Source organism: Actinopolymorpha alba DSM 45243, from assembly GCF_000373925.1.
Classification (GTDB): domain Bacteria; phylum Actinomycetota; class Actinomycetes; order Propionibacteriales; family Actinopolymorphaceae; genus Actinopolymorpha; species Actinopolymorpha alba.
In genome coordinates this window covers 1-57,671 of sequence record NZ_KB892764.1, presented here as the reverse complement: position 1 = coordinate 57,671, position 57,671 = coordinate 1, and the positions used below count along the sequence as shown (strand labels likewise).

Below are 57,671 nucleotides of genomic sequence, written 5' to 3'. Positions count from 1 at the left end.
CGCGGGCCGCCGTGGTGAGCACGTGGTCGGCGACGGAGGCGATCGGTGAGCGGGGGAAGTTGGTGAGTGCGACCGTGGTGGCGCCGCGGTTGCGGGCTTCGGTGAGGACCTCGATCGTGTCGCCGGTGGTGCCCGTGTGGGAAATTCCGACCGCGACGTCACCCTTGCCCAGAAGGGCCGCACTCGCCAGCGCCGCATGGGTGTCGGCCCAAGCGAACGACATTCGTCCGATGCGGTGCAGCTTCGCCTGGAAGTCGAGGGCGACGAAGGCGCTGGCACCCACACCGAAGATCTCGATTCGCGGCGCCCGGGCCAGCGTTTCGGACACGACGTCCAGCGTGTCAATGTCGAGTTGACGGGCGGTCTCCTCGACCGCACGGGCGTCATTGAACGCGACCTTCTCGACGATTTGCTCCATCGTGTCGTCGGGGCCGATATCGCTCCCGACAACCCGACCGCGGTCGCCCTCGCGGGCCGACTCACGGGCGGACTCGGCGGCCAGTCGCAGCCGGAGCTCGGGATAGCCGGGAAGCCCGAGCACCTTGCAGAACCTGATCACGGTGGTCTCGGACGTACCCGCCGCGCGGGCGAGTTCGGTGATCGTCCGTGCGGAAGCCCGCGAAGGATCTTCGAGCACCAGCTGGGCTACGCGTTGCTCGGCCGGAGACAGCGACGGCGCGAGGGCGCGGATCCGGATGACGACGTCCTCAGTCACCGGGTCCGCTTCGGAAACCTTCGAGGTCTTGGCCATAGTGGAAAGTAACTTACCCTTGAAGCCTTGGAGCATGTATCCAGCCACGCTCGCGTTCAGCCGAACGAACCAACCCGCTCACATCCGCCCGCCAGGCGTACAGAAGCGGATGCGCCCAGCGATCCGGTCAGCGCGCCGCCTCGCTCCAACCGTCCGCGAGGAACCGGCCGGATTCCCGCTCGCCATTGACCAGCGTGCCCTCGGCGTCACCCAACCGAACCCCATCGACGTAGACGCCTCGGCCCTGGTAGAGCGGGTCCGTGACGTACCGCCAGCGAATCTGGACCTCACCTGGCGGCCCGCCGATCTCAGCGTACGCCTGCTGCCAATGCCGTCCGGCGAATCCGGATATCGTGCCGTCAACGTCACTGATCCGACCCCGACTCGACACGACGTACGGCATGGGAGACCAGGTGGCCCCGCCGTCACGGGAGAGCTCGAGGGTGAGGATGTCGCTCTCCTCCGTGTCCACGAAGAGTTCGAACCCGAGCCTGGTGAGACCAGCGCGGAGGCGGACCGGGAGGGTGAGTGTGGCGGTGGCGTTGTCGCGGGCGCCGGCGTACCACGCGGTGGCGCCCCGCCGCGGCGTTACCGCGAGCGCCTGCGCGATGCGCCCGGCGACCGCCCGCCGGGCCGGGTTGACTCCGCTCCATTCGCGGCGCGGGTGCACGCGGTTGGTCAGGAGGACCGCGAACGTCCGCGACAGCGGGTCGATCACGAGGGACGTTCCGGTGAATCCGGTGTGCCCGGCAGTGCTGGGTGAGGCCAGCGCGCCCATGTAGAAACGCTGGTCGAGTTCGAAGCCGAGGCCGTGGGCGTGGCCCGGAAAGCCGGTGTTGTAGTCCGTCAACATCATCTTGACGGACTCAGTGCGCAAGATCCGCTTGCCGGCGTACGTACCACCGTTCAGCATCGCCTGCGCGAGCCTCGCCAGGTCGGCCGCCGTGGAGAAGACGCCGGCATGGCCGGCCACCCCGCCCAGGGACCAGGCGTTCTCGTCGTGGACGCTGCCGCGCACCATGCCCCGCGGAGGATCGGTTTGGTACTCCGTCGCGGCGATCCGGTCGAGCTTGCTGGCGGGCGGGTTGTAGCCGGTGTCGACCATACCCAGGGGCTCGGTGACGCCCTCCCGGACGAGGACGTCGAGCGACTTGCCACTCACCTCTTCGACGAGGGCGCCGAGGGTGATGAGGTTGAGGTCGGAGTATTCGTACAACGTCCCCGGCGAAGCCTTGGGTACGACCTCGAGCACGGCCTGGATCCGGGCCGCCCGGTCGGGGTACGGGCGCCACAGCCGCATCCACGACGGCAGGCCCGAGGTGTGGGTCAGGAGATCGCGGACCCTGATGGACTCCTTGCCGTTGGCCGCGAACGCCGGGAGGTACGACGCCACCGTCGCGTCGAGGTCGATCCGGCCCCGCTCGACCTGTTGCATCACGACCAGTGACGTGAACAGCTTGGAGATGCTGGCCAGGTCGAAGATCGTGTCAGACGCCATCGGCACCCGCTGGTCGGCGGGAAGCTCGGTCCCGGCGGCGTCGGCGTACCTCAGCGCATGTCCCATCGCCTCGTGCACGACGACCTTGCCGTCCCGCGCGGCCAGCACCACCGCGCCGGGATAGAGCGGACGCGCGGCGCCCTGCGGTTGGAGGTACCCGCGCAGGTCCGACAGCATCGCGTCGATCTCACCGGTGTCCAGACCAGCCTCCTCGGGTGCTGCCGACGTGAGTACGGTCGACGGTGGAGCGAAGCCGGCGTACGGCTCGTCGAAGCCACGCGACGCACTGCCTCCGGCCGCCGCGGGTGCTCCGCTCGCCGGCACGAGGGTGGCCACCGCCAGGGCGGCGACGGCCAACCTTCCCACGGCGCGCCTACCCGGCACCCGCCAGGCGCGAACCCCCATCTCAGCCTCGCCGGCCCGGGTAGAGCAGGTACCGCTGCCGCCGCGCCTCGAAGGCGGCCCGCTCGTCCTGCCAGGCACCGACCACCTCGTCGACCCCGGCGCCCGCATCGATCATCGTCCTGAGCCGGGGCGAGCCGGAGAGCTTGTCGATCCAGTACGGCCGCTGGGGGTCGTAGGAGTCGTAGCGCCAGACGAAGTCGGTGTACTTCTTGGCCTCGACCAGCATCGCCACGGCGGTCCGGATCGGCTGGTAGGTCCGCGGGTTGGTGACGTGGAGCTGCACACCCGCGCAGGTCTGGTTGACGTACTTGTTGAACGTCGGGACGAAGTACGCCTCGCGGAACTCCACGCCGGGCAGGCGGTGCGTGTTGAGCCGGTCGCCCCAGTGGTAGTCGAGGTACGGCGCGCCGACGAACTCGAAGGGGCGGGTGGTGCCGCGTCCCTCCGACAGGTTGGTGCCCTCGAAGAAGCAGGTACCCGCATAGACCAGCGCGGTGTCCGGCGTCGGCATGTTGGGTGATGGCGGCGGCCACGGTAGGCCGTGCTCCTGCGCCCGCGAGTCGGGTCGCCACCCGTGGACCTTCACGACGTCAAGGTCGACTGGACGACCGGCGTCGGTGGGCAGGAACTCGCCGTTGTAGAAGCGGGCCAGCTCCCCCACCGTCATGCCGTGCTGCTGGACGATCTCCTTCTTGCCCACGCCCGAGGTGTAGCCGGGCGTCATCAGCGCACCGTCGGCCCGCCCGCCGATCGGGTTGGGCCGGTCGAGGACGACGTACCGCAGGCCGAGCCGGGCCGCGACCACCATCGAGTCGTACAACGCCCAGATGTAGGTGTAGAAGCGGGCGCCGACGTCCTGGATGTCGAACACGATCGTCTCGGCGCCGGACTTGCCGAACAGCGTGGCGAGCTTCGTCTGGCTCGCGCCGTAGGCGTCATAGACCGGAAGGCTGGTCCGCGGGTCGAGGGTGTCGCCCTCGGATCCCCCTGCCTGCGCGCTGCCGCGGAAGCCGTGCTCAGGACCGAAGACACCGACGATCTCCAGATCGTCATGCGCGGCCAGGTCGTCGACCACGTGCCGGGTATCGGACAGGATTCCAGTGGGGTTGCTGAAGATGCCGAGCTTGGTTCCGCGCAGCATCGACCAGCTTGCCGCCGCCGCGACTTCGGCGCCGGTACGCACCGGAGCGCTCGACCCGTCCGGGCTCGGCGGCGTGGCGCCGCCAGCCTCACCAGCCGCGGCGGCCGGGCTGGCGGCGGCGCCGAGGCCAGCCACCGCACCCGACGCGAGAGCGGTGCCGAGGAGCGCGCGGCGGGAGGGCATGTTCTTCGGTGGCAACGTCATGGAGGTCTCCACTCACCACGAAAGGCCGTGGCCGTAGGGATAGAGGACGACGCCGGTGCCGGGTGCGCCCGGGATCTCGACCGGGAGCTTCCCGCGCGGGGTGACCTCGCCGACCATCACCCGGGCGAGCGCGCGAACCGCCACCGCGTTCGGTGCGTACGTCACAAGACAGGTCCGTGCCTGCGGGAAGAAGGCGAAGTCGTACGGATCCTGGACCGAGACCACCACCACTGGCCGGCCAGTCGCGAGTAGCTCCGTGACCAACCGCTGCTGGCGGGCCTGCGGATCGGTGACCTCGACGTCCCACGCCTTCTGTGTCAGGACGATGGTGAAGTCGCTCGCGTCCGCCTGCGTCAGGGCCATCGCGATCGCCGCGTCGGTCGGGCGGGTGCCGGTCGAGAAGGCGGTGGCCGTGGCGCCCCGGGTGCGGAGCTCACCCGCCAGCGTCTCCGTGGCCGCACCGGCACCGGTGACGAAGATCCGCTGGCCGCTCGGGGCCAGTGGCAGGAGGCCCGCGGCGTTCGCGAGCACGGTCGTCGACGCCTCGGCGATCGCGTCGGCCCGGGCCAGCGACGCGGGCGTGCCCACGACACTCGGGGCCCGCTCGACGTCGACGAACGGCCGGCGGACGATGTTCCTCTCCAACTTGAGCCGCAGGATCCTGGCCACCGACTGGTCGAGACGCCGCTCGCTGATCTCGCCACTCCGAACCGCCGCGAGCAGCGCCTGGTGGGCGAAGTCGAACCTCGGCGGGCGCAGGAGCATGTCGACGCCGGCCTTGATCGCGAGCACCACCACCCGGTCGTCGCCGTACTTGTCGCGCACGCCTTTCATACCGAGGGAGTCGGTCACGACCACGCCGTCGAACCCGAGTTCCTTCCGAAGGATGCCGGTCATGATCGGGTACGACAGCGTCGCCGGATCGCCCGACGGGTCCAGCTCCGGAAAGACCAGGTGACCGGTCATGATCGAGTCGATGCCCGCCTCGATCGCCGCCCGGAACGGCCGCGCGTCTACTCGATCCCATTCCTTCCGGGTGTGCTTGATCTCCGGGATACCGGTGTGGCTGTCCACCTTGGTGTCGCCGTGACCCGGGAAGTGCTTCGCGGTGGCGGCGATCCCGGCGTCGCGCTGGTAACCCCGGACCTGCGCCACCGTCAGGTCAGCCACGAGCCGGGGATCGGCGCCGTACGACCGTACGCCGATCACCGGATTGGCCGGGTTGACGTTGACGTCGGCGACCGGCGCGTAGTTCTGGTTGATGCCGAGCGCCGCCAACTCCCGCCCGGTGATGGCCGCGGCGTCACGGGTCGCCCGCGCGTCCCGGCCCGCACCGAGCGCCATGTTCCCGGGGAACTGCGTCGCCGGCGAGCCGACCCGCACGATCGTGCCCTGCTCCTGGTCGGTCGAGATCAGCAGCGGTACGCCAAGACCGTTGTCAAGGGAGGCCTGCTGGATGCCGTTGGAGAGGGCGGCCACCTGGCGGGGGTTGGCGATGTTTCCCGACCAGGTGAAGTAACAGACGCCGCCGAGGTGGTACTTCGCGATGACCTCGGCCGGCGTGGCGACGCCGTACTCGCTCACGTTGCGGGAGTCGGCGATGTCCGCACTCGCGCCGTACACGTGGGTCACCAGGAGTTGGCCGACCTTCTGCTCGACCGACATGCGACGGATGACCGAGTTGATCCAGCCTTCGCCGGAAGGCCCCTGCTGGTCAGTTGGTGGTTGCATACGACCAGAATCCGCGCTCGCCGCGCGGGATCCGGCCAGGCTGGCGACGACACCCGCCGCACCCAGGAGGAGGGTACGGCGGCGAGGAGCGGAAGGCGGCGACCAATGCACGGTTCCTCCAGGTATGCGGCGAGCCGCCGGGTGGGGGTAGGCCCGAGCGGGGCCGGAACCACACTGCCCGGTACGAAAACTTCCTACATGCGCCACCCCCGTGCCTGGAAGCTACTCACGCTCCGGACGGCGGTCAACCACCCGGGCGCCATCCGCTGATCCGTCCCGTCGACTGATCCACCCCGTCGACTGGTCCGCCGCCATGCGGGCCACCCTCCCCCACGCCCGCGGCCGCTCAACGACGCGGCTCCCATCTCATCCAATTGGATGACGTCCATTTGGCTGTCATCCAAATGACTGTCATCCATTTGAACCACGCTCGGCTCGTCATTTTGATGAGTCAAAGTTCGACCCCAGGTACGTCGCCTCTCCTCACCGGGATTCCTAGGTTCGAAGACGTCCAGATCGCCATTGCCGGGAGGAGAAATTCGAAGGACTCGAGTTGTCGTCGTCGGTGACCATCCGCAGCTGATGGAAGCCCTTGTGGACCTACTTTCAGAGGAACCCCGCGTCCACCTGGTCGGCGTGGCCCCCAGTGGCGACAGGGCAATCGAACTGGCTCACACACACGAGCCACAGATGGTTGTCATCGACATGGAAAGTAGCGGCGCCAGTTCGACGTCCATCACCGACGAATTCCGAAAACATCTGCCCAACACTCAGCTGGTGGCACTGTCCAGCTACGACGACAGAGCCACCGTACGGCGAATATTCGCCCACGGGTTTCACCGCCACATCTGCAAGGTTGGCGGCGGGGAACTCCTGAAGATTCTCTTGGAGGAGCATGTTGACCTGGCTTAGTTCCCGGTATCGTCAGTCCAGTAAGCCTGTCCGAATCGCATTTGTTCTGGTACCCGTCATGGTGGTGGCGTTGCTCGCTTCAGTGATCAGCGTCGTCGCACCGAGCGTCGGAGCCAACGGCGCGCTGAACCTCGACGCAGCCGTCAAGGGATCCAGCGCGTCCGGAGCGCTGCAGGCCCCATTGCGCGCACAGGGCGGCAAGCTGGTCGACGCCAACGGCAAGCAGGTCACTCTCACCGGTGTGAACTGGTTTGGGATGGAGACGGGGACATTCTCCCCGCACGGTCTGTGGGCCCGTAACTGGGAGAGCATGCTCGACCAGATCAAGTCGTCTGGATTCAACACGATCCGGGTGCCCTACTCCAACCAGCTGTTCGACAAGAGCAGCGCTGCCACCGGCATCAACCTCGCGAAGAACCCCGACCTCAAGGGTCTGCAGGGTCTCGCGCTGATGGACAAGATCGTCAAGGGCGCCACCGACCGCGGTCTGATGGTGCTGCTCGACCGGCACCGCCCGACCAGTGAGGCCCAGAGCGAGCTCTGGTACACCGGCCAGATCAGCGAGCAGCGCTGGATCGACGACTGGACGATGCTCGCCAGCCATTACAAGAACAACCCGCTGGTGATCGGCGCCGACCTGCACAACGAGCCGCGCGGGCAGGCCACCTGGGGCACCGGCGACCAGAACACCGACTGGCGGCTGGCCGCCGAGCGGGCTGGTAACGCGGTGTTGAAGGCCAACCCGAACTGGCTGATCGTCGTCGAGGGTATCGAGAACTACAAGAACAACTACTACTGGTGGGGCGGCAACCTGATGGGTGCCAAGGACGCGCCGGTGCGGCTGTCGTCGCCCGACAAGCTCGTCTACTCCCCGCACGACTACGGCCCGGGCGTCTACCGGCAGGCCTGGTTCGACGCGCCGAACTACCCTGACAACCTGCCTGACGTGTGGCAGAAGCACTGGGCGTATCTGATCGGCAAGACGCCGTTGCTGATGGGTGAGTTCGGTGGTCGCTCGGTGAGCCCGAACACCGTCGAGGGCAAGTGGCAGCGCAAGTCGCTCGACTTCATGAAGCAGAACGGCCTCAGCTACACCTACTGGTCGTGGAACCCCAACTCCGGTGACACCGGCGGCGTCCTGAAGGACGACTGGCAGTCCGTCGACCAGGCGAAGCTGGACATGCTGAAGGGCCACCAGGCGCCGTTCGTCCAGGCGCCGGGTGCTCCGGCCGAAGCCGCGAAGTAAGGGAAAACTCCGCGCGACCGTCGAGGTCGCCTGACGCGGGGCCTGTCTCCTCAACGCTGGGAGGCAGGCCCCGCGCCTTTCGCTGCCCCGGGCCGACCACCAGCGGTTCCCCCAGGGGAAAGGAATGATCGGCGGCGGCAGGTGATCATTGCGGATGATCATCCACGCCCTTAGCGTGGTTGGCCATGGTGAGTCGAGCCGTTCACGCGTGGTCCCTGCACCGCACACTCGGACGTTTCGTATCCGACGAGGCCAACCCTCCTGGGGCCAGCGGCATGATGCCTACAGGTCCGGTCGGCGGCATTACGCTGCTGGACCTTCCGGGGCTCCTGATCGAGCGAGGCTACGACACCGTCCAGATCTGCCACTTCCACCTGCCGACCCGCGACGCGGCCTATCTCGCCGAGCTGCGTTCCGCGCTGGCCCATGCGGGGGTGACGCTGGACGCGCTCCTCGTCGATGCCGGCGACCTGGTCGACCCCGACCACGCCGACGACCACGAACGCTGGATCGCCGGCTGGCTTGACGACGCGGCCGAGCTCGGCGCGCACCGTGCTCGCGTCATCGCCGGCCAGGCCCCGCCGACCCCTGAGCGGCTTGCGGCCAGCGGGCATCGGTTGCGCCAGTTGGCCACCGCGTCCCCGGTCCGAGTAGTCACCGAGAACTGGCTGGACCTGCTGCCCTCGGCCACCCAGGTGCGGCAGGTGCTCGAGGCAGCGGATGGAGAGGTCGGGCTCCTGGTCGATCTGGGCAACTGGACGGGCCCAGACAAGTACGCCCAGCTGGCCGCGGTCGCGGCGCTCGCCGAGACCGCGCATGCGAAGTGCCACACCGGCCCAGCCGGCGCGCTCGACGTCGAGGACTTCCGGCGTTCGTTACGTGCCGTCCTCGACGCCGGGTTCGCCGGCCCGCTCGCCCTTGTGTACGACGGCCCGGACGCCGACGAGTGGACCGCGCTCGCGGCGGTCCGGGCGGTGGTCGTCGAGACCCTCGCCGAGACACGTTCTCAGGTCGGCGGCCCGGCCACGTCTGGATGACCGCGCCACGAGTGGCAGCGATCGCGCTTCGAACTACGGTGATCATCCGTACGTGATGATGGTGGGGGGCCGCGTCCCCGCGGCTCGCCACCGTCACCAAGGGGGTGCCATGCGTCGCCGGAAATTCCTGTTCAACACGGCATTGTCCGCCGCAGCGTTGGGTGGTCTGGCGGGGGTGGTCGGCGTTCCCACCACCGCGCGGGCGGCCACCCAGCGGGCCGCCACCCACCCGGGCTCGACCGACATCTTCCCGCCGACGTTCGCCCTGCCAGACGGCTTCCAGCCGGAAGGGATCGCCATCGGCAAGGATCCGATCGCGTACTTCGGTTCACGACTCGACGGATCGATCTACCAAGCTTCACTGGTCACTGGTCGCGGTCGGATCCTGAGCGCGGGTCCGGGCACACCGTCGCTTGGCCTCAAGGTCGATGCCCACCACATCTTCGTCTCTGGCGGATCGGGCGGCGACGCGCGAGTCATCAACTGGCGCACCGGAAACGTGCTGGCGTCGTATCAGTTCTCGACCGGCCCCAGCTTCGTCAACGACGTGGTGCTTACCGACGACGCGGCGTGGTTCACCGACTCGACCAACCTGGTGCTCTACGGACTGCCGCTACGGAATCGCCGCCTACCATCCGCCGCTGAGGTCATTCAGCTGCCGCTGACCGGCGACATCATTGCCGGGGATGGCATCAACGCCAACGGAATCGCGCGTACGCCCGACCGTCGGGCTCTGCTGATCGTGCAGTCGTCGACCGGCAAGCTCTTCCGGGTTGATCCGCGCAACGGCGTCACGCGGGAGGTCGACCTTGGCGGCGAGGTCCTCACGAACGGCGACGGCCTGCTGCGGCACGGGCCCCGCACGTTGTACGCCGTTCAGAACCGCCTCAACCGCGTCGCGGTGCTGCGGCTCAATGACGAAGCCACCAAGGCCACGGTGGTCACACACGTCACCGACGAACGCTTCGATGTGCCCACCACGGTGGCGGACTACCGCGATTGGCTCTATCTCCCGAACGCCCGCTTCACCACACCGCCCGGGCCCACCACGCCCTACTCCGTCGTCGCCATCCCCCGCCCGTAGGCGCTTCCGTGATCATGTTCGTGATCATGAAGGGTTTCGGGACGCATAGCCCTTTCTGGCTTCATGATCATGGCCCCTCGAGGCCCTGAGAGCGGGCCGTGCGGCCGGTCCAGGCGCCGTGATGCTTGCCGTTGTGGGTCGGGGGCACCCTTGTACGGCTCTATTGGCCAAGGGTGCCCCTGACCCAGAACGATGGCCCTACCGGATGCTGGAGGACCTTGTTTTGTTGGGGTTTCGGGGCCGGGTCTTGTCGGTGGTCGCCGCTAGTGTTCGGGTATGGATTCGACCTCGGCGGATGCGGGCCGGCACCCGTTCTCGGTGCTGGTCGGGCGGGTGCGTGTCCGCCTCGCCGAGGAATCGGGTGCGCNGTTGTGGTCGACTCCTGACGAGGAGCTCACCGGCCTGCTCATGAGCCTGGAGGCTCTCTCGGCGCAGCTGGAGGCGGTCAAGCTTCAGGTGATCCGCGAGGCGGACCGGCAGGACCTCGGCCGTACCGCTGGCGCGACCAGCACAGCCGCCTGGCTGTCGTCGCTGCTGCGGATGCGACCCGAACACGCGCGGGCTGCGGTGCGCCTGGCGAACGACCTCGACACTGCCCTGCCGTTGGTGCAGCTTGCGTTGAACGCGGGTGAGATCAGCGCCGATCACGCCCGCGTGATTGCGAAGGCGATTCGCGATCTACCGAAGGAAGCCGGTCAGGAGACACGCGCCGAGGCCGAGCAGGTGCTGGTGGAGCATGCTCGGGTTTTTGACCCGAAAGACCTTGCCGGTCTGGGTCGGGCGGTGTTGAACGCTGTGGACCCGGACTTGGCGGACAAGGTGTTGGCGAAGAAGCTCTCCGAAGAAGAAGCCAAGGCTGCCCGGCGGTGTGAGTTGTCGCTGTACGACGCCCCGGACGGCTCCGGCACCCACATCCGCGGGAAGCTCGACCCGATCGCGGCCGACCGGTTCCGCACCGCCATCGAGCTCCTCTCCAAACCACTCCCGACAACCGCCGACGGGCTGGACCCCCGAAGCGCCGCCCAACGCAGAGGCGAGGCGCTCGACGAGCTCGTCCGCCGCTACCTCAACTCCGGAGAGTCCCCCACCCAGGGTGGAGAGAAGCCCCACATCGTCGTCACCATCACCGACGAAAACCTCGTCAACGGCACCGGACTCGGCCGACTCCTCCGGACCGGCACCTACGTCTCCGCCCGCACCGTCCAAGAATGGGCGTGTGACGCCAAAGTCAGCTGGTTCGGCATCCGCGACGGCGAAGTCGCCCTCTCCGACGGCACCAGATTCTTCACCGGACGCCTCCGCAAGTTGCTGGAGCTACGGGATCGCGGATGCGCGTTCCCCGGCTGCGACCGCCCACCAGCCTGGTGCCACGGCCACCACCTCAAATCCTGGTTGAGCGGCGGACCGACCATCCTGGCCAACGGGGTCTTGCTCTGCGGCTACCACCACCGCCTCATCCACCAAGGAACCTGGCAAATCCAGCTAGCAGCCGACGGCATACCCGAATTCACCCCACCCGAATGGATCGACCCCAACCGCAACCCCATCCGCAACAACCGACTCCGAACCTGACAGGCCAGGAGCAGGAGAGATTCACCGATCCGCGACGAGCGCGTGCGCTTCAGCTCGCATCGGACCGCTGATCACTCGAGGGCGAACCCGGTCTATCGGCTGTTGCCTCGGGCGCGGACCCGGGTGCCCTCGCCCGGTGCGCTGATGATCTCGAGCGCACCGCCGATCTCGTTGATCCGCTCCCGCATCGAACGCAGTCCCAAGTGCCCCGGAAACGACGCGCTCGGGTCGAATCCCGTGCCGTCGTCGCTGATCTCCAGGACAAGCTCGCCGGCACTGCTGTCCAGGCGCATCGTGACGTGGTGGGCGTGGGCGTGCCGCGCGATGTTCTGCAACGCCTCCTGGGCGATGCGATAGAACGCCTGCTTCACCTTGAGTGCGGCGGCGGGTTCTGTGCCGAGATCCGCATGCGTCACGACGCCGTGCCGGGCGTGCAACGCCGCAAGTTGTTTGTGGAGCGCGACGACGAGTCCCTCCTCGGCCAGCGCCTGCGGTCGCAACTCGAAGATCAGCGCCCGCATGTCGGCAAGCCCCGCCTCGGCCAGTTGAAGGATGTAGCCGATCGGCTGATCGACCTGCTCGGGTGCGTAGTCGAGAACCTGACGAGCGGTGCGGGCGCCGAGCGCGATGCCGTACAACGCCTGCGACACCGAGTCGTGGAGCTCGCGGGCGAGACGCTGCCGCTCTTCCAGGGCGGCCTTCTCCTGGGCGGCCGCTACCAACTGCGAGCTGTCCACGGCCGACGCCGCCTTCCCAGCGATGATGGAAAGGTACGCGAGTTCGAGCTTGCTCGGATGTTCACCGGCCGGGCACTGCGAGCAGAGGACGCCCAACACGACGCCACGCGACATCAACGGAACGCAGACAAGCACCGCTTCACGCCCAGCCGAGCCCTGACGCCGCGGCCCGGCCGACTCCGGGCGCCCTCCCACCAGCTCCGCCAGCACCTCCTCCTGGACGATCGGGGACCGCGCCGCGATCGCCGCCTGAGCGAGGTTCGGCACTCCCGACGATCCCACTCCCGCCATGCCCGCCTCGAGCGTCTCGACCGGGCCGTAACAGGCGGAAAGCCGCAGCGACAGGTCACCATCGAGCAGGTACACCGCACACGCCCGCGCACCGGTCGCCGCGACGACGCTGCGGGTCAGGGTGTCGAGCGTCTGCTCAAGCGGTTTGGTGTCGGGCGTTGTGATCGCCAGCCGCTCCAGGTTGCTGCACGCGCGATCGTGTTCGACCTCCATGCCCACGTGCGGAGCGAACAGGCTGACCACCCGCACGTCCTCGGCGGTGAACCGCCGTCCCCCACCGTCGGCGACCTGGATAACTCCGCCGGGACGCTCATAGCCGGGTACGGGAACCAACAACACCGAACGCAGTCCCACCGCCGCGAGCGGTACGCCGTCCCGGTCGTCGACCAGGTCCGTGACGGTCATCGGCTGCTGGCTGCGTACGACGTCGCCCTCCAAGGTGTTTTCGGTCGGCACCCAGGTACCCCTGAGTTGGCGGACGGCCGCACCATCGACCGCACGGACCAGCAGGTCCTCCCCCTCTTCCAGAGTCATCACGGCGCAGGCGGAGGCGCCGACGAGTTCGCGGGCCCGCCGGGCGATCAGTGCCAGGACGGCATCGCGGTCCAGGCCGTCACGCACCGCCTCGTTGACCTCGGCCACAGCGCTCAGCGGATCGATCCGCGCGCGCCCCTCACGGTGGCCGAGAGAGTTTCGGCTCGAAAGTATGGTCATCGCTGTACCAGTTCGTACGCCAATCTTGGGGCCAGTTCGTACGTCATTGCTGGGCTAGCTCGTACGTCGATACCAAGCCGCTCTGTACGGCGTACAACGCGGCCTGTGTCCGGCTCTGGACGTTCAGCTTGCTGAGGATGTTGCTGACGTAGGTTTTGACGGTCTGCTGCCCGACGGACAACTCGCGCGCGATCTCCTTGTTCGATCGGCCGCGGGCGAGAAGGATCAGAACCTCCACCTCGCGCCGGGTGAGGTGCTCGGGGCTGCTCGGTACGCGGAGTTCTCGCACCAGTCGGGCCGCCGCGGCCGGCGACAGGTGGACCTGGCCCGACGCCGCCGCCCGGACCGCTCGCCGCAGCCCGTCGGCATCGGTGTCCTTGAGCAGGTATCCGATCGCACCGGCCCGTAAGGCGTCGACCACCAGGTGGTCCTCGAGAAAGCTCGTCAGGGCGACCACCTCGACGTCGGGCAGTTCGCGCCGGATCGCCGCGGTGGCGCTGATTCCGTCCATGACGGGCATCAGCAGATCCATGAGAACGACGTCCGGCTCCAGCTGGTGGGCGAGTTCGAGCGCGTCTCTGCCGTTTACCGCCTCCCCCAGAACGTCGATGTCGTCATCGAGCGTCAGGAACATCCGCAAACCCTGCCGAACCACAGCGTGGTCCTCAGCGATCAACAGGCGGACAGCCATCGAACCCCCCTCCCGCCGGGTCCGCACGCTGTGAGGTTCCAGCCCCGCTCGGGCTTCGCCTGCCGGGCCCACCCCCACCGCTGGTTCCGGCCCCGCTCTGGCTGCGCCCGCCCGGGCCAACCCCCACCGCTGCGGACCGCACCCCCAGCTTGCGGTGCCTCGTAGGTAGATGGCTCCTGGCTAAGAAGCCTACGTCGGCCCACCTTGGAATCTCCCCGGTTCGGCAGAGCGCCGCGTGCCCTTGGGCGTATCCATGCCGATGGTCGTCGATGCTTCGGATTGCCTGAATCCGCACGTTCGCACTGACTTCCAGTCCGGCCGGCGGAGTCCCGGGTGCCGCGACCAACTGCTGGCCCGAACCCCCCTCGAACAGGCGATGCGTTGACCGATCCGAGGGAGCTCACGCCCCCAGCGAGTAGGGGGCCCCTCCTCCCCCGAAGGGGGGCCCGGATCACTGAGCGAGGAGGGAGGTGTGCGCGGCATTCCCGCGCGCACGATTGAGGCAACGGGGAATCCATAAGGAATTTGGGGGGCGGCGCCGTATGTGCGCCCACATAGAGAAGATTTCCGGGGGGTCGTTCCAGCGGTGGTACCGCTGGTCGGTCCGGCGACTCCATGACCGCCGGGTCAGGCGCTTCGCGCTGGTCGGCCTGGTTGGCGTAGGCGTCAACAGCCTTGGGCTGTTTCTCCTGCACGGCGTTGCCAGGGTGCCGCTCGTGTTCGCATCCGCGCTGGCCGCGGAGCTGGCCGTCGCCCACAACTACCTGGTCAACGAGGTGTGGACGTTTACGACACGTCGCCCCACGCTGTCCCGCTTCGCGAAATTCAATCTGACCGCGCTGGTCGCGCTTTCGGTGAATGTCGTTGTGGTGCGTGGCCTGGTGGATCTCGGCCTGTTCTACCTGGTGGCGAACCTCTTCGGCATCGCTGCCGCACTGACCATCAATCTCACCGTGAGTACGACATGGATATGGGGTGGCAGGACAGATGGAGTCGTTGGTGTACGGCGCTTTGGTGACTATCTCGGTGCTCCTAAGCATCCAGGCGGCGCACATCCTCTACCTGATGATTTACACCTGGGACCAGGACGTGGGAGAGCTGACGAAGGCTCCGGAAGAACTCATCGAGCCGCGCCTGTCGTTCACCGCCATCGTCCCCGCCCGGCACGAGGAGGAGGTGATCGCCACCACCCTCGAGCGGATGGTCCACTGCAACTACCCGACGACGCTGCTCCAGGTGATCGTCGTCTGTTCCGTCGACGACACCGGGACGATCGACCGCGTCGCCGAAAAGATCGATGACCTTCGCCGGGAAGGTCTTTACAACGCCGAGTTGGTGGTGTTCGACGACCTCCCGATCAACAAGCCACACGGGCTGAACTGCGCGCTGCAGCGTGCGCAGGGAGAGGTCGTCACCATCTTCGACGCCGAGGACGAGATGCATCCGGAGATCCTCCGGGTCATCAACACCGTGATGTCGACCGAGGGTGTCAACATCGTCCAGGCGGGCGTACAGCTGATGAACTACGGCTCGAACTGGTATTCCACCTTCAACGTGCTCGAATACTTCTTCTGGTTCAAGAGCCGGCTCCATCACCACGCCAAGCACAACTCGATTCCGCTTGGCGGCAACACCTGTTTCTTCAGCCGCGAACTGCTGGCCCGCGTTGGTGGTTGGGACGAGACGAACCTCACCGAGGACGCCGAGATCGGCCTGCGGATGAGCAGCCTCGGTGAACACGTCCGAGTGATGTACGACGACAGGTACGTCACCAAGGAGGAGACTCCGCCATCGCTCGGGCAGTTCATCAAGCAGCGCACCCGCTGGAACCAAGGCTTCATGCAGACGCTGCGCAAGGGAACCTGGCGGCAGATGCCGACCTTCCACCAGCGTTTCCTTGCCTGTTACACGCTGGCATTTCCCTACGCCCAGGCGCTCCTTGGTCTGTACACGCCGGTCGCACTGCTCCTGATCTTCGTCCTGCACACACCGGTGCCGGTGGCCCTCGTGTCCTTCATACCCGTCCTACTGCTGATTGCCCATTTCCTGACCGCAGCGGTCGGACTGCGCGAATTCACCGATGCGCATGGAATGGTGCCGAGCCGAACGACCGTGGTGAAGATGGCGTTCATGTGGATTCCGTACCAGCTGGTCCTGGCCTACGCCGCGGTCCGCGCCCTGCGCCGACAGCTGAGTGGTCAGGGCAACTGGGAGAAGACCAAGCACGTCGGCGCCCACCGCACCACCCTGGAGAATGAGGAGGTCAGAAGTGGCGCCTAACTGGTCCACCCCTCTGGGGCGCTCTGGCCGACAGGCACTGGCCTTCTCTCTGGTCAGCGGCGCGATCACGCACGCCTACCACGTGTTCCAGTATCCGTTGTACGTCACGGATGAGGGCATCTATGTGCAGCAGGCCTGGTCGGTGGTGCGTGAGGGGATGCTGTCGCCGTACACCTACTTCTACGACCACGCACCAGGGGGCTGGCTCCTCATGGCGGCGTGGGCGAACATCCTGCCCGGGCAGTTCGAGGCGTTCGGAAACGCGATCAACACGATCCGGGTCCTGATGGTGATCGCCCACGTGATCAGTGTCGGGCTGCTGTTCGGGATCACCCGGAGGTTCTCCGGAAGCGTTTCGGGCGCGTTCCTTGCCTGCTTCCTGTTCAACTTCTCCCCACTCGCGGTCTACTACCAGCGGCAAGTCCTCCTTGACAACCTGATGGTGCTGTGGCTACTGCTGTCCATCTACCTGCTGAGCCGGGCCGACAACCGGCTCGTGACCGCGATGGGCTCAGGCTTCGCCTTCGGGGTGGCCCTCGTCACCAAGGAGAACGCGTTGTTCTTCGTTCCGGCGCTGGCCTACCTCTCGTACAAGATGGCCAGCGGCGAACGCAATCGTCGGTTCCAGCTGCAGTTCTGGTGGTTCGCGGCGGCGATTCCGGTGTCGGTGTACATACTCTTCGCCGAGCTGAAGAACGAGCTCCTACCGAGTGGATTCGACTTCAACGTCAGCAACCCGCCGGCCAACCACGTCTCGCTGCTGTACTCGATCTGGTGGCAGATCAGCCGGAGCGGTCCGCAGGGACGGAACCTCTTCGTCCAGCTGATGGAAGGAAGCTGGCTGTCCCGGGATCCATACATCCTGATCGCCGGCTGTATCGCGGTGGTCCTCGTACTCCTCCTCTGGTCGCAGGACCGCGAGAATCGCCTGGGCTACCTCGTCGCCGGCATGATGGCGATGGGATACGGCTTCTACATGGTGCGCGGCAGCATCCTGCTGGACTTCTACGTCGTCCCGATGATCCCGGTCCTCGCCATGAACATCGGTCTGCTCTACGCGGCCGTGATGAAGAAGGCACCGGAGCGAGCCAAGATCGCGTTGACCGCGGCAATCGTGGTACTCGCCCTGATTATCCCCGGTGGCTACTTTGTCGCCCGAGGCACCCAGGGAAACCTGCAGGCGCACGACCTTTACCACCTGGAAGTGACCGCGCTGCAGGAACAGCAGATCGCGTGGGTACGAAAGAACGTCCCACCGAACTCCCGGCTCATCATCGATGACGACATGTGGACGGCTCTGCACGACGTCAAGCCGTACTACCCCCGCGCGCACTCGCACTTCAAGGCGGCATCGGACCCGGCGGTAAGGGACAAACTGTTCCGCCGGAACTGGCAGAACATCGACTACGTGATCATGTCCAACAAGATGCGGGCAGCCATGGAACGTAACAACGGCAACGGCGCCGAGAACTACATGCTCGATGCGATTGATCAACACGGCCAACGGGTCTGGGACCTGAACCGCGGTGGTATCCACCTCGCGGTCTACAAGATCGAGAAGTAGTACACCGGCCGGATACCGGCGCGGAAGTTGGCAAAGAGAGGCGATGGAGATGCGGAACTGGAACGGGCCACAATGGTCCTGGAGGAAGGTTCTGATCGCGGTGGTCGCGCTCATGGTCGTCGTCGCTCTGGGGCGAACACTTGTACCCGGTGCGCCAGGGCAAGGAGCCGTTGACACCACCGGCAGAGGGGGGAGGAACGCTCAGGCCCCCGAACCCCGCAAACCCCAACGCATCGTCGAGTTCAACGGCAGGAGGGTGCCCGTTGGGGAGGGTCCGGTGGCGGTGCTCAACCCGGCACTGGCCAAGCCCGGCGGGATGGTCAGCGTGGATGCCTCCGGTTTCGACCGCGGCGCCCGGGTGCAGATCATCCTCTCGCTCGGCAAGGGCAAGGACACCCCGATGACCTCGGCCAAGGCGAACCGCGACGGGGTCGTCAGCACGACCTTCACCTACCCCATGTCGGCGAGCAACGCCGGCGGCAAGCAGGTGGTGAAGGTCGCCCAGGAGGGCAGCACCAAGGTGGCCGTGGCGGAGCTGAACGCCCAGGCCGGCGTCGGCATGGTCAAGATCAGCAAGGCCTACGGCCCGCCGGGCACCTCGCTGACGCTTGACGCGCAGGGCTTCATGGCGAAGGAACCCATCAAGGTCTACTGGGGCCGGATCACCGGTGCGCCGACGGCGACCCTGCGCGCCGACGAACACGGCACGCTCATGAAGGTGCCCATCCGGGTCGGCGTCGGCGCGGTCGGCGCGAGCACGATCATCCTGGTGGGCGCCAAGTCCAAGACGACCGCGGTGGCGCCGTTCCAGCTGCTCCGTCAGTACCCCGTGGTCACCACGAAGCCGTTCGCGGCCCGGGCGGCCTACCCGATCGCCGTGGCCGGCAAGGGCTTCGCACCCAACGAACGGGTACTGGTCTACTTCGGCGGCAGCACGCAGGGCACGCCGGTCATGACGATGCGGGCCGACAACAACGGCATGATCGGGGGGACGAGCTTCAAGGTGCCGTTCGGGCTCAAGGGGCGCCAGTCGCTGGTCTTCGTCGGCGAGCAGAGCCGGGCCTCGGCCAAGGGCGGGTTCCTCGCCCTGCCGTACAGCCCGATGGCCCGCACCAACACCTACGGCGGTCTGCCCGGCACGATGCTCAACTTCTACGTCAAGGGCTTCGCGTCCAAGGAGGCCGTGCACGTCTTCGCCAACAACGAGCTGGTGTCGGCGTTCCGCGTCGACGCGGCTGGTGCGGCGGCGGCGGTCGGTAGCTACATGATCCCCGGCGACGCGCAGGGCAAGTTGACCTTCAAACTGGTCGGCGCCCGAAGCGGCGGAGTCGGATCAACCACCATCACAGTAGACAAGTCGGGCGGTCCGGTGAAGTTGCCGCCGCAGCCGAAGTACCACCTGCCACCCGACCTCAGGAACTAACCGCCAGCACCGTCGTGGAGGAGGTGGAGGAGGTGGCGATGACCGGCATCTTCGGACCGAATACCCGGGAGGTGCTGCACATGATCTCCCACCTCGACGGGCTCGGATCGGAGGAGATCGGCACGGTGGCCGCGGCGTGGAAGGAGCACTCGCGCCCCGATCGCGCCGCGGCGTGGGCGGCCATCTGGCAGGCGACAACGCCAGAGGAACGGCAGGCGATCCTCGATGCCGCCGCCCTCGCCCGGCGCGAGGCCATGGACGTGGCTCTGCGTGCCACCTGCTCCGACTGGGCGTTCTGGGCGGCGGCCTGGGACGCGGCGGCGGCGGTCGCCGCGTGTGACCGGATCGACCGGCGGCACCACCGTGTCCTGGCCGAGCCGTTGGCGACCGTACTGCCGTGGCTGTCACTGGCTCTGCCCGACCGGGTCGAGGTGTCGGGCCTGCGGGCGGCGATCACGCACCTCGGGGACACCTGATGACCAGAATCAGGACGCGCGTCATGATCGCCGACGACGACCGGGCGCTTCGTGACGCGTTGGCTGACCTGATCGCCAGCCAGCCGGATCTCGAGCTGGTGGGCGAGGCGGTCAACCATCCTGACGTCGTACGCCTGGCCACCAGGGATCATCCACGGGTGGTGGTGCTCGACGCCCGGATGCCGGGCGGCACCGCACCGGCGACGATCCGGACGATCCGTGATCGGACACCCACGACCGCCATCCTCGTCCTCTCGGCCTACGAGGATCCCAGCAGCGCGCTGGAGTCCCTGGACGCGGGTGCCTCGGGCTACCTGGTCAAGGGCGTCGCCAACGAGGAGATCCTGGAGGCCATCGCCCGCGCCGCGCGGGGGCAGGTGAGTCTCTCGATCCCGCTGGCGAAGGAGTGCGTACGGGTGATGCGGCGCGACCTCGAGAACGCGCGGCGCGCCGAGGCGGTGGCCCTCCAGAACACCAACCTGCTCAGACAACTGCAGGACCGCGCGCCGACCGCCATCCTTCTGCTGGAGGCGAACGGCCGGATCGAGCTGGTGAACGCCACAGTCCAGCAGCTGTTCGGCTTCCGCCGTAACGAGCTGGTCGGTGAGCACCTCACCAGGCTGGTGCCGGTTTCCCGGTCAGGCGAACCCACCGACGAGCTGATCTACCGGCTACTCAGTCACGAACCGCCAGAAGGCGAACAGCCCGAGGCCCACTTCACGGCCGTGGGACGACGCCAGAACGGCAGCACGTTCCAAGTAGAGGTGACGGCGAGCCAGCTGCCTGGCCAGCGCGGCGTGTCGGTGTTCCTACGCGACATCAGCGAGCTGGCCCTCGCGGAGGCCCACTACCAGCAGCTGTTCGAGTCCTCACCGGAGGCGACCGTCGTTGTCGACGCGGACGGCGTCATCCAGCTCGTCAGCACGGCCGCCGAGGAACTCTTCGGCTACCCGCGAGAGGACCTGATCGGACGATCCGTGGACGCGCTCCTGCCGGATCATCCGGTCACCATCTATCGGCGGGAAAGCGACGAGGTCCCCACGGAAGCCGGGGCGCCCACGGCACCTGGCGGGTTGGAGCTCGTCGGCCGAAGGCGGGACGGCACCGACTTCCCGGTCGACGTGAGCATCCGCCGGATCCGCACCGACGAAGGTGCCCAGGTGATCCTGACCATCCGGGACCTCACCGAGACCGCCGGGTCCCGAGCTGTGCTGGAGCACAGCGTCGAGATGCTCCGTGCGGCCGGCCAGGAGCACCGGAACGTGCTCGTGGAGCTGGTCCGCGCCCAGGAACGCGAACGCCTACGAATCGCGGCCGGCATCCACGACGACAGCCTGCAGGTCATCACGGCCGCCGCGCTGCGACTCCAGCAGCTGCGGCGCCGACTGAGCGAACCGGAGGACCTGGCGGTGCTCACCAAGCTGGAGGAAACGGTCAAACTCGCCGCGGACCGGCTTCGCCGGATGATCTTCGACTTCCGCCCGCCGGCCCTGGAAAGCGAGGGCCTGATCGCGGCGTTGCATGATTATCTCGAACAGCTCAAAGGTGAAATCGGCATTGAATACGAATTGACCAGTAACCTCGAAACCGAGCCGCCCGTCCCGACCCGTGTACTTATTTACCGGATTGCCCAGGAAGCGTTGATGAACGTTCGCAAACACGCGCAGGCCTCGCGTATCCAGGTGCGCGTCAGTGACGTCAATGACGGTTGCCTGACTGAGATCATCGACGACGGAGTTGGTTATCTTCCGCTCGAAGCTGAGGCGAAACCTGGTCATCTCGGGCTTATTCTCATGCGGGATCGCGCCGAAATTGTCGGTGGTTGGTGCCGGGTGGAGAGCACGCCTGGTTCAGGTACCATCGTGGAATTCTGGGTCCCGCGCGAGTCGGGATTGACCGGAGGCGATCTGTGAGCATCCAACCCGTTCCCGAGCTCATTCGGGTCCTGATCGTCGAGGACCACCCGGTGGTTGCCGAGGGCATGACGGTCCTCCTCAACGAGCATCCAGACCTGGAGGTCCTCGGCTGGGCACCCAGCGTCGCCGAGGCCGTCCGTATCGCCGAGGAGCGGCCGGTCGACGTGGCCGTCCTCGACTTCTGGCTGGCAGACGGCAGCGGCGCCGACGCCGCGGCCGGCATCCGCACGCGCCGACCCGAGACCGCGGTGGTGTTCGTCAGCGCTGACGACAGTGACCAGGCCATGATGGCCGCCATCGAGGCGGGGGCCAGCGGTTATCTCCTCAAGGCCGCGAGCGCCGGAGAAATCGCGGACGCGGTACGCCGCGCCGCCGACGGCGAGATGCTCATCCCGGCAGGCAAACTGGCCGCCCTGCTGGCGCGCAGCCGGGAGACCGCCCGGCGCAGCGCGGGGCTGGTGCGGCAACTCGAAAGCCTCACACCACGCGAACGTGAAATTCTTGACCTAATGTCGCAGGGGCTCGACAACCGCCAGATAGCCGACCGGCTGAGCATCGCTTATCCGACCGTACGCAGCCACGTCCGGAAGGTTCTGGAGAAGCTCTGCGCCCGCTCCAAACTGGAGGCCGTCGTCAGGGCGTCCGGCTCCTGCGACGTCGAGCCGCCCGCCGACTAGCCGCCCGGGGGCCCTTCCTTTGACCGGGCTCGGAGCAGTCGGGGTCCTGCTCGCAACCGCGCGGGAGTTCAGAGCCTGGGCTGGTCGATCACCCACAACCAGGTGCCGTCGGACTGCCGGCGGGCCACCTCGACAGTGGTACCACCATCGGCCAGGCGTACCGACGTCAGCGCAAGGTCGCCTTGACGGAGGGTTGGCCGCGGCTCTCCCGGAGCGAAGACGGGACGATCGGCCACAATCCGCTCGTACGCCCGGCGGATTTCCTCCCTGCCGCTCGCGATCCCGCCGTCTGGCAGGGCCAGCACCGCGTCGGGCTCGTAGAGCGCTACCAGCCCGTCGACGTCGCCGGCATTGAGCCTCTCCAGGACGAACCTGCTGAGGTGCTCGGGCTCCGTGGCCGGCTCATGTGGTCGTTGCGAATCCTTCGCCATCCTTGGCTCCCGGCCTGTGCCTCGTCGGCCAGGAACCCTTCCTGAGCCAACGCGATCATCGCAGGCGGCTCCGACAGCGGCCCCGACCAGCGGTCCGGACACGAACGTCTTCTGCGGCATTCTGGATCCGTCGGAGCCGCGCTGATCAACTCGCCGGGGTGCGGCATCTCGGATCGTGGAGACTCCGGGGTGCTATAGCACCGCGCAATTTCCACGATCTTGCCGAAGACGGCACCGGAAACTCCCCACTAAGCAAGCTGAATTCGCCTTGCATGGTAGGGATATGCCGCGACGGCACTATGCGAAGTTGATCAACGGTCCGCAAATCGGGCACTCCCCGCGATGGGTGTCCGACTTCGGGACCGTTGATCAACTACGACAGCACATTTCCTCTACCCCGCGCCGCACGGATCAGGAAAGCAGATCGGGAATTTCCTGCCGGGCGTACCAGAGCAGTTCATAACCGAACGCCTCGTCCACCGTAAATACCGCGTCCTCATCGCCGGCGTCGGCCTTCTCCACCGCCTCCGCCGCGGACCGCACACTGCCGGCCGCTGCTTCTTCGTCCACGTGGACCGAAGCCACCTTGTCCATCGGGATCGCAGCCTGTATCACCACCGCGGCCCGGCCGACCGACGCGTCGGGGAGCACCAACCCGTCCGGTGCCTCCGCGGCGACCACCACGCGGCGCGGCGGCGCGTCAGGGTCGAGGCTCAGCCGCCGCAGGGACGCCTTGGCCGCCTCGGAGGTCGCGGCGTACTCCAGCTCCTCCAGGTCACCCTCGGCGTACCACTCGCGCAGGGTGGGCGTCACCGCGTACCCCAGCATCGGCGGCGGCCCGAAGCCACCCGCCGCCACGGCGGCCGCGAGTTCGGTGAGCGTTACGCCGAGATAGACCCGCATGTCCGTTCCTTCGTTTCCGCGATCAGTGTTCGCCTGACCGTTCCAGGCTGCCAATCTACGGCGCACGCACCTGACGGTTGGTTCCGGCGCTCAGACACGCCAGGCGGGCGGGGCGGCAGTCAGCCGAGAGTGTTCTACGATCCCCCGCGCCGGCGGACCTTCGACACACCGGTGGCGTGGTGCATGGCGCGGTGGTGGCGCACCGCCCGCGCCGAACCCGCATGAGGGGTACGCCGGTGCCTGAGGCTCCGGACCGCGGCTCGGCTCGTCCGCAGGGACGTCTCGAGAACCTCGAGCCGCCGGTGTTCGTCCATCGGGTTCGGGCCAAGAATCACGAGGTCCTCGGCCGACGGGGCGAGGATGGTCACGCGGGTCCCCTCGGCACGTAGTTGCTCGACCTCATGGCTCAGCTGCCGGGTCAGGGCACGCCGCCAGTGCTGCAGCATCCACATCGACGGACCCATCGACTCTGGCGACGCGAGCCAGGCCAGTGGCGCCAGGACATAGACCTCGTCGAGTTTCCGGCCGGCCAGCAGGTCGGCCGAGGCGATCGACGTCGTACCCCCGTCCACATAGACGCGACCGTCGATCTCCACGGGCGCGAACCACCCGGGTATCGCACAGGAGGCGGTCACCGCCTTCGAGGGAGGCATGGCGCCGTTGGACGCGGCACCGAAGACGACCCGGCGGCCAGCGTCGTAGTCCATCGCGACGACCTGCAACTCAGGACGCTTCGGCCAGCTCGGGACAACCTGGTCGACGAGTTCGGCGAGGGCGTTGATCGATCCGCGTCCCCGAGGGAGCAATCCGGCAAGTACGACAGGAGCACTGAGAAGGCGCCGGTCGCGAACGATCGCGGCCAGCAGCCGGGCCGATCCCACGCCGGGCCACGGTGTGGGAGGCCGCCCGCCCAGCGCGTAGTCGAACTCGACCCCGGCCAGCGGGCTCCCGTCGAGCACCTCGCCTCGCTGATGCGCGCGCTGCTCCTCCGGAGAGACCCCGGCGGCAAGGAGAGCCGCGACGACCGACCCCGCGGACGTTCCGAGCAGGAGGTCCGCCTTCGTGGCTACCAGCCCGGTTTCTTCCTCCAGCGCGCACAATGCGCCGATCATCCAGGCGGCGCCGAGTACACCGCCCGCACCGAGTACTAAACCACGTCGCGGGCGGCTCATGGCGTCCTCCTCACCGTGGGCTCAGAGTCCTCTCCGCTTTTCAGTGTGCCCTCCCGCGCCGACGCTCGGGTGGTATTGAGACTGGCTCCCCAACGCCGACCAGCTCAGCCAGGGCATCCGGGATGCACTGCGCGAGTACGTCCAGATCAGACATCGCGTCGCGGTCCGCGTTCAGACCGAAGCAGACAGTGCCGTTGTACGACGTCAAGCCGATCGCCAGCGCCTGCCCCTTCGCGAGCGGCACGACGGGGTACGTCGTCAGCATCGGCGCCCCACCGACATACAACGGCGTCTGCGGGCCGGGGACGTTGGTGACGACCAGGTTGAAGATCCGCCGTGACAGCGAGCTCGCCACCCGGGCACCCAGGGCGTGCAGGGTCGGTGGCGCGAACCCCGCCATACCGGCGAGCGCGCGGGCCCGAACGGCACGGCCGGTCTCCTGATGGGCCTTCATCGCGTACGACACCTGGTGAAGCCGCATCGCCGGACTCGGCTCACCGACCGGAAGGTCGACGACGTACTCCGCCACCCGGCTCTGTCCCTCGCCGGTGAGCACACTCATCGGGACCAGCGCCCGCACCGACGTCGTCGAGGACACCCGGACCCCGCGGGTGAACAACCAGGACCGCAGTGCACCCGCGATGGTGGCGAGGACGACGTCGTTGATGTCGCCACCATGCCGGGCCCGCACCTCGCGGTAGTCGTCGAGCCGGGTGTCGACGGTGGCGAACCTGCGCTGCGCCCCGATCGGGACGTTGAGCGGGCTGCCAGGGGCCGGCCGCGCGGCCGTCCGCATCGCCGTCACCACGCCACCGACCGCCGTACCCACGCCGCGGGCCAACCGGCCGCCGGCCACGGGTAGGTCGGAGACCGTGCGGAGAGCCGCGTCTAGCAGATCGCCCGGCCGGTGTACGACGTCCACGAGCGCGCCCGCCAGCAACTCAAGCGATGACGGCTCGGGTGCCGGTGCCCAGTTGTCCGCCGGTGCGTCCGGCGTGTGTGCCGTCCCGTCGAGCACCACCTGGCCGATGTCGACGGCCGTGATGCCGTCGATGACGGCCTGGTGGGTCTTGGAGAGCAGCGCGAACCGGCCCTCCTCCAGACCCTCGACGAGATACATCTCCCACAGCGGTCTCGAGCGGTCCAGCGGCCGGCTCATGATGCGCGCGACCAGCTCGCGCAGGCGGTCCGGCGTGCCCGGCCTCGGGACCGCGGACCGGCGTACGTGGTAAGTGAGGTCGAAGTCCTCGTCGTCGACCCAGACCGGGTTGGCGAGGTTGCCCGGAACCCACCGGATCCGCTGCCGATAGCGCGGGACGTACGCCAACCGCTCCCGGACCAGCGCGAGCAGCATCTCGAACCCGAACCCGCCCGCAGGCGTCTCGAACAACCCGACACTGCCGACGTGCATGGGCGTCGTCGGCTCTTCCAGATACAGGAACGACAGGTCCACCGCACTCAGCCGATCAGGCATCCCGCACCTCCCGCTCCTCGGAACCCTCATGGTGGCACGCTCGTACATTCCCAGCGGCCGCCCGGATGCACAGGCTTTCAGGAAGAACGCGTACCGTGAGCGGCCGACCACCTCGTCCGTCGTTCCACGGAGGTTGCCCAGGTATGCCCCGCATCACCGCTGCCCGCCGGGTCGCCCGAGCCTCGGCGGCCGCCCTCGTCCTCGCGGGCCTCACCGGCGGCCTGCTCGCCGGCTGCGCGAGCGGCGGGGAGACCGACCCCGCCGCGTCTCCACGCAACACCACGGAGCAGTCGGCGAGCCCGACCCCCTCTGGTGACGCGAGCACCCCGTCGACGCCCTCGTCCACCACCCCGAGCTCGACCCCGAGTTCGACCCCGACCGTGCGGGCGACCGTGCTCGACATCACGATCGCGAACGGCAAGGTGTCCCCGAACGCCGAACAGGTGAAGGTCAAGGCCGGCACGACCGTGCGGATCCAGGCGTCAGGCGACGCGGCTGACGAGATCCACGTCCACGGGTACGACAAGGCGCTGGCCATCAAGCCCGGCGCCGCCAGCTCGCTGGAGTTCGTCGCCGATCAGACCGGCAGGTTCGAGATCGAGACCCACGAGACCGGCGCACTCGTCTACCAGCTCATCGTCACGCCATGACCGACGGCGCTGCCGGCGGCGTGACCGTCCTCGCCCACGGCGTGGGCGGGCGCGGCGACCTGCCAGTGCCGTTCTCGACCGCGCTCGTCGGCGCGGCTGTCGCGTTGCTCGTGTCGTTCGCCATCCTGGCCTGGGCCTGGCGGACACCACGCTTTGAGGACGCCGACGCCGGCTGGGTGCTGCCGGAACGCCTCACCCGGTTGGTCGACTCGGCCGCCTTCCGGCTGGCCCTCCAGATCCTTGGCCTACTCACCACGGCGTACGTCCTCGTCGCCGCGCTCTTCGGGCCCGACCTCCTGGTCAACCCGACCTTCGGCGTGGTCTACGTCCTCTTCTGGGTCGGCCTGGTCCCTCTGTCGGTCGCCTTCGGGCCGGTGTGGCGGCTCGTCAACCCGCTCCGCACCCTCCACCGTCTCGTGTCGTGGCTCCTGCGGACGCGTCCAGAGGACGGCCTGCTCCCGCTCCCAGCCGGCCTCGGTTACTGGCCGGCGGCCGTCGGGCTCTTCGGCTTCGTCTGGCTGGAACTCATCGCGCCGTCCAACACCACGCTGCCTGTCGTGCGGATGTGGTTCGCGGTGTACGCGGTGCTGTCGTTGATGGCCGCGGTGATCTACGGCTCCCGGTGGTTCGATCGGGGCGATCCCTTCGAGGTCTACTCGAAGCTCTTCGGGCACCTCTCCCCGCTCGCCCGCCGGGCGGCCGACGGCCGGCTGGTGCTGCGTAACCCACTCGGCCACCTGGCGCGGCTGCCCGGCTCGGGAGCAGCAGCGCCCGGCCTGGTCGCGGTGATCTCGGTGCTGCTCGGGTCCACCGCGTACGACGGGTTCTCGCAGAGCACTTCGTGGGTGCGGTTCGTGCAGGGCTCGGGTGTCCCGGAGGTCCTCGCCGGCACAACCGCGCTGACCTGCCTCATCCTCCTGGTCGCCGGGACCTTCTGGACCGGCACGATCGTCGCCGGCGGCATGGCCGGGGTCCGCGGCGGCAGCGGGCTGCCGCAGGCGTTCGCACCCTCCGTCATGCCCATCGCCCTCGGCTACATGATCGCCCACTACTTCACGCTGCTGGTGCTCGAAGGCCAGCGGACGTTGATCCAGCTGTCCGATCCGCTGTCGAACGGCGCCAACCTGCTCGGTCTCTCCGGACGCGGCGTCGACTCCACGCTCGCCAACAGCCCCGAACTCGTCGCGCTGGTGAAGGTCGGCGCGGTCGTTGTCGGGCACGTCTTCGGCGTCATCGCCGCCCACGACCGGGCCGCCGCGCTGTTTCCACGCCGGACCGCCCTGCTCGGCCAACTCCCGCTGCTGGTCGTGATGGTGGGCTACACCCTGGGCGGGCTCACGCTCCTCTTCGCGACCTGAGCGCCTCCCTGGTGTGGCCGAAGCAGCCAATTGAGCTTCCCGGCGTACGCCCGGACAAGTACCTTCCAAGCGCCTGGACCGGTCCCCCTCGGAGGTGCGCCGTGCCCGACCACCATGCCAACGCAGTGCCGCCGCGTCTCCCCCGGCGTCTGGTCCTCGGGGCGACGGCGGCGACGTTACTCTCAGCCGTGCCCTTCGACCGCGACCAGGCGACTGCGGCTACCGGTCCCAGCGGCGGGCCGGACACGGCGGCCGGCGACACCTTCGACGCTCTCCGCGAGACGTGGGTCGCCACGCTCACCGGCGGCGACCAGGTGGACCCCACCGAACCCGCGATCGCGGCCGCTCTCCGCGGGCTCGACGCCGCTGTCCAGGCTGACCTCGGCCGGATCGTTCGAACGCCGCACCGCGACCGGGTCTTCAACGACCAGAGCATGGCCAACGACGCCCAGATCTCCAACACGCTCGTCTTCCTCGCCCGGATGGCGACCGCCTGGGCCACCCGGGGCTCGCGCTTCCACGCCGATGAGGCGCTGCTCGCCGACACGCTGGCTGGCCTGGAGACGGTCAACCAGTTCGGCTACTACGCCGGCCGGAAGGAGTTCGGCAACTGGTGGAGCTGGGAGATCGGCGCCAGCCGGGCCCTGGCCGACGCCATGTGCCTGCTCCACGACCACATCCCGGCGGACGCGATGGAGCGGTACGCCGGCGCCATCGACTGGTTCGTGCCCGACCCGTGGGAGCAGTTCCCGCCCGAACGCGGCAAGGTCACCTCCACCGGAGCCAACCGGGTCGACCTCTGCCAGGCCGTCGCCGTTCGCGGCATCGCGACGAAGGACGCGGCCAAGGTCACCCGCGCCCGCGACGGACTCGTCGACGTATGGCAGTACGTCACGACCGGAGACGGGTTCTACCGCGACGGCTCCTTCGTCCAGCACACCTGGGTCGCCTACACGGGCACCTACGGCAACGTGCTGCTCGGCGGCCTCGGCAAGCTGCTGGCGTTGTTCGCCGGGTCGGCGTACGAGATCACCGACCCGAGCCGCCAGATCCTCTTCGACGCGGTGGAGCAGACGTTCGCGCCGGTGATCCACGACGCCCGGATGATGGATTTCGTCCGCGGCCGGGGGATCTCGCGCTACAACGCGTCCGACCACGGCGACGGCTACGCCACCATCGAGGCGATCCTGCGGATGGCCGACGGCGTCGAACCCTCGCTTGGCGACCGCTGGCGGGCAAGGGTCGCGGGCTGGCTCGACCGTGACACGTTCTCCGACATCCTCGCGAGCGCCTCACTCCCCCGCGCGGTCCTGGTCACCACGCTCCAGAAGTCGGGAATCGCGCCCGTGCCGGAGCCGGCCGGTCATCATCTGTTCCCGAGCATGGCCCGCTCGGTACACCGCCGGCCAGGTTGGGCGTACGCGATCTCGATGGCGTCGAAACGGATCTCCTACTACGAGTGCGGCAACGGCGAGAACGACCGCGGCTACCACACCGGCTCGGGTATGACGTACCTCTACGACGGCGACAACGGTCAGTACGCCGACGAGTTCTGGCCGACGGTCGACCTCACGCGCCTGCCCGGCATCACGGTCGACACCAAGCCGCTGCCCAACCGGGCCGGCGGCCAGTGGGGTGAGGCCCGCCCACCCACCGCCACCTGGGTCGGCGGGGCCACGCTCGACGGGTACGCCACCGTCGGGCAGCACCTCGAGGCACCCGTGTCACCACTGGTCGCCCGCAAGTCCTGGTTCTGCCTGGACGAGTACGTCATCGCCCTCGGTGCGGGGATCACCGGCTCGTCCGGTCACCGGGTGGAGACCATCGTCGAGAACCGCAACCTCCACGCCGACGGCACCAACCGGCTGGCGGTGAACGGCGCCACCCGGGTCAGCGAGCTCGGGTCGGAGGAGAGCATCGACGGTGCCAGCTGGGCGCACCTCGACGGCGTGGGCGGCTTCCTCGTCCCAGGTGGCGGGCGGCTGAAGGTCCGGCGGGAGGCTCGGACCGGCGCGTGGCGGGACATCCATCAGTCCGGGCCCATCACGCCGATCACCCGGCGCTACCTGACGATGTGGTTCGACCATGGCGTCGACCCCAGCGACGCGTCGTACGCCTACGTGGTGGTCCCGGGCGCGACGCCGCGGCGTACGACCGAGCTGGCTCGGGATCCGGGCTTCCAGGTCCTCGCCAACAGCTCGGCGGTCCAGGCCGTCTGGGCGCACCCGTCGGGCGTCCTCGCGGCCAACTTCTGGCGGCCCGGCGGGGTCCGGGACATCCAGGTCGACGCGCCCTGCGCCGTCCTCGTCCGCGAGCGGCGAGGGACCCTCACGCTCGCCGTTTCCGATCCCACCCAGGACGGCACGACCGTCACCCTCAGTCTCGACCGGCATGGTTTCAAGTCCGCGGACGCCGATCCGACCGTGACTGTCCTGTCCGTCGAGCCGACGATCCGCCTGCGAGTCGACGTCCACGCCTCAGCCGGCGCGAGCCATCGGGTGAGGTTCACCCGCTGATCTCGGTCTCGGACCCGGTCCCGGCCCCGGTCCCTGTCTCGGGCCCGGTCCCGGCCTGCTCGGCCAGGAACGCCGCCCACGTACGCTGCCCGTCGGCGTGGTCCGGCGTGAGGTTCGCCCCTGCCCTCAGCGAGCGGGCGAAGGCACCTGGGACGGGTACCCGCAGGATCGGACGCCGTAGTCCCCGACTGTGCAGGTAGCCGCGTACGAGGTCGTCGAAGCCGAGGACCTGCGGGCCACCCAGGTCTGCCGCCCGGCCGGTCGGCGTACCCCGTGCCAGCGTGACCAGGCGGGCCGCCACCTCGTCGGCGTCGATCGGCTGGAACCGCACGCCCGCCGGCACCGGCACCACCGGCAGCCTGGCCAGTCCCCCGACGAGGCGGTAGATCAGGTCGTGGAACTGCGTGCTCCGCAGGATCGTCCACGGCAGTCCCGAGGCCTCGACAAGACGCTCGACCGCCACCTTGATGCGGTAGTAGGCGAACGGCATCCGCTCGATCCCGACGATCGAAACGACGACCAGGTGTGGGGCCGGCGCACCAATGGTCGCCACCGAACGACGGGCCGCCGCCACCAGGCCGTCCACCGCGGGGATATCGCGGCTCGGCCGACGCGCGTCCCCGGCGCAGTGGATGATCGTGCCGACGCCCGCGAGCGCGGGTTCGAGTCCTTCGCCGCTCACCAGTTCGCCCACGAACCACCTGGCCGGCGTCTCCTCCCCAGGCGGTCGGGCCCGCCGGCTCAAGACCCGCAGGTCCGCGACCCGCGCCGCGGCGAGCCGGCGTACGACGTGGCGGCCCACCGTGCCGGTGCCGCCCGTGACGAGAATGCCTGTCTCCACGCCCTATGGACCAAGGACGGCGTGCGGATGTGACAACTGCTTCGCGAGGTAGGCCAGCTTGTCGGGGTTGGCGACGGTCCTGACCCGGCTGATCTGGCTGCCCACCGCCTCGAGGGTGACGGCTCCGAACACCGCGCCGCCAGGGGCCGTTGCGACCAACCCGACCTGGCCGTTGAGCTCCATCATGCGTAGGTTCACGGCACCCGCGCGGGCGAGTCCGCCGACGAAGTAGCGGGCCACCTTGGCCGGCCCTATGACCGGACGGAGCGCGGCGGACACCTTGCCCCCGCCGTCGGTCCAGGCCACGACATCGGCCGCGAACATCCGCTCGAGCCGGGCCAGGTCGCCGACCCGCGCCGCGGCGAGGAAGCGTTCGAGCAGGCGGCGCCGCTCCACTCCACTCACCTCGAACCTGGTCCGCGCCTCGGTCAGGCGGCCACGCGCCCGGCTGGCCAGCTGGCGGCAGTTGGGTTCGGACAGGTCCAGAACGGCCGCGATCTGGCGGTAGCTGTAGCCGAACGCCTCCCGCAGCACGAAGACCGCACGCTCGACCGGATTCAGCCGCTCCAGCAGGGTGAGCAGTGCGAACGACACCAGCTCCCGCTGCTCGGCCGTCTCCAGCGGGCCGAGGGCCCCGGTGTCGGTGGCGACGGGTTCGGGCAACCAGGGCCCGGCGTACGTCTCGCGCCGCGTCCGGGCCGCGGTCAGCCGGGTGAGGCACAGGTTGGTGACCACTTTGGCGAGCCAGGCCCGGGGCGAGTCGACCTGACACTGGTCGACGCCGTGCCAACGCAGGAACGCGTCCTGAACGACGTCCTCCCCCTCGCTCGCCGAGCCCAGCAGGCGGTAGGCGAGCGCGAACAACCTCGCCCGCTCCGTCTCGAACACCAGCAGGCTTTGGGGTTCCGGCCCTCCTCGGGCTTCATCCGTCTGGGCCCACCCCCACCTCCCGTCGGGTGCCTCGGCACTCATGGTGCGCTCGGCTCAGCGTTTCTTCTGCCGGCGTCGTTGCCGGGGCAGCGTGATGCCCATCAGCTCGGCAGCCAGGCCCCGCAGCGGCGGACGGGCCGGCGACTTGGGCGCGACTTCAGCCAGGGTGCGTCCCTGGGCGAGGGCGGTGTCGAACGACGTCCGGTCGTACGGCACGCACACCACCGTGTCGACCGCGGCGTATCTGCGGAGGGCGTCCCGGATCTGCCCTTCGGCATCACCGCCGACCGGGCCCTTGCGGACGCCGTTGACGACGACCCGCAGCGTGACTCCCGGCACGGCCTCCCGCAGCTCCTCGATGCCACGGATCAGGCGCTGGAGTCCGATCGGGTCGGCCGAGCCCACCACGACCACCGTGTTGGCGAGCTCGATCGTCGTGAGGGTCGCGCCGTTGCGCCGGGGCGCCGCGGTGTCGAAGGAGATCTCCTCGTCCTGCTCCAGGCAGAATCCGCAGTCGACCACGATCGCCGCGGCCAGCTGGCGGGAATACTCCCAGACCTGTTCGAGCGCCGACGCGCGCAGCTCCGGCCAGCGGTCGGAGCGCTGGATCCCGGTGAGGACCCGCAGGCGAGGAAGGACCTCGCGGGCGTGGCGGGCCAGCGCCGGCAGGTCGAGCGTGCCGTTGTTGGCAGACCGGCAGGCCGCCGCCAGACCCGGCGCCTCGTCAAGGAGACCCATGGCCTGCGCCACCACCCCGCCGTAGACGTCGGCGTCGGCAAGCAGCGTGGGGACGCCGAACACCGCCAGCTCCGTCGAGAGCGTCATCGCCACGGAGGTCCGGCCGGGTGCTCCCGTCGGACCCCAGACCGCGATCAGCTGGCCGGTGCCCGTGGTGGGTTCGTACGCCGGAACCTCCTGCGCCGGCGGGAGGTTGGGCATCGTGCTGCGGGGGTTGGACACCGCGAACGCCGCCGTCGGCGCCCCACCCGAGGACTGCGCGAGCTCGACCGCCTCCGCCACCGCGCTCGCGAGGACGTCGGCGGGCGCGTCGGCCGGAACGACGGCGCGGATGCCGAGCCGGTGGAGCCGGTCCTCGCCGTCGAGGTCGCCCGGCGTGACCACACCGACCACCGCGACCCCGCCCACGATGAGCCGGCTTACGGCGTCGCGGTCGAGGCGGCGCAGGTCGGCCGAGAGCAGGACCGCCCTGGCCTGGCCCGACTGCGCGGTGGCCAGCAGGTCTGGCAGGTCCACACACCGGCGTACGACGTCGAGGCCGAGTGCGCTGCGCTCCAGCGCACTCACCAGGTCGGACTCCCACTGCGCACCGGTGACCGCGGTGAGGACGGGCAGGCTCACGATCTCACCTCTTCGGCTCCGGTGCGACGTGCTTGACGACCACGGCCTTGGCGTTGGCGGCGTCGGCGACGAGTTGCTCGAGCGTCAGTCCCGTGCTCATCTGGTCCAGAGCCACCCGGATCGTCGCGCTCGCGTCACCACCGCTCAGCCCGCCACCACTGGGCAGGGCCACCACGATGACATCACTCGCGGCCAGCAGCGCCTTCTTGGGTGGGAAGGTGTCGTCGTTGCCGGCGACGAAGTAGATGTCCACCCGATCTCCGACCTTGATGCCCTTCGGCAGCAGCGAGGCGGCAATCGGAACCGGCGCGTCCCGAAGCTTCGTGTCTGGTTTGTTGGTCCAGGAGTCGCGGGGAAGGAACTCACCCCCGCCGACGGCCCGCACCATCCGCGCGCCCGCCGGAATCTGCTCGCGGGCGGAGACGTACCGGTCGGCGTCGCCCTGACTGGTGAAGCGGATGGTCTTGGCGATCAGCTGGTCCTGCGTGAGCGTGGCTGGCGGCACGAGGTCGACGTCGTCCTTGACGGCCCACACCTCGACGGTCGCGTCCGCCTGGGCGATCACCCGGGCCCCCAGCGCCATCGAGGCGAGCACGAGCAGGATGCCCAGGAAAAGCTTGGGATCGAGCCACCGGGGCCGCGGCTGCCGAGTGGCCCGGGGCGACGGCACGTCCGACAAGGTCTGTCCTCCGGTTCATGGTCGTGAGGGCGTCGAGACACATTACGGCACCGAGCGTGACCGGCGCTCGGTCCGGCTGGTCCCGACCTGCCCCATGTGCGACGGGCCACTCGGCCGGGGGTTCGCGGAGATCCCGCGTGCGTGTTCTTGTCCACAGGACCGCTGGCCCGACCGCTCGTGGCGACACGCCATCTGGAATCGGTCTCACGAACCTGTGGACAAGTGAACGCAACCGCAAGCAACCGCGTGGCAGACTTGCAAAGCACCAAGTCCGGAAGGAGATCGCATTGCCTGCCACACCAAGGTTTCTGCAGCTGGCCGATGTTGCTGAGGTCCTCAACATCTCGTCCGCGCAGGCTTATGCCTTGGTCCGCAGCGGCGAGCTTCCGGCGATCAAGATCGGCGGGCGCGGCCAGTGGCGGGTCGAGGCTGCCGCCCTGGAGCAATACATCGAACGGATGTATTCGGAGACCCGAGAGTTCATCTCCGCACACCCCTACGGCAAGGCCGACGACTTCTGATCCGCTCATGAACGCCGGACGAACGCCACACCGGCGAACGGCACCGTCCGCACGCCGGTGATGTCTCGCGTACGCCGGATCTCCGCCGGTCCGTGCTCGGCCATCTCGAAAAAGTCAGCGCCCACCCGGTCGATGGTGCCGGTGACGACTGTCTGGTCGCGCAGTGCCACCGCGACGGGCGCACGGTCGCGGGCGATGCCGCGCAACGCATAGCCGAGCGTCAGCTTGGCGGCGACCTTGCCCTCACTGCCGGGTGCGGCGGTGAGGGAGCCCAGACCGGTGATGCCCGTGATCGCGTCCAGCGGGACCAGCGCCTCATACATCCGGCCCTCTGAGACGAGAAGCCAGTCGGAGCCGACGCCGGCGACCCGCCCGGCGACCTTGCCACCGCCGAGGGTGAAGACCGTGACCGGATGCCCGAAGGTCGGGCGGAGCCGGTCGACGAGACGGAACTTCGCGACCTCACGGCGCGTACGGTCGGCGACCTCTGACGCGAGTTCGGCAGCCTCGAGCTCCTCCATCTGAGCATCGAGGTCGGCGAAAAGACTCTCCCAGCGCACGGACCCCACCGTACTGCCACCAAGTCGCCGATACCGGGCCCCCTTCGCGACGGCATGTCAGCGACCTGACTGGACGTTTCTACAAGCAAACACAGGCAAACGCATGCTTTCGAGCGCGACGAAGGTCAGATCGGACCTTTGTAAGGCAGTGCCACGCGGCGACGGCGGCAACGGAGAAGTCGACCGTGGCCGCGCGCGGCGACAGTGCGCCACGCTGGAGCGAGCGCCAAACCCCTGGTCAGCCGGCGTTCGCGGCAGGTGTGGAAGCCTGCACATCCGGGACATCCTGGGATCTACCTTGACAGGTCAACGAACGGGAGAGTATGAAAGCAAACGCAAGCAAACGAACGGTTTGGAGGTCAATGATGAGGATCGCTCGCCGGGTGCTCTCACCGATCGGCGTGCTCCTCGCGTTCGCGGTCGGCGGCTGGCTCCTCCGATGGCTCACCGCGGGAAGCTGGAGCGCAGTCCAGGGCGGCAATCCGACCTTCGACTCCCTACTGATCTTCGTGGTGGCGTTGCTGGCCTGGGCGTGCTTCGCCTGGCTGGCCCTCGGCACCCTTCTGATGGCGCTCTCGGCGATTCCCGGTGCGCTCGGATCCGCCTGTGGCGCGCTCGCCGAACGCATGACGCCCGCCGTCTATCGCCGGGTGGCGCGGGTGGCGCTCGGCATCTCGGTCGCCGCAGGACCCGTGCTCGGTGCGCTGCCTGCCCACGCGGCGACCGTCAACCAGCCCACCCAGGCCGCCGCGGCCGCTCAGCTACTGCCCGGCCTTGATCGTCCGGGCTCCCTCGACCGCGCCGGCACGGTGGACACCCAGCTCCCGAGCGGTATCCAGCTGCCCAACCTCGACCGCGCCGGGACAGTGGACAACCAACTCCCGAGCGGCATTCAGCTGCCCAACCTCGACCGTCCCGGTGGCTCCGACATCCGCGACGAGCTGCCGATGCCTGATCGGCCGACCTCCAGCCAGGCCGGCCTGCCCAATCCCGAACGCCCTCAGACCACCGACCCTGTGCTCCGACCGCCCACCCGTCATGTCCAGGCGGAGGAGCAGTACGTCGTCAAGCGCGGCGACAACCTGTGGGACATCGCCAGGCAGCACCTTCCTGACGGAGCGAGCAACGCCGAGATCAACCGCGAGTGGCACCGCTGGTACTACGCCAACCGCCAGGTCGTGGGAGACAACCCCGACATGGTCCTTCCCGGCCAGGTGCTCACCCCACCTCCGCCGGCCTGAAGCGGAGCCCACCATCCGTCACTGACATCGACCACTGACATCGACCGGGGGATTCACCGATGACTGCCACCCAGACCCTGCCGCGGTCCAGAGCCGAGAGCACCGTTCGCCACCTTCCCCGGCGGGTGCCCGCCCCTGCGACCGAGCCGCCGTACGACAACCACCACGAGGCCGCGTCAGGTCTGGAGCCACTCACGCATGGCTCACTCGCGCTCGATCTGGCGACCGGTCCCTCGGCCCCGGTCACAGCCGCGCAGCGCCATCTGAGTGTCGTTGATGACGACACGTCTGAGGAGGAGTCGGAGGACCCGTTCTTCGCGCCCCAGCCGACGCCGCGGCTCGCACTGCCGGACCCACGGTCGTGGTCGGGGCGGTTCGTCCAGGCCCTCGTGGAGGTGTTGACCGGCGACCGCCCATCCGCACAGCTCCTGCGCTGGACCAACGCGGACGTCTACGGCGACGTCATCGCTCGGGTACGCGCCGTCGGATCCGCTTCCGCCGGGCTCATCGGCCGGGGCGGACGTGAGCGGGCGATCGTCCGGTCGGTGCATGTCTGCGAGCCGTGCGACGGGATCGCCGAGGCGTCGGTTCACGTCCGCCACGGCGGACGGTCGCGCGCGGTGGCGTTGCGCATCGAAGGACTCGACGGGCGCTGGCGCTGCACGGCCCTGGAGCTCGGCTGATCCGCACGCTGACGCTGGTCGGCGAGCTGGCCGTCCCCCACCCAAACAGTCAGGTGCCCCAGACGACATCCGTCTGGGGCACCTGACTGTTTGTCTTGCGCTGATTGCTCGGGGTCGGTGGGAGCTGACCGGCCGCGGCGCGGTCAGCCCATCATCCGGGCCCGCACCTTGGGGTCACCATGGCACCGCTTGTACTTACGACCTGACCCGCACGGGCAGAGCGCGTTGCGCGGCGTTCCGGGGTAGTCGCCGTTGGCACCGGCCCCGCCACCGCTACCGGGTCGGCCAGCAGCCGCGGATTCGTTCCGCTGGACGACACCACCCTCACCGTCGACGGTGGGAGCGGTGTAGGAGAGGCGAGTCGGCCGTTGGGGCCCGGCGAGCCCGCGGGCCACCACCTGCGGGTGTTCGTGCCCGTCCACCACGGCCTCTTCCGCCTGCGCCTGGTCGGCCTCAGAGACGGTTGGGGACGCGACCCGCACCTCGAGGTTGAAGAGGTGCTCGACCGACTTCTCCTTGATGTCGTCCATCATCGCCGCGAAGAGGTCGTAGCCCTCACGTTGGTACTCGACCAGCGGGTCGCGCTGTGCCATCGCCCGCAGGCCGATGCCCTCGCGGAGGTAGTCCATCTCGTACAGGTGCTCGCGCCACTTGCGGTCGAGGACCTCGAGGATCACGCGGCGCTCGAGTTCGCGAATGACCTCCGAGGTGAGCTCGGCCTCGCGGCGTTCGTAGGCCCCGTGCGCGTCCTCACGAAGCTTCTCGAGCAGGAACTCCCGGGTGAGACCCGACCTGCCGCCGGCCTCGTCCTCCAGGTCGGCGATGCTGAAGCTCACGGGGTAGACCTGCTTGAGATCGGCCCACAGCTGATCGAGGTCCCAGTCCTCGGCGTAGCCCTCGGTGGCGGCCACGACGTACGACTCGATGGTGTCGTCGATCATCGGGCCGATCTGGCTGTGGACGTCCTCACCCTCGAGGACACGGTGACGCTCGTCGTAGATGATGTGCCGCTGGCGGTTGAGGACGTCGTCGTACTTCAGGACGTCCTTACGGATCTCGAAGTTCATCGACTCGACCTGCGCCTGCGCCGAAGCGATCGCGCCGGTGACCCGTTTGTTCTCGATCGGCATGTCGTCGGGAATCTTGAGGCTGGTGAGCACCCAGTCGACCCAGTCGGACTTGAAGCGCCGCATCAGCTCGTCCTCGAGGGACAGATAGAACCGGGTCCCCCCCGGGTCGCCCTGACGGCCGGAGCGGCCACGCAACTGATTGTCGATCCGCCGGGACTCGTGCCGATCGGTGCCGAGGACGTAGAGGCCGCCGAGAGCCGTGACCTCCTCATGCTCGTAGGCAACGGCTCGCTTGTGGCGCGCGAGGGTTTCCCGCCACTCGCGTTCGTACTCCTCGGCGTGCTCCACCGGGTCGAGACCCTGGGCCCGAAGGTCGGCGTCGGCGAGGAACTCGTCGTTGCCGCCAAGCATGATGTCGGTGCCTCGACCAGCCATGTTGGTGGCCACCGTGACGGCGCCCTTGCGGCCGGCCTGGGCGACGATCGCCGCCTCACGGGCGTGGTGCTTGGCGTTGAGGACCTCGTGGGGTACGCCGCGCCGCTTGAGCAGGCTGGACAGGAGCTCCGACTGCTCGACGCTCGTCGTACCGACCAGGATCGGCTGGCCCTTGCCGTGCCGCTCGGCGATGTCGTCGACCACGGCGGCGAACTTCGCGTCCTTGGTGCGATAAACCAGGTCAGCGGCGTCGAGCCGCACCATCGGCTTGTTGGTGGGGATCGGAACGACGCCGAGGCCGTAGATCTTCTGGAACTCCGACGCCTCGGTCATCGCCGTACCAGTCATGCCGGCGAGCTTCTTGTAGAGGCGGAAGAAGTTCTGGAGCGTGATCGTCGCGAGCGTTTGGTTCTCGTCCTTGATCGGGGCGCCTTCCTTTGCCTCGATCGCCTGGTGGAGGCCCTCGTTGTAGCGACGACCGTGGAGCACGCGACCGGTGTGCTCGTCGACGATGAGCACCTCGCCGTCCATGAGGACGTAGTCCTTGTCGAGGTGGAAGAGCTCCTTCGCGCGGATCGCGTTGTTGAGGAACTGCACGAGCGGAGTGTTGGCCGCTTCGTAGAGGTTGTCGATGCCGAGGTTGTCCTCAACCTTGTCGATTCCGGGCTCGAGGACGCCGACCGTGCGCTTCTTGATGTCGACCTCGTAGTCGACGTCGGCCCGCATCCGGGCCGCCAGCCGGGCGAACTCTTCGTACCACTTCGAGCTCTGCTCGGCCGGGCCGGAGATGATCAGCGGGGTGCGCGCCTCGTCGATGAGGATGGAGTCAACCTCGTCGACGATCGCGAAGTTGTGGCCGCGCTGGACGCACTCCTCCAGGCTCCAGGCCATGTTGTCGCGGAGGTAGTCGAACCCGAACTCGTTGTTGGTGCCGTAGGTGATGTCGCAGGCGTACGCCTCCCGGCGCTCGGCCGGACTCATGGGGGCGAGGATGAAACCCACGGAGAGACCGAGGAAGTGGTGAATCCGCCCCATCAGCTCGCCGTGGTACTGAGCGAGGTAGTCGTTGACGGTGATGATGTGGACGCCCTTGCCGGTCAGCGCGTTGAGGTAGGCCGGCAGGGTCGACACGAGCGTCTTACCTTCACCGGTCTTCATCTCGGCGATGTTGCCGCGCTGAAGCGCGCCGCCGCCCATGATCTGGACGTCGAAGTGGCGCTGGCCGAGGGTGCGCCTGGCCGCCTCCCGCACGGTGGCGTACGCCTCCGGCTCGATGTCATCGAGCGTCTGGCCGTCAGCCAACCGCGCTTTGAACTCGTCGGTCATGCCGCGAAGCTCCGCGTCGGTCATCGCCTTGAACTCGTCCTCGATGGCGTTGACCTGGGCAGTGATCGCCTGGAGCTTCTTGAGGGTCTTGCCCTCACCGGCGCGCAGGATCTTGTCGAGCAGGGCAGGCACGGACTCTCGGCTCCTCATCTGGAGGTCGCGACTACATTGCGTCAGAGGTTGTGTCGCAGATGTGTATTCAACACCCTCGACACGTCTCCGGCCATGGTAGGCGACGCCGCAATCCGGCTCCCGGAGCCCGAAGCTCGACGTCGCCCCTCTCCGGTGGTCTCTCCTCCCGCCCATGGTGGCAGCCGGATCACCCGGCGTGGGCCCGGCCAGGATGAGAGACCTCCGTCACACGAACGATCCAGACGGCCGGATTGTTCTCGCGGGCGCCATCCAGTTTTGAACAGCCTGGTCTCTTTGGCCTGATCAATCCCCGCCCTTTGATCAGTGCAACCGCTTTGATCCTGGGCCGTCGGGTAGGCAGTATCCCCTCATGGATCCCGTACGCCTCACCGCCGGCGCCGTCGTACTCCGTCCGCACCGGAAGGACGACATCGACGGCATCTTGGACCAGTCGCTCGATCCGGAGTCCCAGCGCTGGACGTCGATACCGGTGCCCTACACCCGCCAGCACGCTGAGGAGTTCGTGGAGACGATCATTCCGGCCGGCTGGCGGGACGGGAGCTACCTCGCTTTCGCGATCGCGGATCCCGCTTCGGACGAATACCTCGGGACGCTCGATATCCGGCTCAAGGGTGCCGGCGGCGGCGAGATCGGCTTCGGGCTGCGGCCGCGGGCTCGGGGCAAGGGCGCCATGACGGCTGCCGTCCGCACGCTGGTCGACTGGGCGTTCGACGCGGGCGCTCTGGGCCTGGACGTGGTGCACTGGCGCGCCCACATCGGCAACTGGCTGTCCCGCCGGGTGGCCTGGCGGGTCGGCTTCCAGATCGGGAGTGCGGTCCGCGGGCTCTGCGTGTCCCGCGGTCAGCGCTACGACGGCTGGATCGGGTCGCTCCGCCCGCGGGATCCGCGCGAACCCACCAGTCCGTGGTACGACGTGCCCACCCTTCGGGGAGAGCGCTGCGTGCTCCGGAGGTTCCGGGAGACCGACGTCGACGCCGTGGTCGAGGGCTGCACCGATCCGCTGACCCGCCACTGGCTGAGTGCTCTGCCCGATCCGTACACCAATGTCGATGCGCTCGGCTACATCCAGAGCCGGGAGGAGGACCACGCGAGCGGTCAGGGGATCTACTGGGCTGCCGCCGACCCGGCGACCGACCGTTGCGTCGGGTCGTTCGGCCTCATGGACATCGACCGCACGATGGGGTCGGGCGAGATTGGGTACTGGGTGCACCCGGGCGCCCGAGGACGCGGCGTCGCCACGGAGGCGACGCGGATGATCATCCGGCACGCCGCCATCCCGGTCGAGGATGGCGGGCTGGGCCTGCGCCTGCTCACGCTGCGCGCGGCCGCCACCAACACCGCCTCCCAGCTGGTCGCCGAACGCGCCGGCTTCCGCCGCGCCGGGACGTGGCGGGCGGACCAGCGCCTGGGCGACGGCACCTTCGACGATCTGGTCGGCTTCGACCTGCTCACCAGCGAGATCTCGAGCAGCTGAGGCGACTGAGGCAACTGAGGCGGCCACAGGAAGGGGCGGCTGCCTCCCACGCCGGACAGCCGCCCCAGGCCCCGGTGACCTTCGCCGCGAACGCCCCCTCGGGTAGGGCTGGGCGGGGAGCGACGTGGCCTCGCCGGAAACCAGTGTCAGAGCATGCCACTTTTGCCCCTCGGCTGAAAAGCACCTGCGGGAATCGTTGCTCACCTGCGGCACGAGCGGGCCCGCCGCCCGCCAGTCCGCTCACATCGGAAGCGCCTTGCGGAGGGGAACGGCAAGGTCACCGCGCTCGACGACCTCGACACCAGACAGGCCGAGCCAGCCGGCCATGGCGGTGAGCTCGGCGGCCAACTCCCCCGCGGTCTCGGGCGGAGCGTGGTCTTCGGCGTACGCCGACTGGACCCGCAGCGTGCCCGCCGCCCGATCTGCCTTGAGGTCGACCCGGGCGACCAGCCGATCGCCCAGAAGGAACGGGAGAACGTAATAGCCGTGGACCCGCTGCTCGGCGGGGACGTAGATCTCGATCCGGTAGCGGAACCCGAACAGCTTCTCCACGCGGGTCCGCTCGAAGACCAGGGAGTCGAACGGGCCAACCAGGGCACGGGCCCGCACCCGGCGCGGGATCCGTGCCTCGGCGTGGAGATAGGCGGGGCGGTTCCAGCCCTCGATGCCGACCGGGATGAGCTCGCCGTCCTCCACGAGTTGGGCCACCGCGACCGCGGTCTCGGCCGGCGAGAGCCGGAAGTAGTCACGCAGACACTGCGGTGTGGAGACGCCGTAGGCCCTTGCCGCGATGCGGACCAGCTCGCGATGGGACTCCTCGATGGTCGGGGTCGGTGTGTCGACGACCTCGCGCGGAAGGACCCGCTCCGGGAGGTCGTAGACGCGTTCGAACGCGCCGTTGCGGCGCGCCGAGGTGACCTGCCCGGAATAGAACAACCACTCCAGCGCGGTCTTGACGTCGCTCCAGTTCCAACCCCAGTGATCGCGCCGGCGGGGTACGTCGTGTTCGATCTCGCGCGCTGTCAACGGGCCCTTGTCACGGACCTCGGCATAAACCCAGCCAACGAAGTCGGGCTTGTCGGTCGCGAGCCGGCGCATGCCACTCCAGGCCTGCTGGCTGGCCCGGGCCATCCGGAACCGCAGGGCCGGCTGGGTCGACACCGGGACCAGCGAGGCGACGTGGGCCCAGTACTCGAACAGCCGGCGCGGCGCCGCGCCGGCCGCCCGGTCGAGCAGGCTGGTGGGATAGGGGCCGAGTCGGCTCCACAGCGGGAGATACTGCGCCCTGCTCAGAACGTTGACGCTGTCGATCTGGATCAACCCGATCCGCCCGAGCACCCGGGCGAGGGCGCGGGCATCCGGCCGGCCCTTCGGCCGCGGGTCGGCGAACCCCTGGGCGGCCAGAGTGATCCGCCGGGCCTGCGCGACGGTGAGAATCTCCACGGCGAGAAACTCTCGCACGAAGCACCGACAGCCGCCCAGTGACACCGGCAGCCCAATGACACCGGCAGCCCGGAGCCATCGACAGCCCAGAGCGACCAGCGGCCCAGTGGCGAGCCCGGCTCGAACCCGGCCTACGCCGCCCGTGACTTGGCGACCAGCCGGACCGCGCCGGCGACATCCTCGATCGGGCTGTCCTTGCCGACCTGACCGTCGGCGCCCACGACCTGCACCGCGACCGACTGGTCGTGGACGTCGGTGAGGGCCACGATCCTCGTCGCCGGCGCGAGCGCCTTGATCCTCCGGCACAGCTCGCCGCTGTCCCATGACGGCGTGTGGAGATCCAGGAGTACGACGTCCGGAAGGTGCTGGCCGACGAGGTGAAGAGCGGCCGGACCGTCGCAGGCCTCACCGACGACCTCGATGTCGGGCTCCTGGTCAAGGAGCAGCCGCAGCCCCCTACTGAGCAACTCCTGATCATCGACGACGACCACGCGGAGCGCATCAGGGACGTGCGGTCCCGCGCGAAGGTGCGAGGCCTGGGTCACCGGGGCATGATTGCATGCCCCGGTGACGCTACGTGCCGCTTTTTGTGTGCTGCCTCCGACCACGACAGGACTCCCTCTCGGCTGGTTCTTGGCCAAGGATGTGGCTACCCGTCCGGGCGGGAGCCCTCGCGGCTGGCGGCGACTGGGTGGATCCGATCCGTGCTCCTATCCGCGTCGCGCCACGGTGGCCAGGGCGGCCTGCTGTGCGGCACCTTCGAGACGGATCACGCCATAGTCGTAGCCACGCCGACGGTAGACGACGCTTGGACACAGCGTGGTCGCGTCGACGAAAAGATAGAAGTCGTGGCCGACCAGCTCCATCTCGTACAACGCCTGGTCGAGGGTCATCGGCTCGGCAAGGTGAGTCTTCTCACGTACGACGAGCGGCCCGTCGCCCACGACCTCGATGCCACCGATGACCTCGATCTCGGTGGTCGCCTCGGCCTCCTGCTCCGCCTCGGCCGCCCGCCGGCCGTTGTCCTCGGCCGCCTCCGCGGTCGCGCGAGCGACTGACTTGGGCGTTCGTGCGCCGTGGTGGACCCGCCGACGATCGGCGGCCTTCCTCAGTCGGGCGAGCAGCTTGTCGAGGGCCAGGTCGAGGGCCGCGAACCGGTCCTCGGCGGTCGCCTCGGCTCTTACGAGCGGTCCACGCGAGTAGACAGTGAGCTCGACCCGTTCTGACTGGTTGGCCATCCGGGTGTGTTCCTTGGAGACTTCCACCTCGATACGGATGATCTTCGCGGCGAACCGCTCCAGGCGGCTGAACTTCTCCCTGACATGCCGGCGAAAGCGGTCGGTCACCGCACAGTGCCGACCTTGGACCACAACGTCCACGCGAACCTCCCCAACAAAAGGAACTCTCTGGCGTCTCCGTCCGCCTCGGACCGGCCCGTAGGGGGTCAAAAGGCAGGTGTATGCGGTCATACCCACCTGAGACGGTGAATATGACCCACGCGGAGAGTTGGGATGGACTTGTTGAAAAGCGGCACCCGCCCGGCCGACCTGGTCTTCGTCCCCACATCCGCCTGCCGAGGGTCTCGCGGCTGCGTTGCGCTTTGTGCCACTACTCCCCTTCTCCCGTGTCGGAGGGCATCGGACCCTCCGCCGGGGCAGGGCTTACATCTAAGCCGCACCGTGATCGGTCGACGACAAGTCGCCTTACGTGGGCCGTTTAGCCTGCGGCTGGCATCGGCTTGCCGGACGTGACCGATCGCTTCGGCCTGGCGTCCAGCGCAACCACGGACCCGGGCGGGTGCCATGACGAAACGCTAACGCCATCCCGCCCTTCCCGAAACCCAGGCACGACGGCAACCTTTGGGATCCCGTCAATAGGTTGGAACGCCATCTGGCCGGAACCGGACACCGTCCGGCCCGCGACGGCGGGTGGCGGCGACGACGGCCGCGGCCACCACTCGCACGCCGGTCCGTTGGAGCGCCCGCGTCGCCTCGACCAACGTCACTCCGGTTGTCATCACATCGTCGACGAGGACGACATTCCGCTCCGCGAGCACCGGCACGAAGCGCCTCCTGACCTCGAACGCATCCCGCAGGTTGGCCTGGCGGCCGGCGGCATCGAGCCCAGCCTGGTCGGCGACCGGGCGTACGACGGCAAGGGCCGGGCAGACATACGTGGCGCCGCCGTTCCCGCGCACCGTCGCCGCCGCGCGCCGGCTGATCCGGAGCAGGGGATCGTAGCCGCGCCGGCGTACCGTGCCCCGTGCCGACGGGACGGGCACCAGGAACGGCGCCGAGCCGGCTGCCGTCGCCGCCACCGCAAGGGCGCGCCCGAGCGGGCCGACCAGGCTGGTCCGGCCGCGGTCCTTGTGGGCCAGCAGCGCCTCCCGCGCGACGCCGTCGTACGCCGCCACCGCCCACACCGGCGGAAGGCCGGGTGGAGCCGGCACGGGAGCGGTCCGGAACGCCGGCCGGTCCAGCTCCGGCGCGCAGTCCCGGCACAACGCGCGGCCGGCCCGCGCACAGCCGACGCACCTGCTTCCCAGCAACAGATCGGCGAGGTCGTCACGCACGAGCCGGTCGAGGACCGCGAGGACGCCCGCGGCGGGGGTGCTCAACCCGGATAGGCCGGGCATGTGCCCTCCCCGCGGTCACTCCACAGGTAGTTGGGGTCCTCGCGATGGATGTGCTTGTCATCGCCGCCCAGGATGAGGGGCTGGCCGGGTGCGGCGGCGATCGCGCGGGCGTCGGGTCCGGCGCTGAGCTGATCGACCTGGGACCCGTCGACCGAGACTCTGATCGGGCGGGGTGGACCAGCGCCGTTCGCTCCGATCACCGCCACCTGGTCGAGGTCGGACCAGGCCAGGTCGCTCATCGACGTCATCGGCACCGGCAGCCTGCGCAGGCCCCGGATTGCGAGGCCGCCCCGGCGCTCGATCCGGCCGATCAGCAGGTCGGTCTGGCCGGAGTTCCGGACGAGGGCCGCCACCCGGGCCCCGTCACGGGACACCTTCAACCCGCGCACATCCTTGTCGACCAGGCCAGGTGCGCTCACGGTCAGAAGTTGGTTCCGGTCGTCGACGGCGACGATCCTGGCCCGGCCCCCGCGCCGGTCGACCAGCCACAGCAGGCCGGTCCGGTCCCAGGAGGGTTCGAGGATGTCCTGCCCTTGGAGGACGGTCCGGGGTGCCTGGCCCGCCGCACCATGAACGGTCGCCTCATGCCCGTCGGCAGAGACGGTCGCGAGCCAGTTGACCGACCCGCCGTCGTCGCGGCCGAGCGGCTGGCCCGAGCTGCGCTCACCGTGCACGCTGACCGCGAGCGACCGGGCCCGCAACCGACCCGCCGCCGACACGCCACTGACCGGGACCATCCGGTCGGGCCCGATCACGACCACCCGTCCACCCGACAACGCGTAGGCGCCACGCGCCGCGCCAGCCACAGCCGGGTCGTACGTCGACCACTGCTCCACGTCCGCGGCGGAGCTCTCCCCCGCCATCAGCGGCACCCGCTCCACCGTGGCCACGACCCGGCTCACCGAGGGGACCTGGCGCAACGTCCAGGACAGCTGCGCGAGCAGGAAGCGGCGTTGGGAGTCGTACAACCTGAGCACCTTGCGGTCGAGATCGACCGTCGCCGTCTGGCCCTCGACCGTCACGGACGGGGCCTCCAGCCGGGCGCCGTCAGGGAACGCCGACCTCACCGCGGGGCGCAGCCAGGCGGACGGACCGCGCAGGAGCGCGTTGACCAGCAGGGTCACGGTGTGCCCGCGAATCGGGAGGTAGACCGGATCGGGGACCAGGATCTCGAAGTCGGGATCGAAGAAGTACAGGTTGTACTCGGTGTACTCCCGGCCGAAGTTGAACGCCGACATGATCAGGGCGTTCGGCGGCTTGCTGATCCGCCACTCCCCGTTGACCTTCGTCATCCCGAGGTCGAGAGCGAGCTTCTTGTTGGGCGTCGGCGACCAGCTGCCGTTGGCGCCGACCTCGGAGACCTGGGGTACGTCGATCAGGACCTTGCCCGGTGTGGGTTCTGACAGGGGGACCGCTCCGCTGTCATAGACGAGGACCTTCGTGGGCTGCCAGCGCTCGCGTACGGCCGGGCTGAGGTACTTACGGGCGATCAGCTGGCCGGTCTGGTAGGTCGCCATCGCGTCGATGAATCCCCTGGCCACCTGCAGCGCGCTGTCGCCCGAAGCTGGACCGTCCACCAGCACGCCCACCGGCGGGGTGGGTCCGGGTTGGCTCGATCCGAGGCGTTCCATGTGGAGCGGCCCCTGGGTGGGGACGGTCGCGCAGCCGGACAGTACGGACAGGACGCTGACCGCGAGGGTCAGCGTCACCAGGGCCAGTGTGCGGGATCTCATCCGGCACCTCCGAGAACTTCCGGAGCGGGCACCCGCCGGCCTTCGAGGGCCGGCTGCCGCGCGTCGTCGGGCACGAGCGGAATCGGCGAATGGTTGAGCTGCTCGACCGCCCGGCGCGGAACGGTCAACCGGAAGTGCGCGCCCTTCCCCGGCTCTCCCCACGCCTGCAACCAACCACCGTGCAGCAGGACGTCCTCCATCGCGATCGCGAGACCGAGGCCGGTGCCGCCGGTGGTCCGGGCCCGGGCGGGGTCGGCCCGCCAGAAGCGTTCGAAGACCATCGCGGACTCCCCGGGCTTGAGCCCGATGCCGTGGTCGCGGACCGAGACCGCCACGGCCTGCTCGTCACCGGCGACACGGACCACCACGTCGCGTCCCTCGCCGTACTCGATCGCGTTGATGACCAGGTTGCGCAGCACGCGTTCGATGCGGCGCGAGTCCACCTCGGCCAGGGCCGGCGTCTTCGGAAGCTGGAGGTCGATCCGGCTGCCCTTGCGCCCCGCGATGGGTTGGGCGCCGTCGACCACCCGCTGCGTGAGGTGGCGAAGGTCGAGGTCCTCGAGTTCCAGACCGGCCGCGCCGGCGTCGAACCTGCTGATCTCCAACAGGTCACCGAGCAGCGCCTCGAACCGGTCGAGCTCCGCCTGGAGAAGTTCCGCGGCCCGGGCCACACCCGGCTGGAAGTCGGTCCGGGCCTCGTACAACACGTCGGCGGCCATCCGGACCGTGGTGATGGGGGTCCGCAGCTCGTGCGAGACGTCAGACACGAACCTGCGCTGGACCCGCGAGAGGTCCTCCAGCCGCCGGATCTGCCGCTGGAGGCTGGTCGCCATCTGGTTGAACGAGGTCGCGAGCCGGGCAAGGTCATCCTGACCGCGTACCCGCATCCGCTGGTCGAGGAGTCCCGCCGCGAGGCGTTCGGCCACCCGGCGCGCCATCCGGACCGGCGTCACGACCTGGCGGGTGACGAACCACGCCACGCAGCCCAGAAGGACGACAATCAGGACACCGACCGCGACCAGCGAACGCCGGAGCAGGTTGAGCGTCTCCTCCTGCTGCTGGAGGTCGAACAGGTAGTAGACGTTGAGCAGCGCACCGCTGCGTGGCTCGCGCAACTGGGAGCCGACGGCAAGGCCGGGCGACGAACTCCCGTCCCGCCTGATCAGGGTGTAGCGGTAGGTGATCTGACCGGTCCCCCGGTCGGTGACGGCCTGCTCGAGGTCGGGCGGGACGCTGTCGGTCTCGACCGTCGTCCGGGTGGATCGACCGACCGCCTGCGAGGCTCCGGTGGGGATGACGTCGAGGACGATGTCGTAGAGCCCGCCGAACGACCCCCGAAGTGCGAGGTCCTGGGCGAGGCGGGTCGTGAGCTCTCCCAGGTCACCGCTCGGCTCGGCGGCGTCGATCGCCGCCTGCGTGGTGCGGAAGCCGGCGGACGCCTCGCTCACCGACGCCGCGACCTTCGCGTCAAGGACCCCGTCGGTGACCTGACGTAACAGGATCCATCCGACGAAGAGGGTCACCAGAGCAGACAGCACGAGCGTGCCGCTCACGACCCGCAGGTGCAGCGAACGTTGCCAGACAGCGACGGACCGGCGGATTACGCGCACCGCCGGTCGCACTATCGTCGCCTTGATCTGCATGGGTCCAGAAGGGGGCTCGCAGGAACTTGTCGCTGGGTGGGATCCGGCCCCCACGGGCTTCGCCCGTAGGGCTTACGTACTGCCGCCGTACACACTCTGCGGCACCGACTCTACGAGGTGAGGCGGCCGGCGAGCGAGCCGTGGAGGTACCCGCCGACCCGGGAGGCCGACAGGCGCCTCGACTCAGTCGATAACGGCAGTGGCCTCGACCTCGACCAGCAGATCGGGTTCTCCCAGCGCCGCAACGCCCAGCAGCGTGATCGGCTTGACCGGGTCGACCCCCAGCTTCGCCGCCGCCCGAGCGACCCCCTCGCCCAGCAGCGGCATCTTCTCGGGTGTCCAGTCGACGATGTAGATGGTCAGCTTGGCTACATCATCGAAGGATCCGCCGACCCCAGCCAGGGCGGTGCCGATATTGAGGTAAGCCTGCTCAACCTGAGCCGCCAAATCCCCCTCACCGACTCGACCGCCCTGAGCATCGCGAGCCACCTGGCCCGCCAGGAACACCAGCTTCGATCCGGTGGCGATCGACAGCTGGCGGTAGACGTCGGGTTTCGGCAGCCCGTCGGGGTTGACCAGCGTCACGGTCATGTCCGCTCCTCGCACATCGGCACAGCACGGTCGGTACTCACCGAGAACATAACAAAGCTATGTATTGTGGCGCCATGGTGAGGATGAAGGACCCGGCGGTCCGCTCCCTGCTCATCGACCGAGCCGCGCAGATGCTCGCCGCTCGGCAGCCGGTCACCCTCCGCTCGCTGGTGGCCGGAACCGGAGCGTCGACCATGGCCGTCTACACCTACTTCGGCGGCATGGACGGCCTGTGGACAGCGATGCGACAGGAAGGCTTCACCCGCCTGGCCGCCCGTCTCGCCGCGGTCGCGCCATCGAAGGATCCGGTACGAGATCTGGCCGCTCTCGGCGCCGCATACCTGTCCAACGCCCTGGCCAGTCCCGATCTCTACCGGGTCATGTTCGACGCCGGGTTCGAACTCGAGAACGCCGCGGCCGCGGATGACACGCTGCACTGTCTGGTCCGGGCCGTCGAACGGGCCACGGCCGCCGGCCGCTTTCGCGACGACATCGACCCGCTGGAGCTGGCCACGCAGAGCTGGACCATCGGACATGGACTGGCATCGCTGGTCGCCACCGGCCCCCTGCCCCACCAATCGCTAGCCCATGGCGTGCCGCTGCTGACCGCTCTGTTCACCAGCGCAGGCGACAACCCAGAACGATGCGGTCGGTCAGTCGAACGCGGCTGGCGCCTCTGACCTCTGATCGCCGCTCTCAACTCTCCGACACGTCGTCAGCGAACGTCTCGCCTCGATGACCACAAACTCAGGCCCGCACTAGGACGGTCCGGCCTTGTAGCCGACTCCGCGTACGGTGACGACGATCTCCGGATGCTCGGGGTCCTTCTCGATCTTGCTGCGCAGCCGCTGGACGTGGACGTTGACCAACCGGGTGTCGGCGGCGTGGCGGTAACCCCAGACCTGCTCCAGCAGCTCCTCACGGCCGAACACCTGCCAGGGCTTGCGGGCCAGGCACACCAGGAGGTCGAACTCCAGCGGGGTGAGGGCGAGCGCGAGGCCGTCCCGCTTGACGGAGTGGCCGGGTACGTCGATCACGAGGTCACCGATGTGCAGCGTCTCGGGGACCGCCTGGTCGACCCGGCGCAGCCGGGCACGGATCCGCGCGACGAGTTCCTTGGGCTTGAAGGGCTTGACCACATAGTCGTCGGCACCGGACTCCAGCCCGAGCACGACGTCGACAGTGTCGGTCTTGGCGGTGAGCATCACGATGGGTACGTCGGACTCTGCCCGGATCTCCCGGCACACCTCGATGCCGTCCTTGCCGGGCAGCATCAGGTCGAGCAGCACGACGTCAGGCCTGGACTCGCGCACCTTCGCAAGGGCAGCTTCCCCAGACTCACAGAAAACCGCTTCCAGACCTTCGTTCCGGAGGACGATTCCGAGCATTTCCGCGAGGGCCATGTCGTCGTCGACGACCAGAATGCGACCTTTCATGGAACCATCGTCCCACCGAGCGTGGCACGATGGCTCGGCACGACCCGCTGGCAGTGTGGATCGAGCCTGCACTTCATGGGTTCACCTCCGCGGCCGGGCGGGTTCGGGCTGGTTCGACCCCTTCCCGTGGGGGTCAGCGCCACTGGCACCCGTGGCATCCAGCCACAATAGGGGGCCACCCCAACGACGTGAGGTGCGCCAAGATGACCGACACCGGTACGCCGCCGCCCGGACAGGAGTCCGGCAGCGGGTGGGGTACGCCACCGCCGGGCCAGTGGGGCACTCCACCGGCTGGTCAGCAGGCGGGCGGAGGATCGGCGACACCCTCCGGGTGGAGCACACCCCCTCCCGGTGGTCAGGCCTCCTGGGGCGCACCGCCGACCGGTGGCCAACCTGGCTGGGGCCAACCGCCGCCCACGTGGGGCGGCGGCCCGTGGGGCAGCAACACACCGCAGGCCCCGAAGCCCGGCGTCGTGCCGCTTCGACCCCTCGGGTTCGGCGAGCTCCTCGACGGTGCCTTCACCACCGTGCAGCGCTACCCCAAGATCATGCTCGGTCTCTCCACCGCGATCATGGGCGTGCTGGTCGTCGCGAGCCTCCTGACGTTCTTCGTCGGCTTCGGCGATCTGTTCTCCGTGGCCACCCCTGCCGATGTACGCCAGATCAGCGACAGCACCTGGATCAGCTTCGCCGTGACGATGGTCGTCCTGGCCCTTGTCAGCTGGCTCGGGGGCACGATGCTCACCGGGATGATCACGGTCACCGTCGGCCGTGGCGTTCTCGGCCAGCCGGCCACCGTCGCGGAGGTCTGGCGGGCCAGCAAACGACGCGTTCCCAGACTCCTGGGCCTGACGTTCGTCCTTGGCCTGACGTTCACCTTCGGCATCACCGTTCTCACCGTGATCGTCGTGGTGGGCTTCGTCATTCATGTCGCCCTCGGCGTGCTCCTGGCGATCCCCGCTGTGCTGGGTGGAATCTTCGCCGGAGTCGTGTTCTACACCCGTACGGCCGTCGCCCCGGCCGCCCTGGTGCTCGAAACCCGTCCCGCTGACCCGGGCTTCCCACAGGGAGAGCAGCAGCCGCTCGGCGTCTTCGCCGCCCTGTCACGCTCGTGGGAGCTCATCAAGGGGCGCACTCCCCGCACGTTCGGCGTCCTGTTCGTCGCCAACCTGATCGCCTCGGTCGTGGCGTCGGTGGTGCAGACCGCATTCACCTTCCTGAGCACCGGTCTCGGCGCCGGATTCGGTGACTCCTTCGGCGGCGCCGAGATCCTGACGCTGAGTCTGCTCGGCATCGGCAACCTCGCCTCGGCGGTCCTCCAGGTCAGCTTCCTGGCCGCGGTCAACGCGCTGGTCTACGTCGACGCCCGGATGCGCAAGGAAGGCCTCGACATCGAGCTGGCGCAGGCCGCCGCCAACGCCTCCGCAGGCGGTCCCGGGATGGGCACGCAGGCCGGCTCGCCCTGGGCGACCCGGTGAGTGTGCCCGCGTCACTCGCCGCGGTGGGCGCCGTTCCGGAGCTACTCATACCGCCGCTCCGGCCATCGTCCGAACCCCCGATCGACATCTCCCGCGAGGAGGCGGCCCGAGCCGCTCGCGACGAACTCACGAAGGGCATCTACCACCGCGACGAGCCTGGGGTGGTGTCGCGCTTCCTGACCTGGGCGTTCGAGCAGATGCAGCGCTTCATGGCCTGGGTCGCGGACTACTCCCCGGGCGGGTTCTGGGGGCTTCTCGGGCTCCTCGCGATCCTGGTCCTCGCCGTCGTCATCATCCGTTGGCGGATCGGCGCGCTGGCCCGCAGCCGTGCGCGCGTGGACGTCGCGGTGTTCGCCGGACAGTCCCGGACGGCGGCCGAGCACAGGGCCGCCGCCGACGAGGCGCTCCGCCAGGGCGACTACGACGCCGCCGTCCGCGAACGTTTCCGTGCACTGGTCCGCGATCTCGAGGAGCGCACCCTCCTCGACGAGCGGCCCGGCCGGACGGCTGACGAGGTCGCCCGCGAGGCGGCCCAGGTCGCGCCGGGGTCAACCGAGCCGCTGCGCGCGGCGGCCCAGGCGTTCGACGAGGTTTGTTACGGCGGCCGCCGGGCCACGCCAGAGGCCGAGGCCGTGGTGCGGGCCGCAGACGACGCCGTACGCCAGCTCCGGCGACCGGCCCTGCTGGCCGCGGGTAATCCGTCGTGACCGTGCGGTCCATCGACCCGACCGCCCGGGAGACATGGCGCCGGCTACGCGGGCCGCTCGCGATCGTGCTGGTGCTGGTCATCGGGGGCGCGGTCTTCGCGGTCCTGCAGAGTGGCACCACCGGGGGCCCTCTCGACCCGCGATCGGCGCGACAGGCCGGCGGCCGAGCACTGGCGGTGCTGCTCGAGGAACGCGGCGTGGAGGTCCAGCGGGCCCGCACCCTGGCCGAGGCAGTGGAGTACGCCGCGCAGGATGCCACCCTGCTGGTCACCGAACCCGATCTGCTGGTGCCCTCGCAGCTCACCCGGCTGGCGGCGGCACCAACGCGCCACCTCGTACTCTTCAACCCGGGCGAGGAGGTGTTGTTCACCCTCGCCCCCAAGGTGACCATCGCCGGGGAGGCCCTCGCCCGGACCCGGTCACCCGGCTGCGACCTCGAGGCGGCCGTCCGGGCCGGCGCCGTCCGGGCCGACGGGCCCATGTACCGCATCCTCAGCGGGACGCCGGCGACGACGTGCTACGGCGACGGAACGCGGGGAGCCCTGGTCCGGCTCACCGCAGCGGCGGCGCCGGACTCCCCCAGCGGCCAGACAGCCGGCGGCCAGGCGCGGCGCACCATCGACGTGGTCGGCGTGGCCACATCGTTCGCCAACAACCAGCTGGAGAACGAGGGCCACGCCGCCCTCGCGCTCAACCTCCTCGGTGAGCAGCGCCGCCTGGTGTGGTACATCCCGTCGCTGGCCGACGTTCCGCTGGCCGGGACGCCCGGCGGCGAGGAGCCGACCAGCCCCTTCGCGCTCCTCCCCGACGGGATCAGGTTCGGCGTGGGGCAGCTCGCCGTCGCCGCCGCGCTCCTCATGCTGGCGTATGCCCGCCGGCTCGGCCCCGTCGTACCCGAATCCCTTCCGGTGGTCGTCCGGGCCTCCGAAGCGGTCGAGGGTCTGGCCCGCCTCTACCATCGGGCGCGGGCCCGCAACCGGGCCGCCTCCGCGTTACGGGATGCGACTCGGGCCCGGCTGTCCTCGCTGCTCGGACTCCCGCCGCACGCTCCCGACAGCGCGGTGGTGGCGGCGACCACGGCCCGGACCGGGCGTACGAGCACTGACGTGAGCGAGTTGCTGACGGGCGGCGACGTCGGCACCGGACCATCCGACGACGCCGCACTCGTCCGTCTCGCGGACGACCTCGACACCCTCGAGCAGGAGGTACGCCGATCGTGACCGACCAGGTGACCGTGACCGGCCAGCCCGCCGTGGCCGGCCAGGCGACACTCAACGCCGAGGCCGCGCGCGCGTCGCTCGCGGCCGTGCGCGACGAGGTGGGCAAGGCCGTCGTCGGGCAGGACTCCGCCGTCACCGGACTCCTCATCGCCCTGCTGTGCCGCGGGCATGTCCTGCTGGAAGGGGTCCCAGGTGTCGCCAAGACCCTGATGGTGCGGGCGCTCGCCGCCGCCCTGCGGCTGGACACCAAGCGGGTGCAGTTCACCCCCGACCTGATGCCAGGCGATGTGATCGGGTCGCTCGTCTATGACGCGCGGACAGCGGCGTTCGAGTTCCGTGAGGGGCCGGTCTTCACCCACCTGCTGCTCGCCGACGAGATCAACCGCACGCCGCCCAAGACCCAGGCCGCGCTGCTGGAGGCGATGGAGGAACGCCAGGTCTCGGTCGACGGCACGCCCCGCCCGCTGCCCGACCCGTTCCTGGTGGCCGCGACACAGAACCCCATCGAATACGAAGGCACCTACCCGCTGCCGGAAGCCCAGCTGGACCGGTTCCTGCTCAAGCTGCACCTCAACCTTCCGTCCCGTGAGGAGGAGGTCGCCGTACTCAGCCGGCACGCCGCCGGATTCGACCCGCGCGACCTCGCCGCGGCCGGCCTTCGCGCGGTCACCGGGCCCGAGGAGCTGGCGGCCGCCCGGGCCGCGGTCGCGCGGGTCCAGCTGCGACCAGAGGTCCTGGGGTACGTCGTCGACCTGGGCCGGGCGACCCGGGAGTCGCCGTCACTGCGCCTCGGTGTCTCACCCCGGGGCGCTACCGCTCTCATGCGCGCGGCCCGGGCATGGGCGTGGCTGTCGGGCCGCGACTACGTGACACCGGACGACGTGAAGGCGCTCGCGCTGCCGGCCCTCCGGCACCGCGTGGAGCTGCGGCCCGAGGCTGAGCTCGAGGGTGTCTCCGCCGACGCGGTTCTCGACGGCATCCTGGCCAGCGTCCCGGTCCCGAGGTAGGCGAGGTAGCCGCCCGATGGCACTCACGCCCCGGACCGCGCTGCTGGCAGTGGCCGGCGTCCTCCTGGTGGCATTCGTCGTACCCTCGCGGTCCGGCATCGTCGTTGTCACCGGCGCGGTTGTGCTGCTCGCACTGGTCGACCTGGTGCTCGCTGGTTCGGTACGCCAGCTGGACTTCGCACGTGCCGACGCCCGCGCCACGCCCGCCGGCACCGACACCATGTCCACGGTGCGGCTGGGTGAGAGTGTCGAGGTGGGCCTGCTCGTCACCAACCGTGGCGGCCGGCGGGTCCGGGGGCTGCTGCGAGACGCCTGGCCGCCGTCGGCGGGCGCGGTGTCGCAACGCCACCCGATCGACGTTCCGGCGGGGGAACGCCGTCGCGTCAAGACCACCTTGCGCCCCACCCGGCGCGGCGACCGGGACGCGTATCGCGTGACGGTCCGGGCCTATGGTCCGCTCGGCCTCGCGGCGCGGCAGGGTTCCTACGTCGTGCCGTGGACGGTGCGGGCACTGCCGCCGTTCGAGAGCCGCAAGCACCTGCCCTCCCGGCTGGCCCGCCTGCGGGAGCTGGACGGCCGCACCAGCGTGCTGGTCCGCGGCCAGGGTACGGAGTTCGACTCGCTGCGCGACTACGTGGACGGGGACGACGTACGCTCGATCGACTGGCGGGCCACCGCGCGCCGGCAGGGCGTCGTCGTCCGGACCTGGCGGCCCGAGCGGGACCGCCACGTGCTCATAGTCCTCGACACCGGGCGTACGTCTGCGGGGCGAGTGGGTGACGCCCCCCGGTTGGACCACGCGCTCGACGCCGCTCTCCTGCTCGCCGCGCTCGCCACCCGGGCCGGCGACCGGGTGGACCTCCTCGCCTACGACCGGAGGGTACGCGCCGACGTCAGCCGGGCCGGGCCGCAGGACGTGTTGCCGCGTTTCACCACCGCGATGGCGACGCTACAGAGCGAGCTCGTCGAGACCGACCATCGCGGCCTGGCCGCCGCGGTCGCCCTGCGGGCATCCCAACGGTCGCTGGTCGTCCTGCTCACCGGACTGGAGGCGGCGGTGGTCGAGGAGGGCCTGGTGCCCGTGCTCGGCCCGCTGACCCGCCGGCACGAGGTCTGCGTCGCCGCGGTTGCCGATCCGCGGATCGAGGAGCTGGCGCGGACGCGTGGGGACGCGCCTTCGGTGTACGCCGCGGCCGCTGCCGAGCGGGCCCGAGCCGAACGCCGTCGTGTCACCTCGACCCTCGAACGCCTCGGCGTCACCGTCGTCGACGAGCCACCCGACCAGATCGCGCCCGCCCTGGCCGACACCTACCTCGCCTTGAAGAAGGCCGGCCGACTCTAGCCTCGCGTGGTGCACCCGCGACGCCCGCCTTGTCAGAGGTTTCTCGGCTAAGAGGACCCTGTTGGCTTATTCGGGTTCAGGCGGCGGTGAGGTGGAGGCGTTGGAGGTGGGTGGTTCTGGTTCTGTCGAGGGGGTTGTGAGTCCACCAGGCGTCGAGGCGGATGAGGTTGATGGCGGTGGCGGCGGCGTTGTGTTCTAGGCGGGTCTTGTTCAGGCCGTGGTAGCGGGCGTGGCGGATGCCGGTGACGTGGGTGGCTTGGCGGATGGTGCCCTCGACGCCGGCGCGGATGTTGTACCGGTTCTTCCACTG

At 69.0% G+C, this 57,671-nt stretch carries 49 protein-coding genes and 1 pseudogene (1 of these 50 running past the window's edge); 25 read left to right on the top strand and 25 right to left on the bottom strand.

Annotation, left to right across the window (positions count from 1 at the left end; genetic code table 11):
* The 4 genes from B141_RS0121620 to B141_RS0121605 all read right to left on the bottom strand — a co-directional run.
* Nucleotides 1-751: the 5' portion of a MurR/RpiR family transcriptional regulator gene (locus B141_RS0121620; RefSeq protein WP_020577274.1), read on the bottom strand. 173 nt of this gene lie to the left of the window's left edge; only the first 751 of its 924 coding nucleotides appear in the window; its start codon is at nucleotides 749-751; its stop codon lies off the left edge, out of view.
* Between the two features lie 127 nt (nucleotides 752-878).
* The gene (locus B141_RS0121615; protein ID WP_020577273.1) at nucleotides 879-2,615 is read right to left on the bottom strand and encodes a serine hydrolase domain-containing protein; all 1,737 of its coding nucleotides are present in this window, start codon (nucleotides 2,613-2,615) and stop codon (nucleotides 879-881) included.
* Nucleotides 2,616-2,655: 40 nt separating this feature from the next.
* The gene (locus tag B141_RS0121610) at nucleotides 2,656-3,999 is read right to left on the bottom strand and encodes an exo-beta-N-acetylmuramidase NamZ family protein (RefSeq protein ID WP_020577272.1); all 1,344 of its coding nucleotides are present in this window, start codon (nucleotides 3,997-3,999) and stop codon (nucleotides 2,656-2,658) included.
* A 12-nt stretch (nucleotides 4,000-4,011) separates the two neighbouring features.
* The gene (locus B141_RS0121605) at nucleotides 4,012-5,730 is read right to left on the bottom strand and encodes a glycoside hydrolase family 3 protein (RefSeq protein ID WP_020577271.1); all 1,719 of its coding nucleotides are present in this window, start codon (nucleotides 5,728-5,730) and stop codon (nucleotides 4,012-4,014) included.
* Between the two features lie 522 nt (nucleotides 5,731-6,252).
* Here B141_RS0121605 and B141_RS0121600 point away from each other — a divergent pair.
* From B141_RS0121600 to B141_RS41990, 5 genes are all read left to right on the top strand, one after another.
* Nucleotides 6,253-6,642 (top strand): response regulator, encoded by a 390-nt coding sequence (locus tag B141_RS0121600; RefSeq protein ID WP_272944098.1) that lies wholly within the window; start codon nucleotides 6,253-6,255, stop codon nucleotides 6,640-6,642.
* Nucleotides 6,643-6,700: 58 nt separating this feature from the next.
* Nucleotides 6,701-7,888 (top strand): glycoside hydrolase family 5 protein, encoded by a 1,188-nt coding sequence (locus tag B141_RS0121595; protein WP_020577269.1) that lies wholly within the window; start codon nucleotides 6,701-6,703, stop codon nucleotides 7,886-7,888.
* A 185-nt stretch (nucleotides 7,889-8,073) separates the two neighbouring features.
* Nucleotides 8,074-8,925, top strand: coding sequence for a sugar phosphate isomerase/epimerase family protein (locus B141_RS0121590; protein WP_040421982.1), 852 nt, complete (start codon nucleotides 8,074-8,076; stop codon nucleotides 8,923-8,925).
* 109 nt (nucleotides 8,926-9,034) lie between these two features.
* Nucleotides 9,035-10,009 carry an NHL repeat-containing protein gene (locus B141_RS0121585; RefSeq protein WP_020577267.1) on the top strand — a complete coding sequence of 325 codons (975 nt, stop codon included), beginning with the start codon at nucleotides 9,035-9,037 and terminating at the stop codon, nucleotides 10,007-10,009.
* 276 nt (nucleotides 10,010-10,285) lie between these two features.
* Nucleotides 10,286-11,581, top strand: coding sequence for an HNH endonuclease signature motif containing protein (locus B141_RS41990; RefSeq protein ID WP_020577266.1), 1,296 nt, complete (start codon nucleotides 10,286-10,288; stop codon nucleotides 11,579-11,581).
* A 92-nt stretch (nucleotides 11,582-11,673) separates the two neighbouring features.
* On the opposite strand, the gene B141_RS45940 is transcribed toward B141_RS41990, so the two are convergent.
* Both B141_RS45940 and B141_RS0121570 read right to left on the bottom strand, forming a co-directional pair.
* Nucleotides 11,674-13,251 carry a GAF domain-containing sensor histidine kinase gene (locus tag B141_RS45940; protein ID WP_169512956.1) on the bottom strand — a complete coding sequence of 526 codons (1,578 nt, stop codon included), beginning with the start codon at nucleotides 13,249-13,251 and terminating at the stop codon, nucleotides 11,674-11,676.
* Nucleotides 13,252-13,366: 115 nt separating this feature from the next.
* Nucleotides 13,367-14,014 carry a response regulator gene (locus B141_RS0121570; RefSeq protein WP_020577264.1) on the bottom strand — a complete coding sequence of 216 codons (648 nt, stop codon included), beginning with the start codon at nucleotides 14,012-14,014 and terminating at the stop codon, nucleotides 13,367-13,369.
* A gap of 542 nt (nucleotides 14,015-14,556) precedes the next feature.
* On the opposite strand from B141_RS0121570, the pseudogene B141_RS52895 reads away from it, so the two are divergent.
* The 7 genes and pseudogenes from B141_RS52895 to B141_RS0121540 all read left to right on the top strand — a co-directional run.
* Nucleotides 14,557-14,976: pseudogene (locus B141_RS52895) on the top strand (GtrA family protein); the annotation flags it as partial.
* A gap of 13 nt (nucleotides 14,977-14,989) precedes the next feature.
* Complete coding sequence (locus tag B141_RS0121565) at nucleotides 14,990-16,294, top strand: glycosyltransferase (protein WP_237742765.1); 1,305 nt, start codon at nucleotides 14,990-14,992, stop codon at nucleotides 16,292-16,294.
* Nucleotides 16,284-17,858: an ArnT family glycosyltransferase gene (locus B141_RS0121560; protein WP_020577262.1), complete on the top strand. Its 1,575-nt coding sequence runs from the start codon at nucleotides 16,284-16,286 to the stop codon at nucleotides 17,856-17,858. Before B141_RS0121565 ends, B141_RS0121560 begins: the two co-directional genes overlap by 11 nt.
* Before the next feature lie 43 nt (nucleotides 17,859-17,901).
* Nucleotides 17,902-19,281, top strand: a complete 1,380-nt coding sequence (locus tag B141_RS41980; protein ID WP_020577261.1) for a hypothetical protein — start codon at nucleotides 17,902-17,904, stop codon at nucleotides 19,279-19,281.
* A 38-nt stretch (nucleotides 19,282-19,319) separates the two neighbouring features.
* Complete coding sequence (locus B141_RS41975; RefSeq protein WP_157181181.1) at nucleotides 19,320-19,757, top strand: hypothetical protein; 438 nt, start codon at nucleotides 19,320-19,322, stop codon at nucleotides 19,755-19,757.
* On the top strand, nucleotides 19,757-21,670 hold the full coding sequence (locus B141_RS41970) for a PAS domain S-box protein (protein ID WP_084678433.1): 1,914 nt from the start codon (nucleotides 19,757-19,759) through the stop codon (nucleotides 21,668-21,670). The genes B141_RS41975 and B141_RS41970 overlap by 1 nt, the downstream gene beginning before the upstream one ends.
* A complete protein-coding gene (locus tag B141_RS0121540) occupies nucleotides 21,667-22,350 on the top strand; it encodes a response regulator (protein ID WP_020577258.1) in 684 nt (227 codons plus the stop codon). The genes B141_RS41970 and B141_RS0121540 overlap by 4 nt, the downstream gene beginning before the upstream one ends.
* Nucleotides 22,351-22,418: 68 nt before the next feature.
* Here B141_RS0121540 and B141_RS0121535 read toward each other — a convergent pair whose 3' ends face one another.
* The 4 genes from B141_RS0121535 to B141_RS0121520 all read right to left on the bottom strand — a co-directional run bounded on the left by B141_RS0121535 (nucleotide 22,419) and on the right by B141_RS0121520 (nucleotide 26,330).
* Entirely contained in the window at nucleotides 22,419-22,781 is a 363-nt protein-coding gene (locus tag B141_RS0121535) for a YybH family protein (protein WP_020577257.1), read from the bottom strand.
* A gap of 411 nt (nucleotides 22,782-23,192) precedes the next feature.
* Nucleotides 23,193-23,684, bottom strand: a complete 492-nt coding sequence (locus B141_RS0121530) for a DUF6912 family protein (RefSeq protein ID WP_020577256.1) — start codon at nucleotides 23,682-23,684, stop codon at nucleotides 23,193-23,195.
* Nucleotides 23,685-23,818: 134 nt separating this feature from the next.
* A complete protein-coding gene (locus tag B141_RS41965; RefSeq protein ID WP_020577255.1) occupies nucleotides 23,819-24,856 on the bottom strand; it encodes a patatin-like phospholipase family protein in 1,038 nt (345 codons plus the stop codon).
* A 40-nt stretch (nucleotides 24,857-24,896) separates the two neighbouring features.
* The gene (locus B141_RS0121520; RefSeq protein ID WP_020577254.1) at nucleotides 24,897-26,330 is read right to left on the bottom strand and encodes a WS/DGAT/MGAT family O-acyltransferase; all 1,434 of its coding nucleotides are present in this window, start codon (nucleotides 26,328-26,330) and stop codon (nucleotides 24,897-24,899) included.
* A 143-nt stretch (nucleotides 26,331-26,473) separates the two neighbouring features.
* Between B141_RS0121520 and B141_RS45935 the strand changes: the two genes are divergently transcribed.
* The 3 genes from B141_RS45935 to B141_RS0121505 all read left to right on the top strand — a co-directional run bounded on the left by B141_RS45935 (nucleotide 26,474) and on the right by B141_RS0121505 (nucleotide 30,854).
* Nucleotides 26,474-26,980 carry a cupredoxin domain-containing protein gene (locus B141_RS45935; RefSeq protein WP_020577253.1) on the top strand — a complete coding sequence of 169 codons (507 nt, stop codon included), beginning with the start codon at nucleotides 26,474-26,476 and terminating at the stop codon, nucleotides 26,978-26,980.
* Nucleotides 26,977-28,338, top strand: coding sequence for a hypothetical protein (locus B141_RS0121510; RefSeq protein ID WP_020577252.1), 1,362 nt, complete (start codon nucleotides 26,977-26,979; stop codon nucleotides 28,336-28,338). The genes B141_RS45935 and B141_RS0121510 overlap by 4 nt, the downstream gene beginning before the upstream one ends.
* 101 nt (nucleotides 28,339-28,439) lie before the next feature.
* On the top strand, nucleotides 28,440-30,854 hold the full coding sequence (locus tag B141_RS0121505; RefSeq protein ID WP_020577251.1) for a polysaccharide lyase 8 family protein: 2,415 nt from the start codon (nucleotides 28,440-28,442) through the stop codon (nucleotides 30,852-30,854).
* Here the strand turns inward: B141_RS0121505 and B141_RS0121500 are convergent.
* The 4 genes from B141_RS0121500 to B141_RS41955 form a co-directional block, all read right to left on the bottom strand.
* Entirely contained in the window at nucleotides 30,844-31,695 is an 852-nt protein-coding gene (locus tag B141_RS0121500) for an SDR family oxidoreductase (RefSeq protein ID WP_020577250.1), read from the bottom strand. The genes B141_RS0121505 and B141_RS0121500 overlap by 11 nt on opposite strands.
* 3 nt (nucleotides 31,696-31,698) lie before the next feature.
* Nucleotides 31,699-32,583 carry an RNA polymerase sigma-70 factor gene (locus B141_RS0121495; RefSeq protein ID WP_020577249.1) on the bottom strand — a complete coding sequence of 295 codons (885 nt, stop codon included), beginning with the start codon at nucleotides 32,581-32,583 and terminating at the stop codon, nucleotides 31,699-31,701.
* A 96-nt stretch (nucleotides 32,584-32,679) separates the two neighbouring features.
* A complete protein-coding gene (locus B141_RS0121490) occupies nucleotides 32,680-33,984 on the bottom strand; it encodes a CpaE/TadZ family protein (RefSeq protein WP_020577248.1) in 1,305 nt (434 codons plus the stop codon).
* Nucleotides 33,985-33,988: 4 nt separating this feature from the next.
* A complete protein-coding gene (locus B141_RS41955) occupies nucleotides 33,989-34,663 on the bottom strand; it encodes a hypothetical protein (RefSeq protein WP_157181180.1) in 675 nt (224 codons plus the stop codon).
* Between the two features lie 287 nt (nucleotides 34,664-34,950).
* On the opposite strand from B141_RS41955, the gene B141_RS51570 reads away from it, so the two are divergent.
* Complete coding sequence (locus B141_RS51570; protein ID WP_020577246.1) at nucleotides 34,951-35,184, top strand: helix-turn-helix domain-containing protein; 234 nt, start codon at nucleotides 34,951-34,953, stop codon at nucleotides 35,182-35,184.
* A gap of 5 nt (nucleotides 35,185-35,189) precedes the next feature.
* Here the strand turns inward: B141_RS51570 and B141_RS0121475 are convergent, their stop codons facing one another.
* Entirely contained in the window at nucleotides 35,190-35,744 is a 555-nt protein-coding gene (locus B141_RS0121475; protein ID WP_020577245.1) for a hypothetical protein, read from the bottom strand.
* A gap of 362 nt (nucleotides 35,745-36,106) precedes the next feature.
* Here B141_RS0121475 and B141_RS0121470 point away from each other — a divergent pair, with 362 nt between their 5' ends.
* Nucleotides 36,107-36,985 (top strand): LysM peptidoglycan-binding domain-containing protein, encoded by an 879-nt coding sequence (locus B141_RS0121470; protein WP_020577244.1) that lies wholly within the window; start codon nucleotides 36,107-36,109, stop codon nucleotides 36,983-36,985.
* A gap of 59 nt (nucleotides 36,986-37,044) precedes the next feature.
* Nucleotides 37,045-37,668 carry an Rv3235 family protein gene (locus B141_RS41950; protein WP_020577243.1) on the top strand — a complete coding sequence of 208 codons (624 nt, stop codon included), beginning with the start codon at nucleotides 37,045-37,047 and terminating at the stop codon, nucleotides 37,666-37,668.
* Between the two features lie 143 nt (nucleotides 37,669-37,811).
* Here the strand turns inward: B141_RS41950 and secA are convergent, their stop codons facing one another.
* A complete protein-coding gene (gene secA, locus B141_RS0121460) occupies nucleotides 37,812-40,649 on the bottom strand; it encodes a preprotein translocase subunit SecA (RefSeq protein ID WP_084678430.1) in 2,838 nt (945 codons plus the stop codon).
* Nucleotides 40,650-41,001: 352 nt separating this feature from the next.
* Here secA and B141_RS0121455 point away from each other — a divergent pair, with 352 nt between their 5' ends.
* Nucleotides 41,002-42,126: a GNAT family N-acetyltransferase gene (locus tag B141_RS0121455; protein ID WP_020577241.1), complete on the top strand. Its 1,125-nt coding sequence runs from the start codon at nucleotides 41,002-41,004 to the stop codon at nucleotides 42,124-42,126.
* Nucleotides 42,127-42,366: 240 nt separating this feature from the next.
* On the opposite strand, the gene B141_RS0121450 is transcribed toward B141_RS0121455, so the two are convergent.
* The 7 genes from B141_RS0121450 to B141_RS0121420 form a co-directional block, all read right to left on the bottom strand.
* Nucleotides 42,367-43,587 (bottom strand): winged helix-turn-helix domain-containing protein, encoded by a 1,221-nt coding sequence (locus B141_RS0121450; RefSeq protein ID WP_026257442.1) that lies wholly within the window; start codon nucleotides 43,585-43,587, stop codon nucleotides 42,367-42,369.
* A gap of 113 nt (nucleotides 43,588-43,700) precedes the next feature.
* A complete protein-coding gene (locus tag B141_RS41945; RefSeq protein WP_020577239.1) occupies nucleotides 43,701-44,114 on the bottom strand; it encodes a response regulator in 414 nt (137 codons plus the stop codon).
* A 165-nt stretch (nucleotides 44,115-44,279) separates the two neighbouring features.
* Entirely contained in the window at nucleotides 44,280-44,948 is a 669-nt protein-coding gene (gene hpf / locus B141_RS0121440; RefSeq protein ID WP_020577238.1) for a ribosome hibernation-promoting factor, HPF/YfiA family, read from the bottom strand.
* Nucleotides 44,949-45,439: 491 nt separating this feature from the next.
* The gene (locus B141_RS41940) at nucleotides 45,440-46,204 is read right to left on the bottom strand and encodes a ComF family protein (protein ID WP_020577237.1); all 765 of its coding nucleotides are present in this window, start codon (nucleotides 46,202-46,204) and stop codon (nucleotides 45,440-45,442) included.
* The gene (locus B141_RS0121430) at nucleotides 46,183-47,937 is read right to left on the bottom strand and encodes an LpqB family beta-propeller domain-containing protein (RefSeq protein ID WP_020577236.1); all 1,755 of its coding nucleotides are present in this window, start codon (nucleotides 47,935-47,937) and stop codon (nucleotides 46,183-46,185) included. The genes B141_RS41940 and B141_RS0121430 overlap by 22 nt, the downstream gene beginning before the upstream one ends.
* Nucleotides 47,934-49,580, bottom strand: a complete 1,647-nt coding sequence (gene mtrB / locus B141_RS41935) for an MtrAB system histidine kinase MtrB (protein ID WP_020577235.1) — start codon at nucleotides 49,578-49,580, stop codon at nucleotides 47,934-47,936. The genes B141_RS0121430 and mtrB overlap by 4 nt, the downstream gene beginning before the upstream one ends.
* A gap of 183 nt (nucleotides 49,581-49,763) precedes the next feature.
* A complete protein-coding gene (locus B141_RS0121420) occupies nucleotides 49,764-50,171 on the bottom strand; it encodes a RidA family protein (RefSeq protein ID WP_020577234.1) in 408 nt (135 codons plus the stop codon).
* Nucleotides 50,172-50,245: 74 nt separating this feature from the next.
* Here B141_RS0121420 and B141_RS0121415 point away from each other — a divergent pair, with 74 nt between their 5' ends.
* The gene (locus tag B141_RS0121415; protein WP_026257441.1) at nucleotides 50,246-50,851 is read left to right on the top strand and encodes a TetR/AcrR family transcriptional regulator; all 606 of its coding nucleotides are present in this window, start codon (nucleotides 50,246-50,248) and stop codon (nucleotides 50,849-50,851) included.
* A 78-nt stretch (nucleotides 50,852-50,929) separates the two neighbouring features.
* Here the strand turns inward: B141_RS0121415 and mtrA are convergent, their stop codons facing one another.
* Nucleotides 50,930-51,607, bottom strand: a complete 678-nt coding sequence (mtrA, locus tag B141_RS0121410) for an MtrAB system response regulator MtrA (protein ID WP_020577232.1) — start codon at nucleotides 51,605-51,607, stop codon at nucleotides 50,930-50,932.
* A gap of 203 nt (nucleotides 51,608-51,810) precedes the next feature.
* Between mtrA and B141_RS0121405 the strand changes: the two genes are divergently transcribed.
* From B141_RS0121405 to B141_RS0121385, 5 genes are read left to right on the top strand one after another with little or no spacing between them, the layout of a single operon-like run.
* The gene (locus B141_RS0121405) at nucleotides 51,811-53,085 is read left to right on the top strand and encodes a proline-rich domain-containing protein (protein ID WP_157181178.1); all 1,275 of its coding nucleotides are present in this window, start codon (nucleotides 51,811-51,813) and stop codon (nucleotides 53,083-53,085) included.
* Complete coding sequence (locus tag B141_RS0121400; RefSeq protein WP_020577230.1) at nucleotides 53,082-53,792, top strand: DUF4129 domain-containing protein; 711 nt, start codon at nucleotides 53,082-53,084, stop codon at nucleotides 53,790-53,792. The genes B141_RS0121405 and B141_RS0121400 overlap by 4 nt, the downstream gene beginning before the upstream one ends.
* Nucleotides 53,789-55,012, top strand: coding sequence for a DUF4350 domain-containing protein (locus tag B141_RS0121395; RefSeq protein WP_020577229.1), 1,224 nt, complete (start codon nucleotides 53,789-53,791; stop codon nucleotides 55,010-55,012). Before B141_RS0121400 ends, B141_RS0121395 begins: the two co-directional genes overlap by 4 nt.
* Nucleotides 55,009-56,019, top strand: a complete 1,011-nt coding sequence (locus B141_RS0121390) for an AAA family ATPase (RefSeq protein WP_020577228.1) — start codon at nucleotides 55,009-55,011, stop codon at nucleotides 56,017-56,019. Before B141_RS0121395 ends, B141_RS0121390 begins: the two co-directional genes overlap by 4 nt.
* A gap of 16 nt (nucleotides 56,020-56,035) precedes the next feature.
* The gene (locus B141_RS0121385) at nucleotides 56,036-57,361 is read left to right on the top strand and encodes a DUF58 domain-containing protein (protein ID WP_020577227.1); all 1,326 of its coding nucleotides are present in this window, start codon (nucleotides 56,036-56,038) and stop codon (nucleotides 57,359-57,361) included.
* A 76-nt stretch (nucleotides 57,362-57,437) separates the two neighbouring features.
* On the opposite strand, the gene B141_RS41930 is transcribed toward B141_RS0121385, so the two are convergent.
* Nucleotides 57,438-57,671 (bottom strand): transposase (locus tag B141_RS41930; RefSeq protein WP_040421981.1); only part of this gene is annotated, 234 nt, incomplete at its 5' end.

Coding starts and splice junctions, on each gene's coding strand:
- B141_RS0121605 (WP_020577271.1), bottom strand. CDS start 5,730: ATGCAACCACCAACTGACCAGCAGGGGCCTTCCGGCGAAGGCTGGATC.
- B141_RS0121455 (WP_020577241.1), top strand. CDS start 41,002: ATGGATCCCGTACGCCTCACCGCCGGCGCCGTCGTACTCCGTCCGCAC.
- B141_RS0121510 (WP_020577252.1), top strand. CDS start 26,977: ATGACCGACGGCGCTGCCGGCGGCGTGACCGTCCTCGCCCACGGCGTG.
- B141_RS0121535 (WP_020577257.1), bottom strand. CDS start 22,781: ATGGCGAAGGATTCGCAACGACCACATGAGCCGGCCACGGAGCCCGAG.
- B141_RS0121590 (WP_040421982.1), top strand. CDS start 8,074: ATGGTGAGTCGAGCCGTTCACGCGTGGTCCCTGCACCGCACACTCGGA.
- B141_RS0121530 (WP_020577256.1), bottom strand. CDS start 23,684: ATGCGGGTCTATCTCGGCGTAACGCTCACCGAACTCGCGGCCGCCGTG.
- B141_RS0121415 (WP_026257441.1), top strand. CDS start 50,246: ATGGTGAGGATGAAGGACCCGGCGGTCCGCTCCCTGCTCATCGACCGA.
- B141_RS0121420 (WP_020577234.1), bottom strand. CDS start 50,171: ATGACCGTGACGCTGGTCAACCCCGACGGGCTGCCGAAACCCGACGTC.
- B141_RS0121595 (WP_020577269.1), top strand. CDS start 6,701: ATGGTGGTGGCGTTGCTCGCTTCAGTGATCAGCGTCGTCGCACCGAGC.
- B141_RS0121405 (WP_157181178.1), top strand. CDS start 51,811: ATGACCGACACCGGTACGCCGCCGCCCGGACAGGAGTCCGGCAGCGGG.
- secA (WP_084678430.1), bottom strand. CDS start 40,649: ATGAGGAGCCGAGAGTCCGTGCCTGCCCTGCTCGACAAGATCCTGCGC.
- B141_RS41940 (WP_020577237.1), bottom strand. CDS start 46,204: ATGCCCGGCCTATCCGGGTTGAGCACCCCCGCCGCGGGCGTCCTCGCG.
- B141_RS41975 (WP_157181181.1), top strand. CDS start 19,320: ATGACCGGCATCTTCGGACCGAATACCCGGGAGGTGCTGCACATGATC.
- B141_RS0121430 (WP_020577236.1), bottom strand. CDS start 47,937: ATGAGATCCCGCACACTGGCCCTGGTGACGCTGACCCTCGCGGTCAGC.
- mtrB (WP_020577235.1), bottom strand. CDS start 49,580: ATGCAGATCAAGGCGACGATAGTGCGACCGGCGGTGCGCGTAATCCGC.
- B141_RS0121570 (WP_020577264.1), bottom strand. CDS start 14,014: ATGGCTGTCCGCCTGTTGATCGCTGAGGACCACGCTGTGGTTCGGCAG.
- B141_RS0121585 (WP_020577267.1), top strand. CDS start 9,035: ATGCGTCGCCGGAAATTCCTGTTCAACACGGCATTGTCCGCCGCAGCG.
- B141_RS0121470 (WP_020577244.1), top strand. CDS start 36,107: ATGATGAGGATCGCTCGCCGGGTGCTCTCACCGATCGGCGTGCTCCTC.
- B141_RS41950 (WP_020577243.1), top strand. CDS start 37,045: ATGACTGCCACCCAGACCCTGCCGCGGTCCAGAGCCGAGAGCACCGTT.
- B141_RS0121610 (WP_020577272.1), bottom strand. CDS start 3,999: ATGACGTTGCCACCGAAGAACATGCCCTCCCGCCGCGCGCTCCTCGGC.
- B141_RS0121520 (WP_020577254.1), bottom strand. CDS start 26,330: ATGCCTGATCGGCTGAGTGCGGTGGACCTGTCGTTCCTGTATCTGGAA.
- B141_RS41965 (WP_020577255.1), bottom strand. CDS start 24,856: ATGAGCCGCCCGCGACGTGGTTTAGTACTCGGTGCGGGCGGTGTACTC.
- B141_RS0121385 (WP_020577227.1), top strand. CDS start 56,036: ATGGCACTCACGCCCCGGACCGCGCTGCTGGCAGTGGCCGGCGTCCTC.
- B141_RS45935 (WP_020577253.1), top strand. CDS start 26,474: ATGCCCCGCATCACCGCTGCCCGCCGGGTCGCCCGAGCCTCGGCGGCC.
- B141_RS41970 (WP_084678433.1), top strand. CDS start 19,757: ATGACCAGAATCAGGACGCGCGTCATGATCGCCGACGACGACCGGGCG.
- mtrA (WP_020577232.1), bottom strand. CDS start 51,607: ATGAAAGGTCGCATTCTGGTCGTCGACGACGACATGGCCCTCGCGGAA.
- B141_RS41980 (WP_020577261.1), top strand. CDS start 17,902: ATGGAGATGCGGAACTGGAACGGGCCACAATGGTCCTGGAGGAAGGTT.